Raw genomic sequence first — 57,671 nt, 5'->3', positions numbered from 1 at the left:
CGGTTATCTATGGAATAGCGGCAGCTCTAACGTTAGGCATCAAGGAGCCGGCCGAAGTCGCGTCCGTACATCGGCAGACCGAAGCTTTACCCGAAAAGAACACAACCGCGCCATTGTCGTCCAAATGGCACACCTTGACCGAAGGCTGGATCATGATCTGGCGGATACCGCGTCTGCGGCTGCTTACCCTTATGGAATTAATCGACATGCTGGGCGGGTCCGTCTGGGTCGGCGCCTTTACGCTCGCGTTCGTGCAAACGGCGCTTGGGCAGAGCGAAAAGTGGTGGGGCTTCATTAATGCGGCGTATTTCGCTGGGACGGTTAGCGGGGGTTTGCTGGTACTTGCGCTGGCGCGGTCCATCGGGAGCCGCTATCTGGCAGCCATGCTGATCGGCATGGCCGGATACAGTATCCTGACCGTGTTCTACTCGTTAAATACCCAGCCCGTTATTGCGCTCATTCTTGCGCTGCTGATGGGTCCGTTCGCCGAGCTGTCGATCGTCAACCGGCGCACTTTGATTCAGCGCAGCGTAGCCCAAGAGCGGTTGCCCAACGTGCTGTCCGCTCAGGCCTCACTGCTACATCTGACATTCTGCATCTCGCTGCTCCTCATGGCCCTTCTTGCCGAATTGTTCGGCATCGTGAACCTGTATCTGTTCGCGTCAGGTCTCACCCTGCTGGCGCTGGGAGTAGGCCTCATTGGCTACCGGTCCTTCCCTAACGAAACCGCACCCGGCGCAGCAAGCGACTGAATTACTCTCAAATCTTCTCCATAAACGTCCGAAGCGGTTGAGAGATCCACTTCTGGGGCCGAAGGCCGAGCAATAAACTCAATTGGATCGCAGGATGGCGAATAGGCAGTACGGTAAGCTGCTCGCCGCGAAGGATCTCTTCCTTCGCCGCCATTCGCGGCAGAAGCACAACGCCTGAGCCGGCCGACAAGCTTCGCTTGATCGCTTCCGGATTGCCGAGCTCCAGTGCAATCCTGTACGGGATGCCTTCATCCCGAAGTATGCGCTCTAACATCGAGCGATAATTACAACTTGTCTCCGCCATGATCCATTCGTTGCCGCTCAACGTTCGGTTCTATTATTTTGATTCAATGAATGATAAGACGGTTAAAAATTTCGCCTCATTTATGATAAGGTTCACCGCGGTTAATCTTCACCGCGCGATAAACTTGCTCGAGCAGCACCAGCCGCATCAGCTGATGCGGCAGTGTCATGCGCCCGAAGCTGAGCTTCTGCTGGGCGCGCTGCAGCACCGCGGGAGCGAGTCCTGTGCTCCCGCCAATAACAAAAGCCACGTGGCTCTTGCCATACGTGGCCAGCTTATCGAGCTGGTCCGCGAGATCCTCGCTGGACCAGAGCTCGCCGCCAATCGCGAGCGCCACGACGTGGGCGTCAGGCTTCAGCTGCGCTAGAAGCCGTTCCCCCTCCCGCTCGCGCACTTGCGCTTCCTCCGCCGGGCTCATCGTCTCCGGCGCCTTCTCATCAGGCACTTCCGTGAGCGTAAGCTTCACGTACGGCCCAAGCCGCTTGGCATATTCTGCTATGCCCTGCACCAAATATTTTTCCTTCAGCTTACCAACTGCCGCTATCTGTATATGCATGATTGTTCATCCCTTATGTAAGTTCAATTTCCCTTCAGCATAACAAAACTCACCCAAATGTGGAAAGGTCTTAGCCGATCAAATGAAAATAGGCTGGCAACTCTCACCGGATATTCCGGTAGAGAGATGTCAGCCTTCTTAGCGTTCACACGCGGCTATACCACTAGGAACTCAGCGGCTGCGTCTCCGCACAGATCACAGCTGCGCGGCGGATCCCAGTCCGCAAATTCCGTTTCCTTCAAGTCTACAATATCCGGTGCATCCTCATACTCGTCCACAAATTTATCAATCGCCAGTTCCACATGCTGTTTGCATACACAATACATTCGTAGTTCGCTTCCTCTTCAATGTTGTTTATTATAACTAGCATAGCAAACTAGCCAGCCGATGTGAAGTATCTTGTCCGATTCTCCCTTTCATTTCCTTCTGTGATCCATCCCGCTATAATAAATAACAAATCATTAATACCTTATTGAAAAAGGAGTATTTCCCTTGCTTATTGCACTTGTTCTCTTCCTGCTTGCCGGCCTTGCTGAGATCGGCGGTGGTTACCTTGTATGGCTATGGCTGCGCGAAGCGAAGCCACTCTGGTATGGCATTGTCGGCGGCATCATTCTGCTTGCCTACGGCATTATCCCAACCCTGCAAAGCTTTCCCTCCTTTGGCCGAGTTTACGCAGCTTATGGTGGTGTTTTTATCATCTTGGCCGTCCTATGGGGTTGGCTCATCGACAAAAAAGCGCCCGATCTCTATGACTGGATCGGTGCCGCCGTTTGTATCATTGGTGTCGCGATTATGCTCTACGCTCCGCGGAGCGGCTAGCTATCCCGCTACCAATAGGACCCTGGGAGGGTCTTATCCGCTCTTTTCCCATGCCTGCGATGCCCAATAAGACCCCCAGAGGGCCTTATTTTATTATTTTCTCTCAGTTTCAATCCATTTCAATCCCAAGTCGCAGCAATAAAGCCCTACCAGGGTCCTATCTCATCACAAAGCGTTCAACAAGCACGTAATAAGACCCCAAGAGGGTCTTATTACTCCACCGTTACCGCCTTACCTGTCTACTAGGAAAAAAAAGCCGCACCAGCAGTTATCCTGCTCGTGCGGCTTCACTCCTTACGGCCGGGTCACCCGAATACTTCCGCTATCCGTACGGACTTTGATTACTTCACTCGAAGTACCTTTTGGATCTGGAGCATGCTCGGAGCCCGAATCGGACTTCAAGTCGTACGAGCCGCCAAACGCAGCCGGCACCTCGATTTTCACACTACCCGAATCACTCTTCACATCGGCGCCAGACGTATCGTCCTTCACAATCCGGATGGAACCGGAATCGGACTTCACTTCAGCAGCGCCACTCAGACGATCTATCGTAATGCTGCCGGAGTCAGAAGAAGCCTTCAGCTTCGCACGAACCGTTCCCGCATGGATGCTTCCGGAATCCGAAGTCATGGAGAGGTCGCTGCCTTCGAAGTTGTCGATCTTAATACTGCCCGAATCTGATTTCGCAGACAGCGTATTGCCTAGGAAGCCGCTTAGCCTGATACTGCCCGAGTCAGATTCTATCACGCTGTCCAATGCAGCTGCATCGTTCACTTTAATCGAGCCAGAATCGCTGATCAGCTTGAATGATTCAAGCGATTTCTTCGTTTCCTCCGTCAGCGATACGGTTACAACCTGCTTATCGTTAAGGGAAGAGAAGTCGAAAAATCCAATATGCCACTTCTCCTTCAAGCGTAGATTCAGCGTTCCATCCTCCGCACTAGCACTCTTGATCTGGTCGATAATCTCCTGCTTCGCTCTTCCTTCAAAATGGATCGAATTACTGCCGTCCGTGCTCGGAACAAAGTTAATCTCAAAGCCTAGGCTGTCAGCCGAAATATTGAATTCCTTAAGTTCATCCATCTTCAGCGTATGCTCGTAATCCTTGCTTTTTGAGCCTCCGAATTGATACTGAAATAATGCCATAATTCCGATCGCCACAAGAATCACTCCAATCGTATTTCTTACCCATCCTCTATTCATAAGTGCTCTCTCCCTCTCTATACCTCTTCGCTCCGTTTATCTTACCTTCAGTTTAAGGCAGCAAAGGATTACCATAAACCTTCCAGAGGATGGTTCGAGGGTTAGACTTTAGTCGGGGACAAAAAAAAAGCTGCGCCAACAGTTTCCTGTCAGCGCAGCCCTTCAACTTCTATTCATCCTTCGTCTTTTCCTCAAGCTTGAACGATGCTGTCTTCAGCTTTCCGTCATGGTAGAAGGTAACTTTTATGTCGTCACCAATCTTCTTCTGATCGTACAGATACTTGCGAAGCTCCATTGTACTGCCGATACTCTGTTCGTCCAGCTTCACAATGACATCGTTAAGCGCCAGCCCCGCTTCCTTCGCAGGCCCAACCGCCTCAAGCACGATTACTCCATCTAGCACCTCATCAGGCAGCTTCAAATCCGGTAGATCCTGTACCTCAGCCGAATCCTCATTAGCTGAACCTTCACCTTTACCTGCCTTCGTGTCACCGCCCGCTGGCTGATCTGTCATCTGCTGCTGGGCGAAATACTGCTCCAAATCTACCGTGTAGACACCAAGATAAGGACGGGATACATATCCCTTCTCCATCAGGCTGTCTACAATCGGCATCGCATTGTCGATTGGGATGGCGAAACCTAAGCCCTCTACGCCAACCTCAGCAATCTTCATACTGTTAATACCTACGACCTTGCCATCCATATTAATAAGTGGTCCACCACTGTTGCCTTCGTTAATTGACACATTCACCTGGATTACTTCCTGCTGCCAGTCGTACACGCCGTCCTCGTTCAAGGACACCGGCACGATCCGATGCGTCTTGCTTACGATGCCCATCGCCAGTGAGTCGCCAAGTCCAAGGGGATTACCAATCGCAAGTACGAATTCAGCCGGCTGCAGCTTCGACGATTTGCCGATCTCGGCTACCGTCTTAATGTCCTTGCCATCCATCTCGAGCACCGCAAGATCTGTAATCTGGTCGCTGCCGACAATTTTCGCTTCCCGCTTCTCACCATTCACCAGCAGCACCTTCACAGACTCTGCATTCGCGATAACATGATGATTTGTAATGATGTACGCTTTGCCATTCTCGAGCTTGAAGATGACACCTGAACCAACGCCTACTTCCTGCTTCGATCCCTGCACCTGACTGTCATTGCCACTGCCTGTCCCATCCTCGGTGCTGCCTGTATCCGGCATTAGCCCATACGGAACAGTCTGCTCATTAATGACACTGACAACGGCTGGACGGACCTTGGCCGAAGCTTGAATCGTCCTTTGTTCAAGCGATGTACTGCCAGAAGCCGATACGCTTGCCGGATGCGAACCTGGTCCAAAGCCGCCTCCTCCAAAGACAAGCACGAACAGAAGCACGGCTGCCACAGCACTAGTGAAGGAAGCCACGAACGCAACACGGACATTGGACCAGCTCCGCATACCTTTTTTATTAGAGAAGGCAAACTCATCCCTCGAAGAAGTGGTACGAACGCGCCTTGATACTTTTGTCGAATAGAAATCGTCATCAAACAATCCCATCGTTACCGCTCTCCTTTCGATGCTTGCCTTTGAAATGCAACAAGACTATTTTTCATATTTTAAGAATGTTTTCGTAAGAGTTGACTACAATAATAATAGATTCTCTTTGCACTCCTCCATCATAACGAATAAGGAGCGAACCGTATCTATGAAAACAAAACCATTCTCCCCCTGGGAGCAAGTCCAATTAGCAGCCAAGCTGGCTGATTTGAAGGAAGATCACTATCGTACCGTCCTCACCCTCAGTGCTATGCTTGAGCTTCTAGTGGACAAGGGTCTGCTCACCCGAGAAGAGCTGAACGCCAAAGCCGACGAGCTGGATAATCAGCTGGACTCGTTTATTTCCGCCTCACTTCATCCCATGCAGTAGGTCTGTCATGGTAAGTCGCACGCAGCGGGTTCTCATCATTTTTGAAAAAGATTCCGTTGTCTTCTAACACATTCCTCACCGTCAGCATCGCAAGATCCATCAAGTTGTGATCCAGACTTAGATGGGCCAGATACACCCTCTTCGTCCGATCCGTCAGAAGCTCACATAACGCTTCACCAGCGGCAACATTCGACAAATGTCCGATATCACTTAAGATCCGGCGCTTAATGTTCCACGGGTAACGTCCCATGCGGAGCATCTCCGTATCATGGTTCGACTCCAGGACAAGCACATCGGAATCGATAATTTCCCGTCTTACTTTATCACTCATATAACCAAGGTCGGTTGCGAGACTCAGCTTCTCTCCATTATCCACGAACGTATAACCAACCGGCTCCGCCGCGTCATGAGAGATCGGAAAAGAGCGCACTTCCATCGTGCCAAAGCTCAGCATCTCACCGGTCTCCATAATAACCCGCTTCTCCGGAGCAATCGTACCCACATGACGTTCCATACCGCCCCATGTTCCAACATTAGCGAAGATCGGCAGCTCGTACTTTCGTGCGAAGGCGCCAAGCCCTTTAATATGATCGGAGTGCTCATGTGTAACGAACAACGCATCCAGCTGATGACCAGCTACACCTTGCTCTCGCATAAGCTCATCTAGTCTTTTCATGCTTAGGCCGGCATCCACCAGCACCATTTTATCCCCGTTGCTTACAATCGTCGCATTGCCTGTAGATCCACTTCCCAGCACCGTAAACGTAAGTCCCATCATTCTTCCCTTCCCCTGCTCCCATGAACACAAACCTCTATTTCACCCTGCACATCCGCGCCCTATACTAACGAATGCGGTCCTGCTGTACGTCTTCCTTCACCTGTGCGACTTCCCCGTTAATCGCATGGATATAATACTCGTTCCCGTCTTCCAGCAGCACCCGGTAATAAGGCGCTGATACCTGCGTTTCTGTATCAAACACTTGACCATGGTAACCAAGCTGAATGTCGGTAATCACTGCACCGTCCGGCAGGTTCCGCTCAATGAACGGCGCCATCGCCTTCGAGGCCGGCAGTACCATCTGTACCTTGGCTTCGCCTGGTCCCGTCAGATCGATCCGAACTTGACGGAAGCCGGTTATTTTCTGATTGCTGTAGTACAGCTCCAGCTTCACATCGAACATCGGGCGGTTATCCGCCATGCGATAGAGTACGAATACACCGTCTCTAGTCATCGCCGGGTCAAACTTATATTTATCGAGGTCAATAATCTGGCTGCCCAGCGTCTTGATCAAATCCTTCTCGGAGAAAATAATCCGGCTGTCTACCGGCGTATCCAGCTTCGTCTCCGGCAGCTCCTCGAAAGGGCCACTGCGCAGCATATACGTCAAATCCCGCAGCTTTGGTGTCTCGACCGGCAGATTTGCGGAAAGTTCGATTCCCTTCTGCTTCATAAAGGTGTATGTCTCGGTCGGCAGCTCTGCCGAATTCTTATTGGCATTGAGCTGCTCGCCGACGTTCGACCACACTTGATAGCCGAGCAATACGTTAAGCAGCAGAAACGATATAATAAGCACGCTTTTCGCCCTGCCCCAATCCACCTGATCTTTCGCCTCCGCTCCTGCAGACTTATTCCTTGCTACCCTTATCCGGTGCTATTGAATCCTGTAATTGATTCGAACCCTCAAACAAGCTGTTACTGTCGTTATCCTTGGATGCTGTCTCTTGATCTTTGGAATCTACCTCATCCGTACCTGTCTCTTTCCCCGTATCGGACGTATTCCCTAATCCAGTCAGGTTCTTTGCCTCCTGCGGGACAAAGCCAACTGGATATGCTTCGGTCAGTACCTCCTGCGTACCATCCTCGAGTTGAACCGCCCACACTGGGATAAACTTCAGTTCATTGTTCTCAAGCGGCACCGCCTTCAGTGCAGGGAACAGACGGACAACCTCCGAACGACGGTCATAGTGATCAAGCGTATTACGCAGCTGCGCTCCGCCTGGCAGCCATCTTGCTTCTCTTGATTTGGATTTCTCCGCTAGCGTAATCAAGGATCGGCTGTATTCCGTCACCACACCTTGCTGCAGCGTCAGCCTTATACTGCCATATTGGAAATCTTTCGTTTCAATAATCGGTAAGTTATCTACGTACTGTTGGAACTCTGCATATTTGCCAGTCTTGCTCTCCACGTTCATCCCCGGATTGATGAAACGGTGTATACCGTCCCAGCCGCCGTGATCGTTAATGAACTCAATCGAAGAAAACACGTTCTCACTGAGCAGATTCTCCTCACTTTGCGAGGCGGCCGGGTTCGTATAGATCATCCACATGCCCTTCTGCTCAATCTGCAGACCACGCTTACCGTCCGTAAAAATCTGCGAGCCGCTTCGGTCATACAGTGCCTTTGTAGTCGCCGGATCAAAGTACATCTGCTGCATCAGCTCGGAGGAGTAAATCTCATAAGGGAACACCATCTGCACGGATTGGATCGGCTGCTTCGGCAAATAAATGCCGTCTGTCGTCATCTGGTACTTCGGCTGATACTCACCAAAGCCGACATAGTCCTGAACGTCACGAACCGTGAGGTCGGCCTGTGTGGATTCGTATACCTTCTGCCCATCGCTACTAAAGAAGAAAGTTCTGACCTCTTCTGAATCGGTCGCCTTGAAGATCCAGATCCGGTCAATCATTTCACCTAGGAAGAGCAAATCTCCCTGTACTTTGAGCAGTTTCTTGAGCAATTCTACCGGAATGCCGTTTTGGAACCGCAACTCCACGCCAATATCGTTTTTCCGCACTTCATCCCAGTTGAGCATATTGGCCGGATTCCGTTGGAACCCTTTAAATTCACGGCCCTGAATACGATCCTTCAAAATCATATTGTAAAACGTTGTTCCCGGGTATAACACGGTATGTTCGTTGCCGCCAAAGTGGATGACGATCTCCTCTGGGAAAATAACATTTTCCACACTTGTCTTTTTGCCCAGCGGATCCAACTTAACATAATCCTGATCCGTCTTAACCGTTGCGCCAAGACCGGGCATGCTATAAGCGAGAATATACGATTGGATCAAGCTGAGAGTAACCAGCATAACGAGCAGGAGCGTCTTCGCTTTCTCCATCATGCGGTCTCACCTTCCTCTTGCAGCACAGGCAGCGTGAACGTCACAGTCGTGCCCTCGTTCAGCTCCGACTTAAGCGAAATCGTGCCACCATGCGCTTTAACGATTTCCCGGGCAATGGATAAGCCTAGGCCAGTGCCGCCCATATTACGTGAGCGAGCCTTGTCCACCCGGTAAAATCGATCAAAAATACGAGATAAATCTTTTTTCGGAATTCCAATACCTGTGTCCTTCACGCTGATCGCGATCGTACCGGCATCCTGCTTATGGGCGCTGAACTCAATCGCCCCGCCTTCAAGTGTATATTTGATCGCATTCGATATTAAATTATCAAGCACTTGGTCAATCTGGTCACGATCCAGCCATGCCGACTTCAAATCGCGGTCGACAACAATCATCGCCCGAATGTTCTTCTGTCGCAGCTGGAAGGAAAAGCGGTCCGTCACCTCGTCCAGCATCTCATGGATGTTGGTCTTCCGCCGCCGGAGCGGTGCTTGATTGGAGTCAAGCCGCGACAGATGCAGCAAGTCGGTAACAAGCCTGATCATCCGTTCGGTCTCATTGCGGATAACCCCAACGAATCGCTCCGACAATTCCCGCTCATCAAGCGCACCGTCGTTAAGTGCTTCTGCGTAACTCTTAATTGTGGTGAGCGGCGTGCGCAGTTCATGCGAGACATTCGCAACGAACTGGCGGCGTGACTGCTCCAGCTTTTCCTGCTCGGTAACGTCTTGAAGCACCGCAATCGTCCCTGTAATCCCTTTGTCTCGGCGGTGAATAGGCGTGAACGTCACGCGGAGGATGCCCTCCGCATCATCGTCGCCTGGTTCTTCATCATCCTCGCGTGATAAGATGACGGTCTGCTCCCGCCCCTGCTGCAGCTCCTGGTACTTCTGCTCCTGCATGCCAAGCAGGTCAGGCAGATTACAGCCTTCGCAGGTGCGAACATCCAGCATCTCGAGTGATCGCCGGTTCCAGACAATCACCTTGCCATTCTCATCAGCCGCAATCACACCGTCGCTCATATTCGACAGAATGGAGGCGAGCTTCTCGTTCTCCTCCTCATTTACCGAGAGCGCCTCTTTCAGCCGAATGGTCATATCATTAAAGGCTAGACTAAGCCTGCCAATCTCATCATCGCCAAGAACCGGCACCTGAAGATCAAACTTCCCATCCGCCACTGCGGCCGCCTGCCTCGTCAGCCCTTGAATTGGACTCGTAATGGTATGGGCCAGCAGAATGCCGAGAATACCCGTGAGGCCAAGCGCGATAAGTGTACCGGAGAAGAAAATCTGGTTAACCCGGTTCACTGTATCGTACAAGCTGTCCATAGATGCGACCATGTAGACCGCACCTACGACCTTATCGTTATCGTTATAAGTGACAGGAAGAGCGATAATCTTTTTACGAATACCGTTCTCATCAATTATCTCTTCTTCATTATCCGAAATGCCGGTTAACGCACGGCTTACCGCAAGTGACGTATTCTTCTTCCCGATATAGGATTCCGGCACCTGCAGTGAAGTCGCAACGACACGTCCGTTCCCATCCAGCACCTGCACCTCCGTGCCGCTGATGCTGAATAGATTACGGACGACAAGGCTCAGGTTTTCTGTGCTCTCCGTATTCGCTTCACTGTCGCTTGTTGGCTTAACCGATAAATTAGGCGCCGCAAGCTTAGAGAGAATATCCGCCTGCTCCCTCATATTGGTCGTAAAGTTATCCGTTAGCGATGCCTTCACCGTACTGATGAAGTAAACGCCAATCAGCTGCATCGCGACCAGAATAAGCAGGAGATAAATAATAACTAGCTTTACTTGAATGGTGCGAAAAAACCGCCGACCGCTCATGCGTAGCCGAGCCCTCCCGACTTCGGATTACGCATCATATAACCAAGGCCTCGGCGGGTCATAATATATTCGGGACGGCTTGGATCATCTTCGATCTTCTCCCGCAAGCGGCGAATGGTCACATCAACCGTACGCACATCACCGAAATATTCAAAGCCCCATACCGCTTGCAGCAAATGCTCGCGTGTCATTACTTTGCCGCTGTTGCGCGCCATATAATAGACAAGCTCATACTCGCGATGCGTGAGGTCAAGCGGTTCGTTGTCCTTGTAGACCACGTACATATCCGTATCAATAAACAGATTAAACAGTTTCAGGCCCTGCTTCTCATCAGCACCTTGACTGCCATCAGCAGAAGCATTGTCCGCAGAAGCAGCTGCTGCTTCTGTTGATTTCTGCTGCCGGCGCAGATGCGCTTTCACTCTAGCAAGCAGCTCGCGTGTGCTGAACGGCTTCGTTACATAATCATCAGCACCAAGCTCGAGGCCTAGCACCTTATCAATCTCTGTATCTTTGGCTGTCAGCATAATGATCGGCATTTGCAGACGCGTCCGTACTTCACGGCATACGTCCATGCCATCTTTTACAGGCAGCATTAAATCGAGCAAGATCAAATCTGGCTGCTCTTCGAAGGCAAGGCGTACCGCCTCACCACCGTCAAACGCACAGATTACCTGATGCCCTTCTTTTTCTAAGTTGAATTTCAATATATCTGCAATGGGCTGTTCGTCGTCGACCACTAATATTTTCCCGTGCATCGTTACACCCGCCTGTCACTCGTCCTATTTATACTCTTTTATTTTACCATAGTCGGTTTGCAAGTTCCCAATTAAAGTTCGTTCAGCGGGACTCCAATAATACTCATAATTGGAGAAGTCCAGTTATACAAAAAAAGAGGCTGTCCTCTAACGGACAGCCTCCTTGAAAAAAATATATATTATAAGTACTTTAACGGATTTTGCAAAACACCGTTTTTCGTAATTTCAAAATGTAAATGTACGCCAGTCGATTCACCAGTGCTGCCCATAATACCGAGCTGGTCACCTTTTTCGACAATCTGGCCTTTCTTCACGCTAATGGACTTCAGATGTCCATATAACGTTTTGTAACCATTCTTATGATTTACAATAATACAATTGCCGTAACCGGTTTTCTGACCAACGAATTCTACAACTCCATTATCTGGTGCCATAATCGTCTTGCCGCCCGTCATATCGATGCCTTTATGCATCCGGCCCCAACGCTGGCCAAACTTACTTGAAAGCGACCAACCGGATACCGGTGATGCAAAATGACCTGTGCCTTCGCCGAGAATAACCTTTGTTCCTCTCAGAACAACCTCTGCTACCGGCTTCACAACAACTTGACTGTCTACGAGCTCTTCTGTCATCACCTTACCGTTCTGCTTCACAACCCGGTATGTAAGAGTCTTCTTCCCGCTCTTGCCTTCAGTCAGCACCTTCGATTCTCCAAGCTTCATCGAATCGCTCTTGCGAATTTCTACCGGCGCATCATAGGAGATCGTCTCTGTTGAACGCTCTTCTGTCTTCACCGTCAGCTCCGGCTGAAGCACGGTCAGATCAAGAACATCGCCCTCTTTGATCATGTCCTGCTCAATCCAGCCGTTGTTATCATAAATAACCTGCTCGGAAATTTTGAACTTATCGGCAATACAGCCGACGCAGTCGCCTTTTTGAACGGTATATTTGGTTGGCTTGTAATCGCCTTTCACCAGCTTCAGGTACAATTCATTCGCATCCATAATCTTGCTAGGATCCGTTGCAACTTCTTCCGTCTTAACTTCCTCAACGAATTTCACACCCGTGATCTTGTTGCCGCTATCCGTCTTCTTCTCTGCCGTTGACTTGGAAGTGGAAGTTTTCGAATAGGACAAGGTGGATACTTCCGCTGACTTCTTGTTGGCCGCTAACTGTGGAGCATATTTGCTCTGCACTCTTGTCAGAATCGTATCGGCTGTTTCTTGGTCCTTCACGATACCAATAACCTTGCCGTCAATAACAAGCTCCACGCCTTCTGCATGCGACGTCAGCAAGCCCTTCAGAGCTGCTAAAGTCTCTTCTGTCTCCGGCTCCGCTTTAAAGCCGCTTTCACCGCTGTAAGTAATCTCACCTGCATCCAAAACTATGTTAAGCTTCGGATTGGCCTGCTTCACTTCTTCGGTCTGCTCCTTGATCAACTGATCGACTTCCGCCGGATCGTTGACCGAGCCAACCACTTTGCCATCTTTATATACGTTGTAATAATCGACTGTATTCGCTTGTACGTATCCGGTACCACCGATACCGGCTGCTGCGAGGATTACCAGCACCCCTGCTGTTAGCATGACAGGCTTTCTCTTCCACACCGGAGTATGGGACTTATCGCCTGGGGATGGAGGCTGCTTCTTGCCTTTCGAGTCTTGCAGATCGGTAGGCCGAAAGAACTGAACTGCTAGGTTCAAAGTCTTCCGAATTCGATCCTTGGGGCTGAAAACGGTCATGATAGTCTCCTTTTCGCACTTTTCCTGCATGAAATTGCGGGTTCCGACATGAAAAAAGACGAATGTCCTGTCGGATCACTCGCCTTACTTTAACATATGCTTAATAAACGCGGCAACCATTCTTGTCAAGAGTCAAAATTAATATTTTTTCAGAATTCCCATCATTTGTTCATATTGATCACGGTCGAGGTACTGCGCCATCAGCTGTTCGACCTGTGTAAGCTCCTCATCGGTCAGCCCATTTTCCATGTAACCAGATATCGTCTGCAAAGCCTGCTGCGGCAGCTCGCTCATTAATAATCCGAACAATTGGTCTTTATCCGCATCACTCATTTGGCCCTTTACGGCATTCATATCTTCAGTCGTAATGGCGGTTTCCGATCCATCAATGGAAGGTGCTTCATCATCATCTGTCTGTGCACTGCCTGTGTCACCTTCGGTTGTACCTTCTGTTGTCCCCGTACTCGTGCCCGAATCATCCGGCTGTCCGCTTGGGCTGCCTTCCGCCTTCGTACCACCGCCAATACCAATATCCGTTAGCGGCGGGTTAGAGGGCTGGTCGCCAAAGGCGTCCACCGCAACCTTATCATCATCCCCGGCTTCATCCGTCCCCGTCTTCTCGGTATCGTCATTCTGGACCGGCTCAGCGCCCCACAGCTTGCCCCATACACCGGACATGGCCATTGGCTGTACTTCCAGCGGCAAATTATACTGCTTCAGCAGCGTCTCTACATAACTACTAACGATATAACCGGTTGTCCATATGGAGAGAAAGCTGACGATGAGTCCCGCCGCTACGATTTTTGCGATCCATACGGCCGCTTTTAACCACATTGTGCTCATCCCTTTCCTTCTTCTATCTACCATTATGGTCAAAGAATAGGGATAGCATTCCTATGAAAAAAGGTGAACCATTCTTAGAATGAAAACAAAAGAGGATAGCCGCCGGCAATTTGCCTTGGGCTATCCTCTTCATCCATATATTCTATTCGTAGATTGCACGAACCGGATTTGTTTGCTCACGGTTACGTCCTACCGAGAAGATTGCAATTGGAATACCTGTCAGCTCGGATACGCGGTTAAGGTAGTTCAGCGTGTTAACCGGCAAATCTTCCAGCTTCTTCGCTCCTGTAATATCCTCGCTCCAGCCTGGCATTTCTTCATATACCGCTTCGCATTCCGCCAGCATTTTCAGGCTTGCTGGGTAATGCTCAATGACTTCGCCGCGATATTTGTAAGCTGTACAGATTTTCACTGTATCAATACCGCTCAATACGTCAAGGGAGTTAAGGGAAAGACCTGTAATACCGCTGACACGGCGAGCATGGCGGACAACAACACTGTCGAACCAGCCAACACGACGCGGACGGCCAGTTACTGTACCGTACTCATGGCCTTTATCACGGATCAAATCGCCGATTTCATTGATTTGCTCTGTAGGGAATGGACCGTCGCCTACACGAGTTGTGTAAGCTTTCGCTACCCCAATAACCTGTTGGATCTTGGATGGACCTACGCCAGAACCGATACATACGCCGCCAGCCGAAGGGTTAGAGGAAGTAACGAATGGATAAGTACCTTGGTCGATATCAAGCATAACGCCTTGTGCGCCTTCGAAAAGAACCTTTTTGTTTGCATCGATTGCATCGTTCAGGATAACGGAAGTGTCCGTTACGTAAGGACGAAGCGTCTCCGCATAGCCTAAGTATTCGGCAATAATCGCATCAGCATCAAGCGGCTCTCCACCGTATACTTGCTGGATCACTTGATTTTTCTCTGTTACCTGACGGCGAGTCTTTTCTTCGAACTCTTCTGCATCCAGAAGGTCCGCGATACGAATCCCGTTACGAGCGGCTTTGTCCATGTAGCATGGGCCGATACCTTTACGTGTTGTACCAATTTTGTTATCGCCTTTACGGTCTTCTTCAAGGCCGTCCAGCACGAGATGGTAAGGCATAATGACATGGGCGCGGTCACTGATTTTCAGGTTTTCGCTCGAGAAGCCATTGTCATGAATATAGTTAATTTCGTCGATCAGCGCTTGCGGGTTAATAACCATCCCGTTACCGATGACGCAAGTTTTATTTTGATTAAAAATACCCGATGGAATCATCGTCAATTTGTACTTTTTGTTGTCAATGAGAATAGTGTGTCCGGCATTGTTACCACCTTGGTAACGAGCGACGACGTCGGCCCCATCCGCCAAGTAATCGGTAATTTTGCCTTTCCCTTCGTCTCCCCACTGCGTACCGACAACAACAACCGTAGACATAATCATACCCCCGTCCGGTGATTTTGCACACCGAAAATTACCGTCTTATCATTCGCCAAATCCTTGTTTCTTACTCAGAAACAATCGAATTCAACGCAAAAGACAGCAATAACAGTGTAGCAGTCCCGTATAGAGAAGTCAAACAAAAAACGAACAATTGCACAGTCACCCATACAATTGTTCGGATATGATACATAAGTTATGATGCCTGCGATGGGTCTTCATGCGTGCGGTCTAAGCTTACGAATTTATTAAAGTTTTTCAAGAATACAAGTTCTACTGTACCTACAGGACCATTACGCTGTTTGGCAAGAATGATCTCGATAATGTTCTTCTTCTCGGATTCCTTATCGTAGTAATCATCACGATACAAGAATCCAACGATATCGGCATCCTGCTCGATCGAACCCGATTCCCGAAGGTCAGACATCATCGGTCGCTTGTCCTGGCGCTGCTCGACACCCCGGCTGAGCTGCGACAGGGCGATAACCGGCACTTCAAGCTCACGGGCAATTTGTTTCAGTGTACGAGAAATTTCTGATACTTCCTGCTGACGGTTCTCGCCCGCTTTGCCGCGGCCTTGAATGAGCTGCAAGTAATCGATCAGAATCATGCCAAGATTTTTTTCTTTCTTTAAACGACGGCACTTTGCACGGATATCGGCAACCGTAATACCGGGTGTATCATCGATATAGATTTGGGCTTCTGACAACGCGCCAATCGCCATCGTCAGCTTCTCCCAGTCATCGCCCTCAAGCTGACCGGTCCGCATTCGTGTTGCGTCTACATTCGACTCTGCACACACCATACGTTGTACCAGCTGAGCCGCGGACATCTCAAGTGAAAAGATCGCGACAGTCTCGCGGGCACGAACGCCGACATTCTGAGCAATGTTAAGCGCAAAAGCCGTCTTACCTACGGAAGGACGTGCCGCTATAATAATCAAGTCGCTGCGTTGGAAGCCTGCTGTCATTTTGTCCAGATCGACGAACCCTGATGGAATGCCGGTCGTCCCGGCTCCCTTCTGATTATAGAGCGTCTCGACCTTCTCGAATACCTCCATTAGCACATCACGAATCGAGATAAAGCCGCTGCTTGAGCGTCGGTTCGAGATTTCAAGGATTTTTCTCTCGGCATCACTTAGAAGAATGCCGACTTCATCCTCGTTAGCATAGCCGTCGGACACGATATTCGTTGCCGTCCGGATAAGCCGGCGCAGCATCGATTTCTCTTCCACGATCTGTGCGTAGTAATCGACGTTCGCCGCCGTTGGCACCGCACTTGCCATTCTAGCCAGGTACGACACACCGCCGATTTCCTCAATCAGCTGCTTGTCCTGCAAATGGGCGGTTAACGTGATCAGATCGACTGGCTGCCCGCTTTCACCGAGATCAACCATTGCTTCATAAATATGTTGATGAGGAACGCTATAAAAGTCTTCGCTGCGCAGCCGCTCCATCGCGGTGATCAGCGCCTCCGACTGAAGCAGGATCGCGCCGATAACGGCTTGCTCCGCCTCCAGGTTCTGCGGCGGCACCCGATCAAACATCAGCTCTGTACTATTCATGCTCATGCTTATTTGTTCCTCCTTAAAAGAATTGCGAAGCAATTCTTGCTTCGTAAGCATTTCCCTGAAAAGAATAATCACCCAAGTGGTCACCTTTTAACCATTTGTGATGATTCTTACTTCGTAAGCAATTCTTGCTTCGTAAGCAATTCTTGCTTCATACTCATCCGAATCCATTAAGCTACAACGATCAGTGTAGCAGTTGCGAGCCACTGAAAGCTATGGTAACTGTCGGCAGTATCTCTTTATACAACAATAGCGATGCTGAACACATCGCCATTGCTTCGTTTTATGATTACGTTACTTGTTAGATCTAATGATTACTCTTCCGTAACATGAACGTTCAGCTTCGCTTTCACATCAACATGCAGCTTTGCCGGCACCAGTGTTACGCCGAGGGTACGAATAGCATCTTCAAGCTCGATCTTCCGCTTGTCGATTTTCACGCCTGCTTGTGCAGCCAGTGCTTCCGCAATTTGCTTACTAGTGATAGCTCCGAACAACCGGCCGCCTTCACCTGCTTTGGCTTTAATCACGATTTTCAGTTCTTCCAGACGCTTGCCGAGCTCAACTGCATCCGCTTTTTCCTTCTCTTTACGTTTCACTTCCGAAGCGTTCTGAACTTCGAGTGTCTTCAAGTTGCCGTCGGATGCCAGCTTGGCAAGTCCTTGCGGCAGTAAAAAATTACGTACATAACCTTCAGACAGTTCCTTCACATCGCCCTTTTTACCTTGGCCCTTAACATCTTTCAAGAAAATTACCTTCATTCAAATAACCCCTCTTCCGCTTCAATTTGTGCTAATACGTCCTTCAGCTTCACCGCTACTTCTTGAACGGTGCCCTCCAGCTGGGCTGCCGCGTTCGTCAAGTGACCGCCGCCGCCCATTCGTTCCATCACAACCTGTACATTCATATGCCCAAGTGAGCGGGCACTGATGCCGATTAACCCATCAGGCCTTTCCCCAATGACGAACGAAGCATATATATCCGTCATATTAAGCAGCGTATCAGCCGATTGCGCGATGAGAAGCTGTGCCACCTTCCGGCCCGGCTCCGCGACCGCAATCGCCACATGTTCATATAACACTTCCGCATGCTTGATAATTTCCGCCTTGCGTACATACTCTTCAAGATCTTCCTTCAGCATCCGTTGAATCATCATTGAATCAGCGCCGTTGCGCCGCAGGAACGAAGCCGCGTCAAAAGTACGGGCGCCAGTCCTCAGCGAGAAGTTCTTCGTATCCACCGTGATCCCGGCAAGCAGTGCTGTTGCTTCACGTACATCGAGCAGCACACGGTCGTGAATATACTGGAGCAGCTCGGTCACGAGCTCACAGGTTGATGAAGCATATGGTTCCATATAGACCAGGATCGCGTTCGAGATAAATTCCTCGCCGCGGCGGTGATGGTCAATCACCACAATTTTATTTGTCTGTGCAAGGATTCGAGGCTCTTTCACCATCGATGCTTTATGCGTATCGACAACAACCGCAAGTGTGCGGCCGTCCGTTATACCAAGCGCTTGCTCTGGTGTAATGAACCTTTTCGCAAACTTCTCATCCTCACGCAGCATCTCCATCATTTTCTGAATCGCAGGATTAATGCCTTCCAATACGATAAAAGCTTCTTTGCCAAACATCTGTGCCGCCTTCATCACACCAATCGCAGCACCAATCGCATCCATGTCCGGCATCTTATGGCCCATAATAACCACGTTGCCGCTCTCGCGAATCAAATCGCGAAGCGCATGTGCCACCACACGTGCACGCACGCGGGTACGTTTCTCTACCGCATTCGTCTTGCCGCCGTAGAATGACTGTCTGCCGCCTACCTTCACAGAAGCCTGATCGCCGCCGCGTCCAAGTGCGATATCGAGACTGGACTGTGCCCATTGGCCAAGCTCTACGATGCTTTCTGCTCCAGCGGCGAAGCCGATACTGAGCGTAATCGGGATCTTCTGGTCACCTGTCATCTCCCGCACTTCATCCAGAATAACAAATCGGGATTGCTCCAGCTGCCTCAGTGTCTTCTGATCTGTAATGAGCAGGAACCTGTCCGAGGTGACCCGCTTCAGATACAGCTGATAACGCTGCGCCCATTCGGTAATTTCGGTCGTCACCTTCGACTGAAGCGAGCTTCGCTGATGATCATCCATCCCTTGCGTTACTTCCTCAAGGCTGTCGATCATCACTACGCCCATCGCAAGCTTTTCCTCATCGTAACGTTTGTTTAGCTGCCACAGCAGCGTAATGTCCTGAACGTACAGAATCCGTTCCTTTTGCTTGAAGATCAGCTGATAGACATGTCCGCCTACCGCAGCTTCAACGGTCCCTTCCTTGTCTTTCACCTGTTGAAGGGCTGGGAACAGCTCTGTCAGCGGCATCCCGATCACGGATTCCTGACCCATGATTTGCGAGATAAAGGGATTATGCCATTCCACTGCTCGATCTTCATTATACAAAATAACGCCAAACGGAAGCTCACCGATGACGTCATTTCCGACCTTTTTAACCCGGTAGGATAACGTCCCGAGATACGACTTCAAATCTTTGCGGAAGGCCCGCTCCGCGAGCACCGTATAAATGGCCGCAGCAATCGTTAGAAGAAGCGCGATTAGCCCAAGCACCCACCAATACCAGGTGAGTACAACGGTCATGAGAACCATTAATGCGATAGACCAGACCTGATGCATGCCATGCCATCGCGTGACAAGAAACTTCGGCATTTCCTATTCGCCCCTATAGCTTATGATGATTTCGAAAACGACTTACGGATCGGAAACGCAGCATCGAGTACGCCAATCAAGCTGAGCGGCGGGAACAATAGAAGCGGAATAGCGATAATAACCGGAACCGCCTTGTTCCATTTACGCTGATGCGCAATGTAGAAGAAAAATCCGATCGCTTGAATCGTGAACGCATACCGCATAAGCGGCACCAAATTCATTAGCGCTACGGAGTAGAAGGAACTACTGTCGCTGGATACGAACATATTCAGAATGTACACGATCAAATAATAGAAGACCATGATTCTTGGAAGCATCCAGTCTTTTGCTTGTGGCATCTTCGGAATATCTTCATTAGAAGCCGCAAGAACTTTACGGGCAAAATATTGCGAAATGACGGCATACACGAAGGAGATCAGAATGATCGCCTGCGGGATCGAATGAATCATCATTCGAATGAGGGATTCCGTATAATCGCTGTCCCATTCTTTCGGGAGCACACCTTCCGAGCTCAGGTCATTCACTAATGTACGGACAAATTCACCAATTTGATCAATAAAAGATTGATTCAATACCCCTTCGAAAATAAGGAGCTCTGCCAGCAGACAGAATAGAATCGTCAATGTTGTACGCCTTAATATACGCGGTGCTGACGCCCGTTTCCGATACATCTGTCCCATCATCATTGCGGGAATTAAGAAAAATAACGCGATAATTAGAACAGACGGGCCGAGAATAACAGCCGCTATAATCCATACCGGCACAAGATGCAGTAAAAAGGACCGCGTCGACAACGTCGTGTACAACACAACATAAGGCACCATCAGCAGCATCATCGTAAGTATGTTAAATCCAGGTACTGCCAATGACAAAATAAGAAGCAGAGACGCGCCGCTCCATAGAACTGCTTTCATACCGGGCTTACCTTTCAAGCCGTTCACCTCTTGCATACATAATCAATTTACAAACATTCCACATCCCATTATATCATAAAAGCAAAACAGAACACGAACATCCTTTAGTCCGGTACCCATCGCACTTACTTCAAGCCTTCCAGGATCGATAAGGGTACAAACATCCGGCTGCCAATAGAGATAAGAGCCGTCTTCTTGCCAGCAGCCTCAAGCTGATAACCTCGCTCCAGCATAAGTTGTCCTTCGGCAGGGGCTATCTCCGCACCGCTGGTCGATGGCGGTGGTTGGCTGCTGCTCGTTGCCGTAACGACATGCGTGACTTTATTCCAGACCAGCTTGAAGCCTTGCTGCTCCAAGGAACGGACATCGACGTATGGCGTTCCTTTGTAATCAACAATGGCATATTGCCGGACTCCCCAGCTCCGTTTATCCGCCCCTCCATTGACCCGTACAAATTCGCTTCGGATCGGTTGACCGATATGAACCGATTTATTCAGCTTCCCCTTATCCATGGCAACTTGTCCGCCGACTAATACATAACGAATGCCGCCTGACAACTGTTCTGGATGCTCAACGGTAGACCGGTCTGTAATCGTCTTATAATCAAAGATGACGATATCAGCATCCATTCCTTTGGCTATACGGCCCTTCTTACGTAAAGCAGGGGCCTGCTTCTCCAGCCGCTGCGCAGGCATCAAGCTCATCTTCTTAAGAGCCTCCATTAAAGTAACGACCCGCTTCTCTCTTGCGTACAGCCCTATTGTCCTTGCATAGGTGCCGGAAGCACGCGGATGATTGTTATTGCCCGGTTCCAGAATTGCGTCACTGCCGATCATGACATATGGTGCCTTCAAGGCATCTATCACATCCTGCTCCGGTATCGCATAAGCAACGGCTAGCTTCCCCTCAGCACGGTAACGCCCGAACGTCTCTTCGGTCAGACGATGGTCCGTACCCGCAATTTGCAGATCCTTAAACGTGATTCGGAACCTCGATTGCCAGCCTTCATCAAACCTGGTCGAGTTCAGGAATGTTCCCCAGTAATCGTAAGGATAGACGCAGGACGTTATGTCTAGTCCCTGTTTGCGCGCAGCATCCAGCAGCGCTAGTGACTGCTTCATCGAGAAAGTACCGCCCGTACTGTTAATATGATCGATGTGAACGGCTGCTCCTGTTTTCTTCGCGTAACCGATCAATTCCTTAAGCGCATCTAGATTCGTACCGGGCTCCTCCATATCGGAGTAACGGGCATGGAAGTAGACAGGTACATTATAGTCATATGCCAGCTTCATAAGCGGGAGAATCTCGGCGGCTGTAATCCCCGGCACATATTCGAGGCTGAACGAAATGCCTAATGCCCCGTTATTTAGTGCCTTCTCAGCCTGTTCAACAAGCTGGGTGATCTGATCAGGATGCGCACTGTCATAGCGGTCGAGTTCATAACGATAGCGAGCCTGCGTGTAAAAGAACGAGGCCCCGAAGTGAACGGGTAACTGCTTCTTTTCATAATACCCGTACCACTCCTCCGGTGTTGAGGTACCCCCATGCATGGCAATATTCGTTGTTACTCCATCTGCGATCTTGTTCCAAACGCCAAGCGGATTCGGATCGTAGGAAAGATTATCGATAAATCCAGGGGCTACAACAAGCCCAAAAGCATCTATAACTCGTTTACCCTTCAGGGGCTTTGGTGTAACAATAGCAATTTGACCATTGCTAATCCCAACATTCCAACCCTTCTTGTCCAGCTTCGTTTCCGGATTTATGACCCTGCCTCCGGTGATGACCGTATCGTAGACCTTCTCCAGTACCACTTGACTGACTACTTGTGAGCCTTCCAGGCTCGTCCCGCCGCTATGGTACCATCCAGGGCAGCAGGCAATCACAGCGATAATCAATAAAACAAAAAGACGGTACCGTTTACGGTTTCCGTCTTTTTGGTGCTCATTCCTATTCATGAAGCGCCTCCTGATGTTCACCCTGTATACGGAAATATTTTCACCTAAACCATCTGAAAATATAGCCATCTACCGAAAAGAACCAGGAGGAGCTGATTTGTCCTATTCTTAGTTGGTGCAAAGTTTACGCTTCAACCGCAAGCGATGGTGATCCCGGAATAAAAGTCTGGCAATAATCAATAATTTCACTTCTGCGGACGATCCCTATGAAATGTCCCCGGTCATCTACGACAGGGACAAAGTTCTGTACTTTCGACAGTGCAATTAGATCCTTCATATCGGCATCGATCCGAACCGAACGGTTCTTCATCCGCAGCGGTACATCTATTAGAGATATTTTATGGGCATTCTCGAATGTCACACCTGGTGTATTCTTCATGTACCAGAGCAAATCACCTTCAGTTACCGTGCCGGCATAGCCGCCTTCTTCATTAATAATCGGGACCGCAGAGTAGCGGTGATGCTCCATTTTCTCTAGGGTTTGCCTGAGCGTTGCATCTTGCGTTACCGTTACAACCTCCTGCTTAGGCAGCAGAAAAAACGCAATATTCATCCGTCATTCAACTCCAATCTTTCTTTTGGTTGGTACCGTGAGCTGTTGCTCCACTACTGTAGATTCAATAACTAAGCTGCAGGTTCCTTGTTTTTTTGATTAAAAATACGTTTGACATATAACTTTTCGGACATGAATACAATCTTCACGAGAGTTGATATAGAAAGGATGAGATTCGTTCATGTCCAGCGCTTCCTTCGAACCTGATCATTCCTCAACAGGAATAGACCCAAAAGTGGCAGCACTGCTTGCTTATTTTCTTGGCTTTATTACCGGTATTATATTCTTAGTCGTGGAAAAACAGAGCCGTTTTGTAAAATTCCACGCGCTGCAGTCCATCGCAATATCCGTCGTTTTTATCGTACTTAATCTCATTCTGGGCTTCATTCCCATCATTGGCTGGCTTCTTGGTCTTATTGTGACCCCCGTAGGTTTTATTCTATGGATAGCCCTGATGCTTCTCGCCCTGCAGGGCAAGCGCTTCAAGCTGCCTTATATTGGCGACTGGGCAGAACAGCAATCAACCAGGTTCTAAAGCGTCTGGGCAGTTTACCACATCGGTTGCTGCCTTTTTATACTTCCTATGTGTAGTGAACGTTTACGGGTTCAGGAACAAGGTCGCATGACAATACCGTTTGGCGAGCGAATGAAAGTAGGATGTACGAATCGATATAGCTGCAATGAATAGGATATGACGAAGAACCTCGGTCTGCTCATCACTTAGATGAGGCAGTACCTTCAGGAATGGTTCAGAGGCTTCGTGAAGCAATTGCTCCATAACAGCCTCTTTGTCTCGCCTTGCTGAATCTGGACGAGCCATGTCTAGCAGCCGGTAGCCGCTTGCCGCCAGCTCTTCAAACATGGAGGTGTAGGAGTTGTACAGCTCCAGCGGACCAATCAGGTCATCGGTCTCATCCTCCGGTTTATTGAACAGCCGATCAAACAGCTTGCGAATAGAGCCGAAATCAAGACTCGACTTCAGGTCATCGATAATAAACAGCAGTGCCGTTTGATTAAGCGAATATTTTTTGCCGACTTTCGGGCAGTCGAAATAAGGCTTGAAATCTCTTTTTACCCAATTTTGCATCGATGTAATCGACATTTGTGAAAATTCTATTAATCCGCCAAGCGCGGATATTTCCTGCAAAGAGAATCCTTTGACCTCTCGCCCTTTAATTAGCTTCACCAATACTGGTGGAAGTTTCGTCGACAGGAATGCCGGCAAGGACGACCCAGTTTCATACGCATCAAGATGCGACTTCTTCCAGGCCTGCTGCAGAACTTGAAGCGGTTCACAGCAGTTTTGGCCATGCAGCGCGAGCAGCAGATCCGCCATCTCTTTGCGAGTAAGCGTAAAAGCTTCCATGCCGCTTACCTCCTCATATAACCATGTAGCCTAATTACAAGCTCAACTGAACTTATCATACGCCCCTGTAGAGAGCCTTGTAAAGACGAGGTATTTGCCAATAATGTCATGATAGCACCGTATTTTTCGGAATAATGGGGGGTATCGCCCCCGTAACGTAAAATAGCAAGTTTGCAACTGTTAGCTGAAGTTCGTTATAGTAGATCATAGGAACTTATAATATTTTATAAAGGATTGTGAAGAACCGAAATGGACAGTAGTATAGGATTTAATTTGTTTATGATTGCTGTATTAATTGTATTAACCGCCTTCTTCGTTGCAACGGAGTTCGCGATAATCCGCCTTCGTGCCAGCCGCGTCGATCAGCTTGTGCTCGAAGGAAAGAAAAACGCACTTTCCGTACAACGGGTGACAAGCAACCTTGACGCGTATTTGTCCGCTTGTCAACTTGGTATTACGATTACCGCCCTCGGACTTGGTTGGCTAGGCGAGCCTACCGTTGAACGAATTATTCATCCGTTATTCGAGAATTTGGGCGTAAACAGCGATTTGAACCATATTATTTCCTTTGTTATAGCATTTGTTGCCGTTACATTCCTGCATGTTGTCATGGGTGAACTTGCCCCGAAGACATGGGCAATTCAGAAGGCTGAATTTATCAGCTTTGCCGTTGCCAAACCGATTATCTACTTCCACAAGATCATGTACCCTTTCATCTGGGTGCTGAACGGCTCTGCTACTTCCCTGATCCGTATGTTCGGACTCAAAGCAGTGAAAGATCATGAAGAAGCGCATAGTGAAGAAGAAATTCAGATTATTCTTAACGACAGTTACCAAAGCGGTAAAATTAATAACACCGAATATGGTTATGTGAGCCGGATCTTCGCCTTCGACGAGATGCTTGCGAAAGAAATCATGGTTCCTCGTACCGATATGATTTGCTTATATACGAACAACTCATTAATTGACAATATGGATATTATCCGCAAAGAACAGTATACCCGCTTCCCTGTTGCAACCGGCAGCAAAGACAATATCGTCGGCATGATTAACACAAAGCAGCTGTTCCTTGAGTTTCAGGAGAACAAAGAGTTTAACTTCCAGAAGCTCGTTCACCCAGTCCTTACCGTATCTGAGGTTCTGCCGGTTAAGACATTGCTTAAACGCATGCAGCAGGAACGTGTTCACATCGCCATCTTGATGGATGAGTACGGCGGTACTTCCGGTATGATCACGATCGAAGATATTTTGGAAGAGATCGTTGGCGAGATTCGCGACGAATTCGATGAGGACGAACGGAAAGAAATCGAGAAGCTGGCCGATAACTGCTACCTGCTGGACGGAAAAGTATCGCTTGATCATATTACCGAACTTACTGGGGTTAACCTCGAACAAGATGACGTCGACACCGTTGGCGGCTGGCTGTTTACCGAATTCCAGGATCCGAAACCTGGTAAAGAACTGCAGTATGAGAATTTGCGATTCATTATTCGTGAGATTGGCAAGCACCGCATTAAGAAGGTTGAACTGATTATTGAAGTTGAAGCAGATAATGACAGCAATCATGAAGCCGAAGTTGAAACGGCGTAATTATATAACACACAAAAGGCAGCCGAGAGGCTGCCTTTTGTTATGCCTGCTCTCGCTCCTTAAAAGTAAGCTTGAGCAGCGGCGGAGTTATTAGTGTCGTCAGAATCACGACCAGTACAACCGATGTAAAATACTTCTGCAGCAATAAGCCTGACTCCAGCCCTGCTGCGGCAATAATGAGTGCCACTTCTCCACGTGACACCATACCTGCCCCAATCGCGATGGAACCACGTCGGTCGAAGCCCGTCATACGCGCCCCTAACCCACCACCTAACAGCTTGGTGATTGAAGCTACAAGAGTTACTAGCACAATGAAGAGAAGCTGCTCACCTACTCCATCAAAGGTAATATGAAGACCAATGCTGACGAAAAATACGGGAACAAATAACGTATAGGCAATTGGCTCGATCTTCGATTCCACTTCATGCTTATACGAGGTCTGCGATACCGCAATACCTGCTGCAAAGGCACCGATAATGCCCGCAATGCCCATCTCCTCTGCAAAGTAGGAAAAGGCAAAGCAGATGATTAGTCCTCCGCTCATGACCGCCTCTGTCACACGTAGCGGCGCAAACCATTTCAGAAACCGCGGCACTAATAGCCATCCCGCTGCAACAACTATGATAAAGAACAACAGCTTCTTACCGATAAGCAGCCCAATCGATACATCTTGAGCAGGGACAAGAACGCTCATCATAACGGCCAGCAAGACGACTACGATGACATCATCTACAACTGCAGCACCTAGAATAGTCGTCCCCTCACGCGTCTGCAGCTTATTCATTTCCTTCAAGGTTTGGACCGAGATACTGACTGAAGTCGCGCATAGCAGCAGCCCAAGGAATAACGCTTCATTATTCGACAGCCCAAACGCTGCAGCAATCGCATAACCGCCTACAAAAGGCAGTATGATGCCGCCAACAGCAACAGCGAACGAAGCCTTCCAATTACTTTTTAACTGCTCCAGATCCGTCTCCAGCCCCGCTATAAACATAAGCAGCAACACACCGATTTCCGAGAAATGTCCGATAAAATCATCCGGCTGTACCCAGCCCAATACAGCTGGGCCAATAATAATGCCTGCGAGCAGCTTACCGAGTACAGCTGGCTGCCCCAATCGTACCGACAAGGCTCCTGCAACCTTGGTAGCGATCAATATAATGGCCAAATACAAAATGAATACCATTGTTACATGACGCCCCTTCCTTCCTGTATTTAAAGCATAACAAAAGGAGCCTGCAACTATGCAGGCTCCCGAAAATAGACAGAAGAAGCCCGCTGTGGCAGGCTCCTCCAAGATAAAACTTATTTAACTATTATTACGAGGGAACCAGCGAACGGTTCCTTTTCGAATAAAACTATTATTTCAAGAACGAGAACAGACCGTTAACATGAGTCAGGTAACGAACGTTACTTGCCTCTTTCATCAGTGTAGCTGCTGTACCTTTCAGTTTCAGCTGGCTAGCACCAATTGTACCGATTGCATCTTTGCGGCCAAGACTCGCAAGAACGCCGGAGTTAACGAATTCGAACGATTTCATTGGAATACCTTTACCCGATGCGAACAGGTTATAACCAATGCACTCGCCCATTTGCCAAGCGATTTGTGCACTTGGTGGGTAAGGACGGCCTTCTGGCCCCATTACAAACGCGTTGTCGCCAGCAAGGAAGACATCCGAGTGGGAAGTCGATTGCAGGAATTCAGTAACCGATGCGCGGCCACGGTTTACTTCGATACCACAGTTTGCTACTACAGGGTTACCTGTAACACCGCCTGTCCAAACGAATGTATTCGTTTCGATCGAGCTGCCGTCTTTCAGCATAACTGTGTTGCCTTGAACTTCAGTAACAGCAACACCCATGATCAGGTTAACGCCACGGTCAGTCAGGCTGGATTTCGCACGCTCAAGAAGGTCAGCTGGGAAGCCCATCAGAATGGTTGGACCAGCTTCAATGTTGTACAGCGAGATTTCACTGCGGTCAACACCATGCTCTGCACACCATTTTGGAAGCATATCAACGATCTCGCCGATCAGCTCGATACCTGTCAGGCCGCCGCCGCCAACAACGATTGTTGCGTCTGCTTTATTTTTGGATTGCGCATAAGCTGCAATGCGGTTTTGGATATGAGCGCTAACTTGCTTCGCTTCTTCAACCGATTTCAGCGTAAGGCTGTTCTCTTCGAGACCAGGGATGCCAAAGAATGCTGTTTCGCCGCCAAGAGCGACTACCAGTTGATCATATTTCACTGTGCCGCTGCCAGCCAGTTTAACTTGTTTTTTCTCTGGATCGATGTTCTCAACTGTATCAATAACCAGATTAACCGATTTGCCTTTAAGCAGTTTTTCCAAAGGAAGTGCTACGTTTCCTTCGTTAACGCCGCTTACAGCCAGACGATGCAATTCAGTAATAATTTGGTGGTAAGGCGTTTTGTTAATTACAGTAATTTCAGCTTCTTCAGCCGAAATATATTTACGAGCCGTCAAAGCGCTCAACAGACCGCCGTAACCGCCGCCCAGGATTAAAATTTGCTTAGCCATGTTTACCCTCCGCTCTTGTATGATTCCGAATTATACGTTCTTACGCTCAGCCAATACGTTCAGGAACGATTGAGCGAAACGAAGTGTTGCTTGTACTTGTGGATCTTTCAGCATTTTCAGCATGCCAAAGAGACCAATTGTCGAGTTATCGGCTTGTGCACGATCGCCAGCTTCAACTGCTGCGTTAGCAATACCTTTAGTTTTATCAACGATTGGTTGAACGAATTCGCCAAAGCCATGAACCATATCGTTCATCAGAACTTTGTCGTTTGCTACTGTAGTAGCTACATCATAAGCTTTAGTCATAAGCGTCACCAGTTCTGCCAATTTAGGCAGGTGGTTCACCAGTTGAGTCAGCGATTGCTGAATTTCTGGTTGCAGCAGTTGCTCGAGAACGTCCAGTTCACGTACAGAGCCGGATTCTTCAGGTAATTTCGTTACGGTTTCAGACATACGAATGCATCCCTCTTTCCATCAGTAATCGATCAAATGATTTACTTGCATAAGTCGATATTCCACAACTGTAAATTTAAAGTGAAATTATTCACAATGAAGCTCTAACATCATCGCCGACTTGTATGCACGAACTATATCTTATTGTATTCCTCTTGCGACAAATGATCAATTCCTATTTTTATGAAAACACGAAAAAAGCCCATTGGGACGTTAGTCTCAATGGGCTTCTTACTACTTACTACTCAGTTGTGTACGGCAGCAATGCTACTGTACGTGCACGTTTGATAGCAACCGTCAGCAGACGTTGGTATTTCGCGCTAGTTCCAGTTACACGACGTGGCAAGATTTTGCCGCGCTCGCTGATAAACTTTTTGAGCAGATCAGTATCTTTATAGTCAATGTGAGCAATTTTGTTCACAGTGAAGAAACATACTTTACGGCGTTTGTTGCGTCCGCCTTTGCGGCCGCCGAATTTGCGTTCTGGACGCTCTCCGTCTCCGCCTTCTCTTTGCTTGAAGCTCATTCGAACCCATCCTTTCGATTAAAATGGCAAGTCATCTTCTGATATATCGATCGGTCGACCGTCATCCGAGAACGGATCACGGCTGTTGTTGTTGTTACGTGGAGTACTAGGCCGGCTTCCGCCGCCGCCGCCGTTACCGCCGCCATAAGGAGCGTTACCGCCGCCGCCGCTTAAAGATCCTCCGCTGTTGTTGTTGCTTCCGGCATAACTGCCACTTTCTTGCGGAGCTCCGCCTTCACGGTTAGATTCCAAGAAGCGAACGTTATCGGCAATAACTTCCGTCACATAGACGCGTTTACCTTCGTTGTTCTCGTAGTTACGCACCTGAATGCGTCCTTCTACCGCTGTTAAGCGACCTTTACGCAAGTAATTGGCGCATGTCTCAGCCAACTGCCGCCAAGTTACGACCGGAATGAAATCCGCTTCGCGCTCGCCCTGACCGCTCGTAAACGGCCGGTCTACTGCTATCGTAAATTGCGTAACTGCTACACCTGCTGGTGTATAACGCAATTCGGGGTCTCTTGTTAATCTGCCAATCAGTATTACACGATTCAACATCGCCTCTGCCTCCCAATCGAACATCTAGCGTGGATTAAGCAACGTCTCTGACGATCAAGCTACGGATAACTTCATCCGTAATTTTCATGATGCGGTCAAGTTCATTAACAACTTCTGTCGTTGCATTGAAATGAACCAGAACGTAGTAACCATCACGAATCTTATTGATCTCATACGCAAGACGACGTTTACCGATCACATCTTGCTTCGTGACTTCCCCGCCATTGTTAATGATGCCACTGAATTTGTCGACGATGGCTTGAACGTTTTCTTGCTCAACATCCGGACGAATGATGTACATCACTTCATATTTGCGCATTGTGTTTCACCTCCTTTTGGACTAACGGCCCCTTTAAGGGGCAAGGAGCGAGATTATTACTCGCATCTACACAGTATAGCAAATAGCCTATACCTTGACAAGTCATCCGGCACTCCCGATTTCTGCCTTTCATGACCCTGCCCTCTCCGGTTCATAATAAGAATCGGACAAGGAGGTGAACGAATATGGGTGAATGGACATTGTTTTCTCCTGGCGATCACGCGCCAAACGACGGCACCTATATAGAATCGGGCGTCAATTCCTACCACATGGGCATTAACAACCCGAAGAAGGTTGAACTCAAACGTGGACAAAGATTCCCAGAGACATCAAACCATGAACGTAAGTGGAAACGAATGGCTCACTAAATATTTTATCAAAGCGCGAATAGGAACTTAAACCCTCGGACATTCTAATTATCGACGGTGAAGAGAGGTGTGGTTCCATTGAACCTTTGTGGTGCAAGGGCTACTAGTGAATTTAACTACTCATTCACAAAAGAAGCGAGGCGTTGTGCTAAATACACATTACTGTAAATTCACGATCGGATAAGCGATGAAGCCTTAGTGGAATTGTGTACCGATCTGTGAGGATTACAACCTGGTTTTCTGCCCGTATTGATGTGTGAATTCATCGAAACTTACAACACCGTCGGAAGAGGGACTCGCGAGAGTCCCTCTTTTTATTATTTAAAGCTACCCCTTGCTCGCCAGCTGCCTTCCTACATATACTCCGCTTGCTGCCGCCTGAGATAAAGAATGGGTAGTGCCTGAACAATCCCCTATTACATATAGTCCTCTGACCATTGTCTCGAACCTGTTGTTTGTCTCAATGGCCGGTGAATACAGCTTTCCATCGATTGCATATAGGATCGTATCTTTGTCGATTGGCTCCCCGAGTAGCTTCTCCAATGCTTCTAGGAATGCTAACGTCACTGCAATATAACGTCCAGGAACCTCTTGCCTCAGATCTGCAAATTCCGCCTCCAGTGTTGGCCTGATCGTTCCACTGCCTGGTTCGTTACTCGCCATAATCCCTTCCCGTAGAGAGCCTAGCCTTTGAGCGGCAATTCGATTGCGAGCACGATTAATTCGACCGACTGTATCGCGGAAATAGACGTCAGCCTCCTCCAAAGTCGCAAATCGATTCGGAATAAACAGAGTGAAATTAAGGTTGGAAGAACCCTCTTCCTTCTCCCGATAATTTTGTCCATCTGGCATCGCTAGCCCCTCCTGGAGCTTTAGCACGACCCTGCCCCGAGGATTCATACAATAGGTAGTGGCTGTATAATCTTCGCCTTCAAAGCTGAGCTTTGTCTCGAAGGACCTCTTCAACAGACTATCCAACTGATTACCACGCATTTCGATTCGAAGTCCCAGATCTACTCTGGCCTCTCCCCGTCCAATCCCAAGAAACTGGCATTGTTTGGACAACCAGTCGTTCCCGCTTCTGCCGGTTGCGATAATAACCTGCTCCGAGTCAATAATGATTCCATCAGGTAACATAACAGCGAATCCACCGCCATCCTTCGGTGTGATGCTTGAAGGCTCCGCATCGAATCGCATGTCGATCCGGGACTTTAAATAATCATACATCTCATGTAGGACATGTTTTGATAATTTCGTCCCCAGGTGCCTGGTTTTGGTAGACAGAATCCCGAAGCCGGATGCTATCGCTCGACTTGCAAGTTCTGGATCATAAGTATGATAAAGCTCTGCCGCACTTCCTCCGTGCCTGCATAATATAGCATCTACGCCTTCCATAAGCTGCAGAGCAGCATCATAGCCTGTTTTCCGCTCCAGCTCTCCACCAAAGTCATTCGTGAAGTTATACTTGCCCTCAGACAAGCCTAAACCGCCAAAGCCTATATAGCTGTCGCTTCGCTCTTCCAGTCTCTTGCCTTTATCGAGCAGTAGCACCCGCAGTCCGCTGGAGGCAAGCTCATACGCAGCAAAGATTCCGCTGACACCAGCTCCGATAATAGTCACATCATAACGAGTCATTTTTATCACCCTAATATGTTAACTTATTTTTATTATTGTGGTTAACATATTATCATACCTTTGAATACAAAAGAACATAAAAAAAGCCCCTACGTATAACCGTAGGAGCTTCTTTACTATGTAACCGCCGTAGCGTTGTTTACGTTGTATGGCGGAGAAGGTGGGATTCGAACCCACGCACGCTTTGACACGCCTAGCTGATTTCGAGTCAGCCCCCTTGGGCCTCTTGGGTACCTCTCCGCGAGTGTCAAGCAAAAACTATATTATCATATGACTTGTCCCAATGCAACAGTTTCATGAAAAATATTTTCAGGCTTGCTCATTCTGCCCTGAATCAGCAGTTGATCGTAGTACTTTCTTCATGTTCTTCTCGAATTTGGCTCTCGGGATTAGAACACTATGCTTGCATCCTACGCATTTGATACGAATATCCATCCCCATTCGAATAATCTCCATTTCGTTGGAGCCGCAGGGATGCTGCTTCTTCATTTGAACGATATCGCCAAGCTCGAATTGTTTACGCTCCATTCGGATCGCCGCCCCTTTCATTGCGATGATACGTTACCATTCGTGGATACGGGATGTCAATCCCGTGATCGTCCAGCACTTTTTTAATGTACGCATTAAGTGATCTTGCGACTACCCCATTCATATTAGGAAGACATTCAGCCGTAATACGTACCTTAACCTCCGTGGAAAGCATGGTCTGGATACCAAGCACCTCTGGACGCTTGACCAGGTTGCTATCCTCAAACCGTTCTAATTCCTTACGGATGATTGTAATCGCACGTTCCGCATCTTCTTCATAACCAATAGACACATCGATAAAAGCAATGGAGTTATGCATGGAGAAGTTAGTTACCTCATTGATCATTCCATTCGGAATAATATGCACCTCTCCTGTCCAGCTATGGATCCGCGTTGCCCGAAGGCCGATGACCTCAACCGTCCCTTTGAAAGTTCCCGTCTGAATCACATCGCCTACAGCAAATTGATCCTCAAATATGATAAAGAATCCTGTAATAATATCTTTCACTAAGCTTTGTGCACCAAAGCCAATTGCTAGGCCAATAACTCCTGCCCCAGCTAGAAGAGGTGCAAGCTGTACGCCAAACTCATCTAGTACTAGCATCCCAATAATGAAATAACCAGCGTAGGAGATAATATTTTTGATCAACTTGCCGACTGTTGTCATTCTTCTTGTCTGCATAACAAGACGGCTCTCAGACCGATTTAATACGACCCGATCAATCGTTTTGTTCGCGAGCCATATACTAAGCTGCCCAATGATGATAATAACTACAATGCGGAAGAGTGATTGTCCAAAACCTTCCCAAGTTGTCTCGTTTGTTATCCATGTCGCGAAATCATCAAAGTAGGCTTTAATATTCATTGTCTCTTACCTCGCTTACAGTATTACTTCTTCATACCCCGCCGCAGCCGGCTTAAACACTCCCCGGATCGCTACGTCTTCTGTTTCAATTACATGCTTTACCGTATGCAGATCCTCTTCTGGAAAATGAATCGATAACGCGCAGCCCGCTGTAATTTCTTTTGGCGTCGGACATATATCGATCTCAATCTCTGCATATTCCAGCAGCATTTCTGCACGAAGCGCCTGCTGCGTCGAATCGAAAGCAATTAACATAACCGTATTTCTCCTCTCCTTCACCTAAAACAACGAAACTATTGGCTTCGCAACGTATAAAATGGTTGTCCTATCCATATACTAGTATCATATTGGCATTTACGGAGGGGATTCTATGAAACTATCATTTTTGAAGGATGTACCATTGAAGGTGCCTCACACGGAAGCGAACGCTGTTGGACAGATCGTAGGCCGGCTTTCTCTGATGCTTGATGAAATGTCCGCAGGACGACCGATTGTCATTGTCTGTGTTGGCACGGACCGCTCTACCGGTGATTCCCTTGGCCCTCTGATTGGCACGACACTTTCCAAATACAAAAGCCCTCACTTCTCCCTATACGGCACTCTAGAAGAGCCTGTACATGCCATGAACCTCGAAGAGATTCTCCATCAGATCAATCGCACCTATCACAAACCTTTTGTTATCGGTATTGACGCCTGTCTTGGACAAGTGGCAAGCATCGGATCCATTCAAGTCGGTACAGGACCCGTAAGGCCTGGTGCTGGTGTGAACAAAGAGCTTCCGCCTGTAGGCGATATTCATATTACCGGCATCGTAAATGTCGGAGGCTTTATGGAATATTTCGTCCTGCAAAACACCCGTCTTCACCTAGTTATGAAGATGGCGGATATCATTGCTTCGAGCTTATTCTCCTCCATCATGAACAGCATTCATGCTTCTTCCCGTTCCAGAGAACAGGCAGCCGCTTTGGAACATCCCCACACTAATTAAACTATTTTGCTTCGGCAATCGCCTTGCGCTCTTCTGGTGTAAGCGTATAGTTCGATTCACCTTTATTTATTGGCTTGGCATACACATACGTGTTGTCCCTGCTATGCAAGCCCGAGATCACAACCCCATCCTGCGATGCATTCACGACTGCAATTGAGAAGCTTAGATCACTACCCTGATCAGAGAATGCATTGTAGCGAAGTACACCTACACGTCCCTTTTCCTGTTGCTGCAAATTTCTCACTTGTTCCAGCTGTTTTTGCAGTTTTTCGCTTTGCAGCTCTTGTGCTGTAATTGACTGCTTCAGATCGATAATAACGTCCTCTAAATTTGTGATTCCTGTGTTGCCCATCACTTCCACATACTGCTTTCTAAGCTTCTTCATTCTTCTGCTAACGATTGAAACTCTAATAAATAACACGATGACCAACAATGCCAGTACAACCGTAACCCCATTCATCGGGTTATTTGTCCACTCATCCATTCGAACTTCCGCCCCCAGAAAATTATGCTAAGAGTATTGCTTCCGTATTTCTTTCACTGCTGTAACAAGGGCATCCGCTTCTTGCTCTGTTGTAAAACAACCTACACTCGCTCGCACTGCGCCTGTTCCTGTCGTCCCTGCGCAGGCATGGGCCAGAGGTGAGCAGTGGAAACCTGCCCGCACCGCGATTTGATAATGCTGATCGAGAATGAAAGACATCTCGGACGGATCGATTCCTTCAACAACAAATGCGACAATTCCAGTTCTCTCTTCGCCTAATTTCGGCCCAAGAATTCTAACTCCATTAATCGGCAAAAGCCCCTCCATGAGTCGCTGGGTTAACACCCATTCCTTAGTATGGATGTTATGTACCGTCTCATGCAGGATATATTGAACACCCGCCTTCAGCCCCGCTAGGCCGGGTGTATTTTGCGTTCCCGCCTCATACCTATCTGGACGCACGTTAGGCTGCTCAGGAGCCTCAGATTGGCTTCCCGTCCCACCATGCAACTGTGGCACGAGATCTAAGTTAGGATGGATGTACAAGCCTCCTGTGCCTTGTGGGCCAAGCAGACCTTTATGCCCTGGGAATGCCAGCATATCGATACCCATTGCCTCAACATCAATATCCAAAATACCAGCGCTCTGAGCAGCATCAACCAACAGCTTAATCCCTCTGCTTCTCGCAAGTTCACCAATCTGTGCAACGGGCGTGATCGTACCGAGAAGATTTGAGCTGTGAGTAACGATAATTAATGAAGTTTGTGCAGTTATGGCTTCTGCAATTCGATCGACTTCAACATGCCCTTCTTCATCAGACTCAACATAGGTTACATGGATACCTAGCGCATGCTTCATATACTCAAGTGGCCGTCTCACCGAATTATGTTCTACTGAAGTTGCAATAACATGATCACCGGTTTTGACCCAGCCTTTTATCGCCATATTCAGTGCTGCAGTCGTATTTGACGTAAATGCTATATCGTTCGGATTTTTAATTCGAAACAATTTACTCAATTGCTTCCTTGTATCAAACAATACACGGCTTGCTTGAACTGCCATCCGGTGGCTGCCACGCCCTGGATTTGCAGCTTCGTGAAGCATCGCATACTGCATCGCCTCGAGTACGCTTGGTGGTTTAGGCCAAGAGGTCGCCGCGTGATCCAAATAAATAATCCCTTCCATTACCCCTCTCCTCCTTCCTCTACTTCCCTATTTCCAAATCCAAGAATTGATAGTTTCTCCTGTTATAGATCTGCTTAGGTTGTTCCAGATTAAAACGTTCTAAGCTGCAAAATAAAGGCACCTTAAGACATAACAATAGCATACCTTAGTTTAATCTTTCGTTTCAAAGATTACAACTTTGGTATGCTAGATTTATACATCTATTAAGCCATATTCTGGAGAATCTCGAGAAGCCGTTCCAGATCTTGTTTGTTGTAATATTGCAGCTCGATTTTCCCTTTTTCTTTTTGCTGTTTAATTTTAACAGTTGTTTTGAAGCGATCTCTCAAAGACTCTTCTAGACTTTCAATATAAGGGTCACGCTTCTTCGATTTAGCTTTTGCTTTTGTCGCTTCTGCAGCCTCTTTTACTTCAAGCTTCTGAATCGCTTCCTCAAGATCACGAACACTCCATCCCAGACTTACGGTCCGATCGGCCATTTCCTTTTGGACAACTGCATCTTTAATACCGACCAATGCTCTTGCATGCCCCATCGATATTGTTCCACGTGAAACATTGTCTTTGATCTCTGTCGGCAAAGCGAGAAGACGCAGGAAGTTGGCAATATGCGAGCGCGATTTACCAACCTTCATGGATAGCTCCTCCTGAGTAAGCTTGAACTTATCCATCAGTCCTTGATAGGCCATTGCTGTTTCAATTGCATTTAAATCCTCGCGCTGCAGGTTCTCAATTAAAGCAATCTCCATAACCTGTTGATCAGAGAAAGATCGAACAACTGCTGGAACCGTAGGATTACCGCAAAGCTGAGAAGCACGGAAACGTCTTTCTCCTGCAACAATCTCATAGCCTTTTAATACGGTACGAACGATAATCGGCTGAATGACGCCATGTTGTTTAATCGATTCTGCTAATTCCCTAATGGAATCATCATCAAAGGTCTTACGTGGTTGATACGGGTTAGGACGTAATTGCGTCAATTGAATCTCAATAACTTTATCGTCTTCGCTTACCGAAAGCGATGGAATAAGCGCATCAAGTCCTCTACCTAGCCGCTTGCTCATACATGATCACTTCCTTAGCAAGTTCAAGATATACTTCAGCACCTTTAGATCTTGGGTCATACGTAATAATAGCCTCACCATGTGATGGAGCCTCACTCAAACGAACATTACGAGGAATGATCGTTTGGTACACCTTTTGTTGGAAATACTTCTTAACTTCTTCAATAACTTGAATACCAAGATTCGTCCGAGCATCAAGCATCGTTAATAGAACACCTTCAATTTGAAGGGAAGTATTAAGATGTTTTTGAACGAGTCTAACTGTATTTAAGAGCTGGCTTAAACCTTCCAGCGCGTAATATTCGCATTGTATAGGAATGATAACTGAATCAGCTGCAGTCAATGAATTAATCGTCAACAGACCAAGTGATGGCGGACAATCAATTAGGACGTAATCAAATTGATCCTTCACCAAGTGCAATGCCTTCTTCAAACGGAGCTCCCGCGAGATCGTTGGTACCATCTCAATCTCCGCACCCGCTAACTGAATCGTAGCCGGGATGATTTTGAGACCTTCAATCTTCGTTTCAAACATCGCATCCTTTGGATGGACATCATTAATCAGGATATCGTAAATACAATTGTTTACATCTGCTTTGTTAATACCAATACCACTTGTCGTGTTGCCCTGAGGATCTATATCGACCAACAGTACTCGTTTACCGAGTGTTGCAAGACATGCCCCTAAGTTAACAGACGTTGTTGTTTTACCAACACCGCCCTTTTGGTTGGCTATTGCAATAATCTTAGACAAACTTGTTCACCTCTATGTCTCCAAACTTTTATTCCCATGATGACGATTACGCTAACGGTGAAACGTATCGGTATAAACGGTTTTGCCGCCCTCATAGAGGACGGCCCAGAGAAGTACTATTACGTTCATCATAAATGATTACGCAAAGCTAACTTTTCGGTATATGAATAGTAATTTCGTAGAAATCGCCAAGATCTTTTTCGTCTGCCTTAATTTCCATTCCCGTGCTCGAAACCATCTGTACAGCTTGGCGAATAGTATTAAAGGCCAGTCGAGTATTTTTCGGCATAGCAAAACGTTTGGTTTGCTTTGGTTTAGGTTCTTCCTTCAGCGAGGCAATACGATTCTCCGTCTGTTTGACGTTTAATTCCTTCGTAATGATCTCTTCCAGCACCTGGTTCTGCAGTTCTTCCGTATCCAGCGACAACAATGCTCTAGCATGACGCTCTGATATTTTTCGACCAGCAAGCGCATTCTTAACCGTTTCGTTTAACCCGAGCAAACGCAGCTTATTCGCAATTGTGGATTGGCTTTTACCTAAACGCTGAGCTAAACTTTCCTGCGTCAGCTCATGAAGCTCAATCAGCTTCTGATAGGCAATCGCTTCCTCAATAGCTGTCAAATTCTCACGCTGAAGATTCTCGATCAGAGCAATGGATGCCGTCTGCGAATCATTAAATTCGCGAATAATAGCTGGAATAGTTTCGAAACCAAGCTTCGTAACCGCACGCCAGCGACGCTCCCCTGCTATAATCTCATATCTGCCATTTCTGGCGCGAACGACAATTGGCTGAATAATACCATGCGTTTTAATCGTTTGGCACAACTCATCGATACGTTCATCATCGAAGATTGTTCTTGGTTGGAACGGACTCGTATCAATATCTTGAATAGGAATTTGCCGAACCTCTTCTTGACCGCTCCGCTGATCACTCAGACCGAACAAACGGGAAAATGATTCTTTCATATTATCTGCTCTACCACCCGATCAAGAAACCAGTTGCCGTAAAACGGGTTGGTTTCCAAGATGTGCTACTATGCATCAACGGTAATTGGTTTTCTTACCGTTACTACCATTTTATCTTTATTCCCTATTAAAAGACAACCTCGTTTAATAGACTGATCGCGATCCCCAGTCATATCCTATTATCACTTGTGCCGGGTCTCATCTATAATTCTAATATTTCGACTTCAAATAGACAATTTCCTGCTTGATCTTTTTATAATTTCCAATGTACACAAATAAACCTCTGTATGTTTCACGTGAAACATACAGAGGTTTATAATGACTTAAACAAGTGGTTGTTTAAGTGGTGTTCCCGCTTTACGTGGATATTTTTTAGGCGTAGAATCCGTCTTCTCAATCAGGACGATATGTCGCTCCGATTGCTCGAAAGGAAGCTTGAATGCATGCTCTGCACGAACCTTCCCTCTTAGCTCTCGAAGGCTTACTCCCGCTTCCTTAACCTCTTCTACACTTTGTGAACCTTTCATTGCAGCGAATAAACCATACCTACGGGTAAACGGTAAACAAAACTCATTCAACACATTAAGACGTGCAACTGCTCTTGCTGTAACGAGATCGAAGGAATCTCGATATTCCGGCATTCTTGCGAGATCTTCTGCACGGCCGTGAACACAGTTTACATCTTCTAGTCCAAGATCCGTAACCAGTTGATTCAAGAATTGAATCCGTTTATTTAACGAATCTACAATTACGACCTTCAGATGTGGGAAGCAGATTTTTAACGGAATACTTGGGAATCCTGCTCCTGAACCGATATCAGCAATTTTCCGAACGTCCTTCATATTCACGAAGAACGAGAGCGAGATCGAATCGTAGAAATGCTTCTCAAAAACGGCATCCCGCTCTGTAATCCCCGTTAAGTTCATCCGTTCATTCCACTCTACTAGCACGCGGTGATACGTATCAAACTGCTCAAGCTGCTTAGGGGATAAAGATATCCCATTCTCCCCCATCAGCTTTTCAAACCATACATGCGTATCTGTCATTAGGATCCTCTCGCTGCCGTCACACGGTTATAGTGTTCCAAATATACGAGCAGAATGGAAATGTCAGCTGGAGTTACACCTGCAATCCGTGAAGCTTGCCCGATTGACAATGGACGAATATCGGCCAATTTTTGTTTGGCCTCTGATGCCAAGCCATGTACTTCGCTATATACGATGTCATCCGGAATTTTCTTTTTCTCCATCTTGTTCATTCGCTCTACTTGGTGCAATTGTTTTTCAATGTAACCAGCGTATTTAATTTGAATTTCCGCCTGCTCCTTCATTTCCTCTGTCAGAGGAAGATCGGAAGGTGCAATGGTTTCAATCATCGCATGTGTCAGTTCAGGACGTCGAAGCAGCGACAAAGCATCCATGCTAAATGCGATAGGTGCGGAACCAGCTGCCTCCAGCATTGGCAACGCCACTTCAGGACGAATCTTCGTTGTGCTAAGACGTTCAATCTCCTGCGCAACAAGATCTTTCTTATTAAGGAAGGTTTGGTACCGCTCTTCCGAAATAAGTCCGATCTCATAACCAGTTGGAGTCAACCGAAGATCAGCATTATCATGACGGAGCAGCAAACGATATTCTGCACGTGACGTAAGCAAACGGTATGGATCATTTGTTCCTTTTGTTACAAGGTCATCAATCATAACTCCGATATAACCTTGCGAACGATCAATGATAACCGGTTCTTTACCTTGTACTTTACGCGCCGCATTGATACCCGCAATAATACCTTGACCTGCAGCCTCTTCATAACCCGAAGTTCCGTTAATTTGTCCAGCTGTGAATAACCCGTCGACCAACTTTGTCTCCAGGGATGGCCAAAGCTGTGTTGGAACAACTGCATCATATTCAATCGCGTAACCATTACGCATCATCTCAACTTTTTCCAAACCTGGAATAGAACGTAAAATTCCGAGCTGTACATCTTCTGGCATACTTGTTGAGAGACCTTGTACATAATACTCCGAAGTATGCTTGCCTTCTGGCTCTAAGAAAATTTGATGCTTCGGCTTATCAGCGAAACGAACAATTTTATCTTCAATAGAAGGACAATAACGAGGACCCGTACCTTCAATAGCTCCTGAGAACATTGGCGCACGGTGCAGGTTGTCGTTAATAATTTTATGGGTAGCTTCCGACGTATAAGTCAGCCAGCAAGGTAGCTGCTCATTATCGGATGACTCTGTCTCATAAGAGAAAAACTTCGGTTTATCATCACCAGGTTGAATTTCTGTTTTGCTAAAATCGATCGTATCCTTATGCACACGCGGCGGTGTACCCGTCTTGAAGCGAGCCAATTTAAAACCCAGCTCCTTCAGACTAGCCGAAAGCTTCACCGAAGGCTGCTGATTATTTGGACCACTCTCATACATCAATTCACCCATAATAATTTTGCCGCGCAAGTAGGTACCCGTTGTAATAACAACCGATTTAGCTCGATAGATGGCACCCGTTTTTGTAACAATCCCCACTACTTTTCCATCTTCTACGATCAGATCCTCTGCCATCCCTTGTCGAAGTGTTAGATGGTCAGTCTCCTCGATGGTCTTCTTCATTGTGTGCTGATAAGAGAACTTATCGGCTTGCGCACGCAATGCATGAACGGCAGGACCTTTACCCGTATTCAGCATCCGCATTTGGATAAATGTTTTATCGATATTGCGCCCCATCTCGCCGCCTAGTGCATCAATCTCACGCACAACATGCCCTTTCGCAGGTCCCCCGATTGATGGATTACATGGCATAAACGCCACCATATCCAGATTGATCGTCAGCAGCAGCGTCTCGCAGCCCATTCTCGCAGAAGCAAGCGCTGATTCACAACCAGCATGACCCGCTCCTATGACAATGACTTCATATTGCCCAGCTTCATATGTCACTTTATTACCCTCCAATTCACTTTACTTCCCTAAACAGAACTGCGAGAAAATTTGATCTATTAATGAATCGCCAACCTCATCGCCCAAAATCTCACCAAGCGACTCCCAAGCATCACGCACGTCAATCTGAATCAGATCAATTGGGATGCCAACATTCGACGCTTCTATCGCATCAAGCAGTGATTGCTGTGCTCTCTTCAGCAGAGAAATATGCCGAACATTGCTGACATATGTCAAATCTCCAGAATCAAGCTGCCCTTCGAAAAACAACTTACTGATCGCTCTCTCTAAATGCTCGAGTCCTTCCTCTTCAAGAACCGACATACGTACGATTCTTTCCTCGCTAACAAGTTCTTCAATCTCAGCCATATTCAGCTTAGAATCCAAATCCGATTTATTAATAACGAGAATAAGCTGGCGATCCTTCACCTTCTCAAGCAGCACCCGGTCATCCTCATGCAAACTTTCATTGTTATTAAGCACAAACAAAATTAGATCCGCTTCTTCGAGCGCGTTATGCGACCGTTCCACTCCGATTTTTTCAACAATATCACTTGTTTCGCGGATACCCGCTGTATCAAGCAGCCTAAGCGGAATATGATTTAAGGTGACATATTCCTCGATGACATCCCGGGTTGTACCCGGAATATCTGTTACAATCGCTTTATTTTCTTGCGCCAGCATATTAAGCAGTGAAGACTTCCCTACATTCGGGCGTCCGACAATTGCCGTCATAATACCCTCACGTAATATCTTTCCTTCGTTCGCCGTTTTTAACAGCTTAGCAATCTCCTCAAGTGCAGATCCGCTCTGTTCACGAATATACGCACTTGTCAGATCCTCAACATCATGTTCAGGATAGTCGATATTTACTTCGATATGTGCGAGCAGCTCAATCACCGTCTGGCGTAGTGCTTTAATCCGCTTCGACAAGGTTCCTTCTGCCTGTTTGCGGGCTACCGAGAACGCACGATCCGACTTCGAACGAATGAGGTCAATGACCGCTTCTGCCTGCATCAAATCAATCCGACCATTTAGAAATGCTCTCTTGGTAAATTCGCCTGGCTCTGCAATTCTGAATCCATCCTGCAGCAGCACCTGATCGAGAACCTTCTTAACAGCAACTACGCCGCCATGGGCATTAATCTCAACAACATCCTCCGCTGTGAATGAGCGTGGTCCACGCATCACCGTAACGATAACTTCCTCAACTTGCTCCCCAGTCTTGGGATCTATAATATGACCGTAATGAACAGTATGCGTTGCCGCATCCGTTAGATCGGTCCGTGAACGAAAAATCCGGGCAGTCCCTTCAATTGCATCGGGACCACTAACACGAATAATCGCAATGCCGCCTTCTCCAACTGCCGTTGAAATTGCCGCAATAGTATCGTGCACCATTAGCTGTCAGCACCTCTCAAATGGAAAAACAGCAATGACCACGGGAGCCATTGCTGCGAATTCATAAATCTATAGATCTAACTTTACATCTGCTTTTCCTTCAAAGCAATGACAACGCGCCGGTTCGGCTCATCGCCTTTGCTATATGTTTTCACCCTTGGGTGATTCTGAAGCTGGGAATGAATCACTTTGCGTTCATGCGACGACATCGGCTCCAGCACAACCTCTTTCTTTGTGCGTATAACCCTGCCGGCAAGGCGTTCCGATAATTCCTCCAGCGTCTTGCGGCGACGCTCGCGAAAATCTTCTGCATCAAGTACGATCCGAAGATGGCTGTCCGAGTATCGATTTGCCACTATGTTAACCAAATACTGCAGCGCGTCAAGTGTTTGTCCGCGCCGGCCAATCAGCATGCCGATGTCCCCACCGCCCGATACGGACAGATAGGTCGCATCTCTCGTTTGTTTCCGCTCGACAGCAACAGTTAACCCCATTGCCTCTGCTACATCACGAAGAAATTGCTCTGCTTCAATTGTTGGATCCGGGATGAGCTCCAGCTCAACCTTTGCTGCTTTTACGCCAATGAGTCCGAACAGCCCTTTGGAAGGCTGCTCCATCACAAGCACTTTGACGCGATCCTTGGTTACATTTAATTGTGTCAAACCGCTCTGTACAGCATCATCAATCGTTTTCCCTGATGCTAGAATTTTCTTCATTTCGCGAGGGCCTCCTTACCCTTGTTGGATGAACGAACGTACAGGAAGTAGTTTTGAACTATCGTGTAAATATTACTGAAAATCCAGTACAACGGAAGAGCCGATGGGAAGTTCAGCGCCATAACGAAGATCAGGACTGGGAAGATCATAAGCATCGCACCCATACCTGGCATCGCTTGTGTTTGCTGCTTCTGCATCATCTTCGATTGAACGAATGTAGTTGCTGCTGCAATTAGCGGGAGGAAGTACCATGGTCCTGGCTCACCAAGCTGCAATCCGAGGAATTCATGCGTACGAACCTCAGGATTTCGGTAAATCGAGTTATAAAGTGCCATAAACACAGGCATTTGTACGATAAGCGGCAAGCATCCAGCCATTGGATTGACTTTGTTTGCTTGGAACAGCTTCATCGTTTCTTCCTGCTGTTTCTGCGGGTTGTCTTTATGTTTCTTCTTGATTTCGGCCATTTGCGGCTGAATTGCCTGCATCGCCTTCGAGCTGCGATACTGCTTCAGCGTTAACGGCAAAATTGCTGTTCTTACAATAACCGTAATGAGCAGGATAGCAAGTCCATATGAACCGTGGAACCAGTCAGCAAATGTATCCAGCGTCAGGGAAAAATAATAAACTACGTTTTTCTCCCAGAAGTTGCCGTGCTGTAGATCAGCCGTACTCGTCGTGTTATTGATCTGCTGACCGCATCCGGAGAGCAATGCTACCATCAGCACCAGACCCAGTACGAGCAGCCACTTGCGGTTTTTTCTTAAAACCAACGTGAAATCTCCTCTCTGAACACTCCAAACTAAGCATTATTGTCTAAACTATACCATAAATAATAGGACAAAGAAACAAGTTGGCAATGCTGGCCACTTTTGCTAAAACCGAGCTTCTTTCTTCAGCAAACCAGCTTTCCTAAGTACGTGCATAATGCTCTTCTCCAGCTGCTTCGTCTCCATCTCAACCGCAGGTTTTCTTACTATTAATATAAAATCAATGTTCGGGACGATTTTCGCTCCGTTCAAACGGATAATTTCCTTAATAACGCGTCTCATCCGATTACGTACAACAGCATTGCCGATTTTCTTACTGGCGGACACGCCTAACCGGAATGGTTCCGCAACTGGCTGCCTCGACCAATACACAACAAACTGCCCATTCGCGAATGATTTGCCATAACGATAGATCCGATTGAAGTCAGCGCGGTTACGCAGACGCAGTTTTCTTTGCACGACCAGGTTCACCGTTCTTTCTTCATTTAATAAACCTCTATGTATGATTTGCCCCGCGGAACCGACCCTTTACCTATCAGTATCGCCCGCAGGGCAAAAAAAAAGACCACCCGACGTGGTCTTTTGCTTATGCGCTAAGAACTTTTCTGCCTTTTTGACGACGCGCTGCCAAAACTTTACGTCCGTTTTTCGAGCTCATCCGTTTGCGGAAGCCATGTACTTTTGCTCGTTTGCTTACATTCGGTTTAAATGTAGGTCTCATCTGAACTGCACCTCCCGTATATCAAATACTGAAACAGTATCGCATATTATCGATCTGCTTATTCTTTGTAAACGACTGTTTTTTTGAAACACGCTTTTTTTATTAAACCATGCTGGGTCCAAAAAGTCAATTAAAAACAAGCCTACCCAAATATTGTGGATAAATGAATGGAATACAGCACTTTGTCGGAAAACTAATAACATGTGTATAATTTTTCGGGACTTTGCACGAACTTTGTCGAAATGGTAACAAGATATTAACAATATGTAGTGGTGTCTATAACTTTTATGCACAAGCTATTGAATTTGTGGATAAAATCTCACAATTCGTTGAAATACAAGGGATCTTTTGCTATGATTATTATGTTTTCGGTGTGTATACCTCATCGATCAGCTACTCTTATCAACAACCTGTGGATAACATTGTGAACAAACTCATCCCCTATTCATAACTCATGTTCCCTTTATTCTTCATATTGTGGATGTATTCGTAATAAACACCATTCATTCGACATGATTTGGCTTAATTGCGCCGTTTTGGCGATTTTTGATAAGGAGTGACGTCTGTGGACAGCCATACCTATGATTTATGGCAGCAAGTGTTGTCAATCATTCAGACGAAACTAAGCAAACCCAGTTTCGATACCTGGTTTAAAGCGACCAAGGCTTCCTTCGTGAATGATTCTTTGCTGGAAGTGACGGCGCCGACAACATTTGCGGCTGAATGGCTGGAAGGCCGATATACCAAATTAATTCGTAATACCTTGTTTGAGTTTCTCGGCAGACAGGTCGATGTCCGATTTTCAATTGAAGAGGCCAAAACAGCCGAGCCCGTGCCCGCTGTGCAGCCAAGATCAGTCGAAGCACCAATCGTTCATGAAGAGACATTCAATCATATGCTCAACCCGAAATATACGTTTGATACCTTCGTCATCGGCGCCAATAACCGGTTTGCTCATGCTGCTTCGCTTGCTGTTGCAGAAGCACCGGCTAAAGCGTACAATCCGCTCTTTTTATACGGCGGTGTAGGTCTTGGCAAGACGCATTTAATGCATGCGATCGGCCACTACATTATGGATCACAATCCAAGCACCAAGATTATGTATATCTCATCTGAGAAGTTTACGAACGAGTTCATTAATGCTATCCGCGATAACCGTGGCGAGAGCTTCCGGAACAAATATCGCAATATTGACGTGCTTCTCATTGACGATATTCAGTTTTTGGCGGGAAAAGACGGGACGCAAGAGGAGTTCTTCCATACCTTTAATGCGTTGCATGAAGAGCGGAAGCAAATCGTTATTTCCAGTGACCGTACGCCAAAAGAGATCCCGACTTTAGAAGAAAGACTACGTTCGCGGTTCGAGTGGGGACTAATTACGGACATTCAAGCGCCAGATCTGGAGACGAGGATCGCCATTTTGCGTAAAAAGGCGAAAGCGGAGAACCTTGATATTCCGAATGAAGCGATGGTCTACATTGCTAACCAGATTGATACGAATATTCGGGAGCTGGAGGGTGCCTTAATCCGTGTAGTTGCTTATTCTTCGCTTATTAATCAGGATATTACATCTCATCTGGCTGCTGAGGCATTAAAGGATATTATTCCTTCCAGTCGCCCGAAGATGATCACCATGAACGATATTCAGCAAAAGGTTGGCGAATTCTACGGTTTGCGTCTTGAGGAATTCAAAGCGCGTAAACGGACCAAAGCTGTCGCTTATCCTCGTCAAATTGCAATGTATCTTTCTCGTGAACTAACTGATTATTCACTTCCGAAGATTGGTGAAGCATTTGGCGGCCGTGATCATACTACCGTCATCCATGCACACGAGAAAATATCGCAGCAGCTGAAGGTAGATCAGGACTTGTACAAGATTTTGCAAAACCTGACCGAAAAGATCAAAAATCACACGTAAAAGTTATTCACTTCTATATGAACAACCAAGCAAGCCTATGCACAAGCTATACACATGTGGATAGGCTTGCTTTATCCGTGTTTTAGACGGTTATCCACATATTCAGGCCGCCTACTACTACGACTACTAATATTTTTAAATAAATCATCATCAAAATAGGGCGAAAACGCCCATTACGGCTCCGCCTATTTTCAACCCATTTTTTAAACCACAAAACATCGATCCGAAACGGACTTAGGAGTGAAACCATGAAACTTTCAATTTCCAAACATGAACTGAACGAAGCCATCCAACAGGTTGCAAAAGCGGCTTCTTCCCGTCCGACAATCCCGATTCTAGGCGGCATCAAGATTGAAGTTACCCATCAAGGGGTTACCTTAACGGCTAGTGATACCGATATATCTATTCAAAGCTTTATCCCTGTAGAACGAGATAATCTCGTTATTGCACATGTGGATAAACCGGGTAATGTCGTTCTCCCCGCCAAATTCTTTGTCGAGATCGTTAAGAAACTTCCTTCTGACAATGTTGAAATTGAAGTAGGTGCTCATTTCCAAACCCTTATTCGTTCCGGTTCAACAGATATCCAAATGGTAGGCCTGGATCCTGAGGAATTCCCGGTTCTGCCCTCCATTGAGCAAAACGAGCTGTTCCAAATGCCTGGTGATCTGCTGAAGGCGATGATTCGTCAGACTGTACTTGCAGCATCCGTGAATGAGCAGACGCCAATTCTGACAGGTGTACTTTGGAGTCTCCAAGATAAGCAGCTGAAATTTGTGGCGACCGACCGCCACCGCTTGGCAAGCCGTGTCGCTCAAGCTGAGACAGCTATGGAGTACCGGTTTAATAATGTCGTTATTGCTGCCAAAACGTTAGTCGAGCTGTCTAAGCTGGTCCCGGATCAGCACGGCCTCGTTGATATTGTGGTTGCGGACAACCAGGTACTGTTCAAGATCGGTAACGTCCTCTTCTATACACGCATATTAGACGGGACTTATCCGGATACTTCTAAAATTATTCCGAGCATGTTCAAAACAGAACTTGTACTCGATACAAAAAATTTGACGGATGCAATTGACCGTGCATACCTGATGTCGAGAGAAGAGAAGACCAACATCGTTCGTCTGACGACTCTTGATAATGGCGTCATTGAGATTTCATCCAGCTCCACTGAAGTGGGCCGCGTAACGGAGCAGCTTGATGCCAAACAATTCGATGGCGAGCCGCTGCGGATCGCCTTCAACTCCAAATATATGCTTGATGTGCTTAAAGTCATTGACAGCGAACAGATTTTTATCGGCTTTACCGGGGCAATGAGTCCTATTGTTATTCGTCCGACGGATCATTCATACAACACGTATGTCATCCTGCCTTATCGAACAACGAATTAAGGCTGCATGGGTAAGATAAGGTGAAAGGAAGGTGAACTTGCGATGAAAGAAGTTGCTATTCGTACGGAATATATTACGCTTGGACAGTTTTTAAAGCTGGCGGATTGTATATCCACAGGTGGACACGCGAAATTTTTCTTGCAGGAAAACGAGGTTCATATAAACGGAGATGTGGATAACCGTCGCGGCAGAAAACTGTACGTCGGTGACCGTGTTGAAGTAGAGGGCTGCGGCGTCTTTACGGTAACCGGGGCTTAAGCCCATACCAGGCCGGGAGGACAAACAAACGTGTTTTTAAATAGCATTCAATTGCACAATTATCGCAACTACAAAGAACTTGAGCTTAAGACAGATAACCAAGTGAATTTGTTTGTCGGGCCAAATGCGCAGGGGAAGACAAATTTGCTTGAGGCGATCTTCGCCCTCGCCCTCACCAAATCACACCGTACATCCAAGGATAAAGAGCTGATCGGCTGGGAAGCCGATTCCGCTCGGATCCACGGAGAGGTGGAGAAGCGGTATGGAATGGTTAAACTCGACTTGATGTATTCAACGCAAGGGAAGAAAGCAAAGATCAACGGTTTGGAGCAGCGCAAGCTGAGTGATTTTATTGGATCGCTTAACGTCGTCATGTTCGCACCAGAGGATCTTGAGATTGTAAAAGGAACGCCGGGCATACGAAGACGGTTTCTCGATATGGAAATCGGACAAGTACAGCCCGGTTATTTGCATACGTTGACGCAGTACACAAAAGTGCTGGCACAGCGGAACAATTTTCTAAAGACGACCACTCCCGGCAGCTCGCAGCTAGCCATGCTTGATATATGGAATATGCAGCTTGCTGAGCATGGTGTTAAAATTATGAAAAAAAGGAAACACTTTATACATAAATTACAACGGTGGGCGGAGCAGATCCATTCCGGTATAACGGCGGGTGGCGAGCACCTCACCATAGAGTATCGCCCATCCTTTGACGGTGGCGCCTCCGAAGATGAAACTGTTTTATTTGAGCAATTTATGTTAAAGTTATCACAGGTGAAAGATCAGGAGATTCGCAGAGGAATGTCGCTTGTTGGACCGCATCGCGACGACATGGCGTTCTTTATCAATGGCAAAGAAGCGGCCGTATACGGCTCGCAGGGTCAGCAGCGCACAACGGCGCTGTCACTTAAGCTTGCCGAAATTGAGCTAATCTGCGAGGAGATTGGGGAATACCCGTTATTACTGCTTGATGATGTGTTGTCTGAGCTCGACCAGAATCGTCAGACACAGCTTATCGAGACATTTCAAAGCAAAGTTCAGACGTTTATTACAACGACCGGACTCGAGAGCGTAAATGTGAGCAAGCTCCAAGACGCCGGTATCTACGATGTGCGGGAAGGCCGAGTGACGCGCTGATCACCAGCGTATATACGGGAGGCGGAGGACATGTATATCCATTTGGGCGGCGAGAAAATTATTCGGGCTGCTGAGTTGGTAGCCATTTTTGATATATCGATAGAGCAATCCTCTAAGCTATCCAAGCAGTTTGTAGCAGGAGCCCGCAAGCGCAAGGATGTAGAAACAATTGGTGAGGAAGAGCCCAAGTCGATTGTTGTGACCAAGCAGAAAATCTATTATTCGCCGATTTCATCCTCTACTTTGAAGAAACGGGCCCATCATTTTGCGGCGAACGGCTAGAAGCAGCCAAGGCGAACAGGTATGAGAGGAGTAGTGAGCAGTTGAATCAGCAGAATACGTACGATGAGAGTCAGATACAGGTCCTCGAAGGTTTGGAGGCAGTTCGCAAACGTCCAGGGATGTATATCGGTTCTACTAGCGGAAAAGGCCTTCACCATCTCGTATGGGAGGTTGTCGATAATAGTATCGATGAGGCGCTGGCCGGTTACTGTACGAAGATTCAAGTCATTGTCCATGAGGACAACAGTATTACCGTAATTGATAACGGACGCGGAATCCCGGTTGGGGAGAACGCAAAGCTTAAGAAATCAACTCTTGAAGTCGTTATGACTGTCCTGCATGCAGGCGGTAAATTTGGCGGCGAGGGCTATAAAGTATCGGGCGGATTGCACGGGGTAGGTGTATCCGTCGTTAATGCGTTGTCAGAGCATGTAACGGTTACGGTTAAGCTTCATGGTAATGTCTATCAACAAGAATACCGCCGTGGTGCACCGCAGTATGACGTCAAGATTGTTGGTGAATCGGACGAGACAGGTACGACGGTTAGATTCAAGCCGGACCCTGAGATTTTTACCGATACCACTGTTTACGAATATGAGACGCTCCAATCGCGGATCCGCGAGCTTGCGTTTTTGAATAAAGGCCTTGAGATCGAATTAATGGATGAGCGTACTGGCGCTTCGAATACGTTTAAATACGATGGCGGTATTATCGAGTTCGTAAGACACTTGAACCGCAACAAAGAAGTTATGCACGAAGATCCAATTTATGTTGAAGGCTCGAAAGATCATATTCAGGTCGAAGTGTCTTTGCAATATAATGACGGCTACACGGAGAATATTCATTCCTTCGCGAATAATATCAATACACATGAGGGCGGTACGCATGAATCCGGCTTCAAGAGCGCGTTGACGCGGATTATCAATGATTATGCCCGCAAGACGAACTTGATTAAAGATAATGACTCCAATTTCTCCGGCGATGATGTCCGTGAAGGTTTAACAGCGATCATTTCGGTGAAGATCCCTGAACCGCAGTTCGAGGGACAAACAAAAACGAAGCTCGGCAACAGCGAAGTGCGCGGTATTGTCGAATCGTTCTTCGCCGAGAAGCTGCAGGAGTTCCTGGAAGAGAATCCGTCGGTCTCCCGTAAAATCGTGGAGAAGGGTCTGCAAGCGGCTAGAGCCCGCGAAGCGGCACGTAAAGCACGCGAACTTACAAGACGTAAGAGCGCGCTGGAAGTAAGCTCCTTGCCAGGTAAACTGGCTGACTGCTCTTCGAAGGATGCATCAATCAGTGAATTGTACATCGTCGAAGGCGACTCAGCGGGTGGATCAGCGAAACAAGGCCGTGACCGTCACTTCCAGGCGATTTTACCGCTTCGTGGTAAAATTCTGAATGTTGAACGTGCAAGGCTCGACCGTATTCTCGGTAATGCTGAGATTCGTGCGATCATTACGGCGCTTGGTACGGGTATCGGTGACGACTTTGATTTGGCGAAGGCCCGTTACCACAAAGTCATTATTATGACGGATGCCGACGTCGACGGTGCTCATATACGGACACTGATGCTGACGTTCTTCTTCCGGTACATGCGGAAGATTCTTGAGGCGGGTTATATCTATATTGCACAACCGCCGCTGTTTAAGATCGAACGTAACAAAGTGATTCGCTACGCACAATCCGAGAAGGAACGCGATGATATTATCGCAGAATTCGGAGAAGGTGTGAAAGTGAATGTACAACGTTATAAAGGTCTAGGCGAGATGAATGCAACGCAGCTGTGGGAAACAACGATGGATCCGGAGAGCAGAACAATGCTTCAGGTATCGATCGATGATGCCATTGAAGCGGATATTATCTTCGATACGCTGATGGGCGATAACGTTGAACCACGCCGTGATTTCATTCATCAGTTTGCGAAAGACGTTAAGAACCTGGACGTCTAGTAAAATAATATAAAGATAGCCGTCCATATGGGCGGCTATTTCTTTTTATATCGCCCGTAAGATACCGCATACTGATAAATTTTACGGAATATGGTTTTATCTTCGAGCTTGCGGAATATAAAGGCATCAGGTTTGGTATTAACCTCAAGGATCCAAGGGCGCATCTGTTGGTCGATGGCAATGTCGATGCCGAGTTCCTTGATGCCCGGATAATGCTTCTCCAGCTCTTTGGCGATATCAAGACTGATCTGCTTAAGACGGATGGCATAGACCATTTTTTGCGTAGGCGATTGATGAGTAGACATTAAGCTTTCGAAGGACATTGGAGTTCCGCCATTATGATAATTGGTTACAATTTTAGCAGGATGGGCAAGTCGGCCGATAATACCGGTAGCTTCCCAATGGTTGTTGTTGTTTCGTTGTATCATGACGCGGATATCGAAGCGTCGTTTTTTATGGCGAAGCAGATCGATCCCTCTTTGGACCAGATATCGTCTGCCATTAATTTTTTTAACCAGGCTTTGGTGCAGCAGCTCGAAGGTAGGAAAAGTTCTAATGGTTGTATTCAATTGATATTTGTAGCCTTTGCTTGGCGACCTCAGCTTTTCTACACGCATGACTCCCTTGCCGAAAGTTCCGTTTACTGGCTTCACATATACCATGCCGTATTCCGTTAACATCAACAGAAGATTCTCATGGCCAAAGAGCTTGGTCGCAGGAATATATTCACGGAGAGCTGCTGAATGAAGAAGGACATTTGTTTTCTCCCACTTGCTGTATACACACTGGCTAGACAAAGTGGTTGCTCCTTTCCGGATGGACCCTGTTCGATTTGATGGATGAATGCACAATCAAGAAGAAGACAGAGATTGGATTGAGTGGTATAATGTAATTTGGGTCTGTTTATTTTATGGCGGCTCTGGAACGAAAGAAAACGGTTATTTGCCTATTTTTTTCGTTTTTCGTAGGCAATTTGTCTGTTTTATCGTTGAAACGTAGAAAAGGTGTTTAGCCGCGCCTTTTTTGTGAAAGTAATATAATGGTTATCATGAATGATGAGTTAGGCAGATCAATGACGTCAGGGAGGTAAAACATGGCGGAAGAACAACAGCATTCGCAAATTAAAGACCGTGACATCGGTATAGAAATGCGCGATTCTTTTATGGACTATGCGATGAGTATTATCGTGAGCCGCGCACTGCCCGATGTAAGGGACGGTCTTAAACCGGTGCATCGTCGTATTTTATATGCAATGTCGGAGCTAGGCATGTCCTCGGACAAGCCGTATAAGAAGTCTGCGAGGATCGTAGGTGAAGTTATCGGCAAGTATCATCCGCACGGCGACTCGTCGGTATATGAAGCGATGGTACGGATGGCACAAGATTTCTCGATGCGATACATGCTTATTGACGGGCATGGCAACTTCGGCTCAGTTGACGGAGATATGGCGGCGGCGATGCGGTATACCGAAGCGCGTTTGTCCAAGATCGCCATGGAAATGCTTCGCGACTTAAATAAAGATACAGTTAATTTTATTCCGAACTATGATGGTGAGGAAAAAGAACCGGCGGTTCTGCCGTCGCGTTTCCCGAACCTGCTCGTAAACGGGGTAACAGGTATTGCGGTAGGTATGGCAACAAACATTCCTCCGCACAACTTGAACGAAGTAATCGACGGCATTCAAGCACTGATTCAAAATCCAGAAATTACGCCGCTTGAGCTGATTGATTATGTAAAAGGTCCTGACTTCCCGACAGCGGGTATTGTAATGGGGCTTAGTGGAATTCGTAATGCCTATCTGACTGGTCGTGGCACTGTCACGATGAGAGCACGGGCTAACATTGAAGAGAACGGCAATAAAGCTCGTATTATTGTCTATGAGCTGCCATACCAAGTGAATAAAGCGCGTCTGGTTGAGAAGATTGCTGAACTCGTTCGTGAGAAAAAGATCGAGGGCATAACTGACCTTCGTGATGAATCCGATCGTAATGGCATGCGGATCGTTATTGAGCTTCGCCGTGATGTGACGCCAAGTGTTGTACTGAACAATCTGTATAAGCAGACGCAAATGCAATCGAACTTTGGTATTAACATGCTTGCGCTTGTTAATGGCGAACCGAAGACACTGAACTTGCGGGAAATGCTTTACTACTATCTGCAGCATCAGATCGAAGTTATTCGTCGTCGTACAGAGTATGATCTGAAAAAAGCAGAAGCTAGAGCTCATATCCTCGAAGGTTTGCGTATTGCTCTTGATCATCTGGATGAAGTCATTGCGCTTATCAGGGGATCACAAACGGCGGATATCGCCCGTGAAGGCTTGATTGAGCGTTTTGCTCTAAGCTATGAGCAAGCACAAGCTATTCTCGATATGCGTCTACAAAGGCTGACTGGTCTCGAACGCGACAAGATCGAAGCTGAGTATGAGGAACTGATGAAGAAGATCGCTGAATACAAAGCGATTCTTGCTGATGAGCAGCTTGTGCTCAACATCATTAGTGAAGAGCTTAATGAGATCAAAGAGCGTTTCGGCGACGAGCGTCGCACGGAGATTACGGTAAGCGATGAAGAGATCCTTGATGAGGATTTAATCCCGCGTGAGGATGTTATCATCTCTATTACGCATACCGGTTATATCAAGCGTCTGCCGGTATCGACTTACCGCAGTCAGAAGCGCGGCGGTAAAGGTGTAGTGGGCATGGATACGAAGGAGCATGACTTTGTCGAGCATCTATTTGTATCAAATACCCATCATTACCTCCTGTTCTTCTCGAATAAGGGCAAGGTATATCGCTTGAAAGCCTACGAGATTCCAGATCTTAGCCGGACAGCTAGAGGGACGCCGATCATTAACCTGATTCAGATCGAGCAAGGTGAGACGATCAACGCGGTTATTCCTGTAGAGGGCTTCGATTCAGAACAATACCTGTTCTTTGCTACACGCCAGGGTATTGTGAAAAAGACTCCGCTTGATGATTATATAAATATTCGTAAAGTCGGGCTTATTGCGATTTCGATTCGTGAGGATGACGAACTTATCGGCGTGAAGCTGACAGACGGCAACCAAGAGATCGTAATGGGTACAGCACAAGGGATGTCCATTCGCTTCTCCGAGCAGGATGTACGGTCAATGGGCCGATCTGCTACTGGCGTAAAAGGCATTCAACTGGATGATGAAGATGTGGTTATCGATATGGACGTTGTTGTTCCAGATAATGACGTACTTATCGTTACAGCAAAAGGTTACGGCAAACGGACACCGATGAGCGAATACCGGATCCAGAATCGTGGCGGTAAAGGGATTAAAACCCTTAACGTTACGGATAAGAATGGACCGATTGTTAGCTTGAAGGTTGTTCTGAATGACGAGGATCTGATGATTATGACCGCCCTAGGCACATTGATCCGGATGAGCATGGAAGGCATCTCGACGATGGGTCGTAATACGCAAGGCGTGAAATTGATTAATACACGTGAAGATGACACGGTATCTACGGTAACCCGTGTAGCTCGCAACGAAGATAGCGATGATTCCCTTGAAGAAGGCGAAGAATTCGAAGAAGGAACAACGGAAGCTGATTCCAAACCCACAGAAGAGTAATTAGCGAACGCATAAGATAGGCATACATCGGGAGGGGACCGTTGTGGCAACAGTGGCTTTATCACAAGTGAAGTTAGGCGACAAAATCAGCGATGATGTCCTCACCCCGCTTGGCGGAGTGCTGCTCCATAAGGGGAAAGTGGTCACCCCTAGGGAGTTAGACATTATGCGTGCATTTCTGGTTCCACAAGTAAAGATTGAAATGCCGGCTAATCAGGCAGATAAAGTGCAGGAGAATATCAAAAAGGATCCAGTTGTCCCTAGCTTATCTGCAACGCCGCTGCATGATGAATATGATCAAATGATTGTTCTGCTGAAGCGGGTTATCAATGAGATCAGATCGGGACTTCCGATTCCGGTTATGGATATGAGGTCACAGCTTGAGAAGATGCTGCAGTACGAGAATATGTATCAGGTACTTACCTTCACACCAAGACAGTTTGTTGAACGTGAATACTTGATGCATAACAGTGTACTGGTTGCGCTGACCTCCTATCGCATTGCCCAGTGGTGTGGTCTTCCCCGTAAAGATTGGATGCCCATAGCACTGGCCGGCTTGCTGCATGATATAGGGAACGTTAAGATTGATCAGGCTATTCTAGCCAAGCCATCAACCTTAACTACAGCAGAGAATGAGGAAATGAAGCGCCACACAGTTCTTGGTTACCAGCTGCTGAAAAATATCGCCTCCTTAAACGAAGGGGTGAAATTATCAGCGCTTCAGCATCATGAACGAATAGACGGCAGCGGATATCCGTTAGCAATTGATTCGACCAAGATACACCCTTACGCCAAAATTGTAGCCATTGCTGATATCTATCATGCGATGACCCTTAATCGTTATTACCGTAAAGCAGCATCTCCATATTTCGTTCTGGAGCAGATTCAGAGCGATGCTTTCGGGAAGTTGGAACCTGGATACGTAAGGGTGTTTGTTGAAAAGGTAACGCAGTTCCATAACGGCAATATCGTGAAGCTTAGCGATGATCGTATAGGTGAGATTGTATTTACGGATTCTGTTCATCCGACAAGACCATGGGTATCGGTTAATGGTTCAATCATTAACCTTACTGTAGATAGACATCTGCATATTAAAGAAGTAATGGGATAACATATAGATATCGCCCTGCATTAGGGCGATATCTATTGTTGTTTATAAAGGATTTAATACATAAATTTTGAGATGTAAAAGATAATAATCATGTTTTAGCAAAATAGTTTAAAAAAGTACTTGCAATCCATTAGGCGGACATGGTATATTATCTAAGTCGCCGCTGAAACAAACGGCCGACAAACACTAAAGAAATTGTTCTTTGAAAACTGAACAACGAGCAAAACTGCCCCGTTAGAAATAACGGAAAAAGCGATAAAAACAAAGTTTGAGCAAGTCAAACAGAAC

The 57,671-nt window shown here is 47.2% G+C and carries 58 protein-coding genes and 1 tRNA gene (1 of these 59 running past the window's edge); 15 read left to right on the top strand and 44 right to left on the bottom strand.

Annotated elements, in window-relative coordinates; all coding sequences use genetic code 11:
* A protein-coding gene (locus FHS17_RS25360) for an MFS transporter (RefSeq protein WP_167281282.1) crosses the window boundary here: on the top strand, positions 1 to 752 show its 3' portion. Its footprint begins 529 nt before the window's first position; 752 of the gene's 1,281 nt are visible here — the last part of the coding sequence; the start codon falls outside the window, past its left edge; the stop codon is at positions 750 to 752.
* A 7-nt stretch (positions 753 to 759) separates the two neighbouring features.
* Here the strand turns inward: FHS17_RS25360 and FHS17_RS25355 are convergent, their stop codons facing one another.
* From FHS17_RS25355 to FHS17_RS25345, 3 genes are all read right to left on the bottom strand, one after another.
* The gene (locus FHS17_RS25355) at positions 760 to 1,077 is read right to left on the bottom strand and encodes a LysR family transcriptional regulator substrate-binding protein (protein WP_279590392.1); all 318 of its coding nucleotides are present in this window, start codon (positions 1,075 to 1,077) and stop codon (positions 760 to 762) included.
* Positions 1,078 to 1,132: 55 nt separating this feature from the next.
* Entirely contained in the window at positions 1,133 to 1,612 is a 480-nt protein-coding gene (gene rlmH, locus FHS17_RS25350; protein WP_167281277.1) for a 23S rRNA (pseudouridine(1915)-N(3))-methyltransferase RlmH, read from the bottom strand.
* 155 nt (positions 1,613 to 1,767) lie between these two features.
* Complete coding sequence (locus tag FHS17_RS25345) at positions 1,768 to 1,938, bottom strand: CxxH/CxxC protein (protein WP_167281275.1); 171 nt, start codon at positions 1,936 to 1,938, stop codon at positions 1,768 to 1,770.
* A 166-nt stretch (positions 1,939 to 2,104) separates the two neighbouring features.
* Between FHS17_RS25345 and FHS17_RS25340 the strand changes: the two genes are divergently transcribed.
* Positions 2,105 to 2,434 carry a YnfA family protein gene (locus FHS17_RS25340; RefSeq protein ID WP_167281272.1) on the top strand — a complete coding sequence of 110 codons (330 nt, stop codon included), beginning with the start codon at positions 2,105 to 2,107 and terminating at the stop codon, positions 2,432 to 2,434.
* Positions 2,435 to 2,728: 294 nt separating this feature from the next.
* Here FHS17_RS25340 and FHS17_RS25335 read toward each other — a convergent pair whose 3' ends face one another.
* The gene (locus FHS17_RS25335) at positions 2,729 to 3,637 is read right to left on the bottom strand and encodes a DUF4097 family beta strand repeat-containing protein (protein ID WP_208420567.1); all 909 of its coding nucleotides are present in this window, start codon (positions 3,635 to 3,637) and stop codon (positions 2,729 to 2,731) included.
* A gap of 169 nt (positions 3,638 to 3,806) precedes the next feature.
* Complete coding sequence (locus FHS17_RS25330) at positions 3,807 to 5,174, bottom strand: S1C family serine protease (RefSeq protein ID WP_167281269.1); 1,368 nt, start codon at positions 5,172 to 5,174, stop codon at positions 3,807 to 3,809.
* A gap of 148 nt (positions 5,175 to 5,322) precedes the next feature.
* Here FHS17_RS25330 and FHS17_RS25325 point away from each other — a divergent pair, with 148 nt between their 5' ends.
* A complete protein-coding gene (locus FHS17_RS25325; protein ID WP_167281266.1) occupies positions 5,323 to 5,544 on the top strand; it encodes a hypothetical protein in 222 nt (73 codons plus the stop codon).
* Here FHS17_RS25325 and FHS17_RS25320 read toward each other — a convergent pair.
* The 14 genes from FHS17_RS25320 to FHS17_RS25255 form a co-directional block, all read right to left on the bottom strand.
* Positions 5,513 to 6,319 (bottom strand): MBL fold metallo-hydrolase, encoded by an 807-nt coding sequence (locus tag FHS17_RS25320; RefSeq protein WP_167281676.1) that lies wholly within the window; start codon positions 6,317 to 6,319, stop codon positions 5,513 to 5,515. The genes FHS17_RS25325 and FHS17_RS25320 overlap by 32 nt on opposite strands.
* Positions 6,320 to 6,386: 67 nt before the next feature.
* On the bottom strand, positions 6,387 to 7,142 hold the full coding sequence (gene yycI, locus FHS17_RS25315; RefSeq protein ID WP_167281264.1) for a two-component system regulatory protein YycI: 756 nt from the start codon (positions 7,140 to 7,142) through the stop codon (positions 6,387 to 6,389).
* A gap of 28 nt (positions 7,143 to 7,170) precedes the next feature.
* Positions 7,171 to 8,667 (bottom strand): two-component system activity regulator YycH, encoded by a 1,497-nt coding sequence (gene yycH, locus FHS17_RS25310; RefSeq protein ID WP_167281261.1) that lies wholly within the window; start codon positions 8,665 to 8,667, stop codon positions 7,171 to 7,173.
* Positions 8,664 to 10,514 carry a cell wall metabolism sensor histidine kinase WalK gene (gene walK, locus FHS17_RS25305; RefSeq protein WP_167281259.1) on the bottom strand — a complete coding sequence of 617 codons (1,851 nt, stop codon included), beginning with the start codon at positions 10,512 to 10,514 and terminating at the stop codon, positions 8,664 to 8,666. Before walK ends, yycH begins: the two co-directional genes overlap by 4 nt.
* On the bottom strand, positions 10,511 to 11,272 hold the full coding sequence (yycF, locus tag FHS17_RS25300) for a response regulator YycF (protein WP_167281256.1): 762 nt from the start codon (positions 11,270 to 11,272) through the stop codon (positions 10,511 to 10,513). The genes walK and yycF overlap by 4 nt, the downstream gene beginning before the upstream one ends.
* A 179-nt stretch (positions 11,273 to 11,451) precedes the next feature.
* Complete coding sequence (locus FHS17_RS25295) at positions 11,452 to 13,014, bottom strand: M23 family metallopeptidase (protein ID WP_167281253.1); 1,563 nt, start codon at positions 13,012 to 13,014, stop codon at positions 11,452 to 11,454.
* Between the two features lie 138 nt (positions 13,015 to 13,152).
* The gene (locus FHS17_RS25290) at positions 13,153 to 13,857 is read right to left on the bottom strand and encodes a hypothetical protein (protein WP_167281251.1); all 705 of its coding nucleotides are present in this window, start codon (positions 13,855 to 13,857) and stop codon (positions 13,153 to 13,155) included.
* Positions 13,858 to 13,999: 142 nt separating this feature from the next.
* A complete protein-coding gene (locus tag FHS17_RS25285) occupies positions 14,000 to 15,286 on the bottom strand; it encodes an adenylosuccinate synthase (protein WP_167281250.1) in 1,287 nt (428 codons plus the stop codon).
* A 199-nt stretch (positions 15,287 to 15,485) separates the two neighbouring features.
* On the bottom strand, positions 15,486 to 16,859 hold the full coding sequence (gene dnaB, locus FHS17_RS25280; protein WP_167281249.1) for a replicative DNA helicase: 1,374 nt from the start codon (positions 16,857 to 16,859) through the stop codon (positions 15,486 to 15,488).
* A 314-nt stretch (positions 16,860 to 17,173) separates the two neighbouring features.
* Positions 17,174 to 17,620, bottom strand: a complete 447-nt coding sequence (gene rplI / locus FHS17_RS25275; protein ID WP_167281248.1) for a 50S ribosomal protein L9 — start codon at positions 17,618 to 17,620, stop codon at positions 17,174 to 17,176.
* Positions 17,617 to 19,578, bottom strand: coding sequence for a DHH family phosphoesterase (locus FHS17_RS25270; RefSeq protein ID WP_167281247.1), 1,962 nt, complete (start codon positions 19,576 to 19,578; stop codon positions 17,617 to 17,619). Before FHS17_RS25270 ends, rplI begins: the two co-directional genes overlap by 4 nt.
* 20 nt (positions 19,579 to 19,598) lie before the next feature.
* Positions 19,599 to 20,519 (bottom strand): DUF2232 domain-containing protein, encoded by a 921-nt coding sequence (locus tag FHS17_RS25265; protein WP_341805922.1) that lies wholly within the window; start codon positions 20,517 to 20,519, stop codon positions 19,599 to 19,601.
* Between the two features lie 98 nt (positions 20,520 to 20,617).
* Positions 20,618 to 22,450 carry an amidohydrolase family protein gene (locus FHS17_RS25260; RefSeq protein ID WP_243865538.1) on the bottom strand — a complete coding sequence of 611 codons (1,833 nt, stop codon included), beginning with the start codon at positions 22,448 to 22,450 and terminating at the stop codon, positions 20,618 to 20,620.
* Positions 22,451 to 22,574: 124 nt separating this feature from the next.
* Complete coding sequence (locus FHS17_RS25255) at positions 22,575 to 23,003, bottom strand: CBS domain-containing protein (RefSeq protein WP_167281244.1); 429 nt, start codon at positions 23,001 to 23,003, stop codon at positions 22,575 to 22,577.
* Positions 23,004 to 23,184: 181 nt separating this feature from the next.
* Here FHS17_RS25255 and FHS17_RS25250 point away from each other — a divergent pair, with 181 nt between their 5' ends.
* Positions 23,185 to 23,538 carry a DUF4870 domain-containing protein gene (locus FHS17_RS25250; protein WP_167281243.1) on the top strand — a complete coding sequence of 118 codons (354 nt, stop codon included), beginning with the start codon at positions 23,185 to 23,187 and terminating at the stop codon, positions 23,536 to 23,538.
* A 63-nt stretch (positions 23,539 to 23,601) separates the two neighbouring features.
* Here the strand turns inward: FHS17_RS25250 and FHS17_RS25245 are convergent, their stop codons facing one another.
* The gene (locus tag FHS17_RS25245) at positions 23,602 to 24,369 is read right to left on the bottom strand and encodes a DUF1836 domain-containing protein (protein WP_167281242.1); all 768 of its coding nucleotides are present in this window, start codon (positions 24,367 to 24,369) and stop codon (positions 23,602 to 23,604) included.
* Between the two features lie 249 nt (positions 24,370 to 24,618).
* Between FHS17_RS25245 and FHS17_RS25240 the strand changes: the two genes are divergently transcribed.
* Positions 24,619 to 25,959, top strand: coding sequence for a hemolysin family protein (locus FHS17_RS25240; protein ID WP_167281241.1), 1,341 nt, complete (start codon positions 24,619 to 24,621; stop codon positions 25,957 to 25,959).
* A gap of 40 nt (positions 25,960 to 25,999) precedes the next feature.
* On the opposite strand, the gene FHS17_RS25235 is transcribed toward FHS17_RS25240, so the two are convergent.
* From FHS17_RS25235 to rpsF, 6 genes are all read right to left on the bottom strand, one after another.
* On the bottom strand, positions 26,000 to 27,145 hold the full coding sequence (locus tag FHS17_RS25235; protein ID WP_167281240.1) for a cation:proton antiporter: 1,146 nt from the start codon (positions 27,143 to 27,145) through the stop codon (positions 26,000 to 26,002).
* Positions 27,146 to 27,320: 175 nt separating this feature from the next.
* Entirely contained in the window at positions 27,321 to 28,499 is a 1,179-nt protein-coding gene (locus tag FHS17_RS25230) for an NAD(P)/FAD-dependent oxidoreductase (RefSeq protein WP_167281239.1), read from the bottom strand.
* Between the two features lie 30 nt (positions 28,500 to 28,529).
* A complete protein-coding gene (locus FHS17_RS25225; RefSeq protein WP_167281238.1) occupies positions 28,530 to 28,952 on the bottom strand; it encodes a DUF1641 domain-containing protein in 423 nt (140 codons plus the stop codon).
* A gap of 241 nt (positions 28,953 to 29,193) precedes the next feature.
* Positions 29,194 to 29,478 carry a 30S ribosomal protein S18 gene (rpsR, locus tag FHS17_RS25220; RefSeq protein ID WP_167281237.1) on the bottom strand — a complete coding sequence of 95 codons (285 nt, stop codon included), beginning with the start codon at positions 29,476 to 29,478 and terminating at the stop codon, positions 29,194 to 29,196.
* Positions 29,479 to 29,496: 18 nt separating this feature from the next.
* Positions 29,497 to 30,036, bottom strand: a complete 540-nt coding sequence (ssb, locus tag FHS17_RS25215) for a single-stranded DNA-binding protein (protein ID WP_167281236.1) — start codon at positions 30,034 to 30,036, stop codon at positions 29,497 to 29,499.
* A gap of 34 nt (positions 30,037 to 30,070) precedes the next feature.
* Positions 30,071 to 30,355, bottom strand: a complete 285-nt coding sequence (gene rpsF, locus FHS17_RS25210; RefSeq protein WP_015847812.1) for a 30S ribosomal protein S6 — start codon at positions 30,353 to 30,355, stop codon at positions 30,071 to 30,073.
* A 185-nt stretch (positions 30,356 to 30,540) separates the two neighbouring features.
* On the opposite strand from rpsF, the gene FHS17_RS25205 reads away from it, so the two are divergent.
* Complete coding sequence (locus tag FHS17_RS25205; RefSeq protein WP_167281235.1) at positions 30,541 to 30,723, top strand: YjzC family protein; 183 nt, start codon at positions 30,541 to 30,543, stop codon at positions 30,721 to 30,723.
* Positions 30,724 to 31,050: 327 nt separating this feature from the next.
* On the opposite strand, the gene FHS17_RS25200 is transcribed toward FHS17_RS25205, so the two are convergent.
* From FHS17_RS25200 to FHS17_RS25180, 5 genes are all read right to left on the bottom strand, one after another.
* Positions 31,051 to 32,358, bottom strand: a complete 1,308-nt coding sequence (locus FHS17_RS25200; RefSeq protein WP_167281234.1) for an NAD(P)/FAD-dependent oxidoreductase — start codon at positions 32,356 to 32,358, stop codon at positions 31,051 to 31,053.
* A gap of 149 nt (positions 32,359 to 32,507) precedes the next feature.
* Positions 32,508 to 32,598 (bottom strand) — tRNA-Ser (locus FHS17_RS25195).
* A 69-nt stretch (positions 32,599 to 32,667) separates the two neighbouring features.
* Positions 32,668 to 32,886, bottom strand: coding sequence for a DUF951 domain-containing protein (locus FHS17_RS25190; RefSeq protein WP_167281233.1), 219 nt, complete (start codon positions 32,884 to 32,886; stop codon positions 32,668 to 32,670).
* Positions 32,876 to 33,751: a mechanosensitive ion channel family protein gene (locus FHS17_RS25185; protein ID WP_208420566.1), complete on the bottom strand. Its 876-nt coding sequence runs from the start codon at positions 33,749 to 33,751 to the stop codon at positions 32,876 to 32,878. The genes FHS17_RS25190 and FHS17_RS25185 overlap by 11 nt, the downstream gene beginning before the upstream one ends.
* 15 nt (positions 33,752 to 33,766) lie before the next feature.
* The gene (locus tag FHS17_RS25180) at positions 33,767 to 34,006 is read right to left on the bottom strand and encodes a putative Se/S carrier protein (protein WP_167281232.1); all 240 of its coding nucleotides are present in this window, start codon (positions 34,004 to 34,006) and stop codon (positions 33,767 to 33,769) included.
* A 115-nt stretch (positions 34,007 to 34,121) separates the two neighbouring features.
* Between FHS17_RS25180 and yyaC the strand changes: the two genes are divergently transcribed.
* Positions 34,122 to 34,739 (top strand): spore protease YyaC, encoded by a 618-nt coding sequence (gene yyaC, locus FHS17_RS25175; RefSeq protein WP_167281231.1) that lies wholly within the window; start codon positions 34,122 to 34,124, stop codon positions 34,737 to 34,739.
* A gap of 1 nt (position 34,740) precedes the next feature.
* On the opposite strand, the gene FHS17_RS25170 is transcribed toward yyaC, so the two are convergent.
* From FHS17_RS25170 to rpmH, 12 genes are all read right to left on the bottom strand, one after another.
* The gene (locus FHS17_RS25170) at positions 34,741 to 35,223 is read right to left on the bottom strand and encodes a DUF4446 family protein (protein WP_167281230.1); all 483 of its coding nucleotides are present in this window, start codon (positions 35,221 to 35,223) and stop codon (positions 34,741 to 34,743) included.
* A gap of 27 nt (positions 35,224 to 35,250) precedes the next feature.
* A complete protein-coding gene (locus tag FHS17_RS25165) occupies positions 35,251 to 36,408 on the bottom strand; it encodes an aminotransferase class V-fold PLP-dependent enzyme (RefSeq protein ID WP_167281229.1) in 1,158 nt (385 codons plus the stop codon).
* 203 nt (positions 36,409 to 36,611) lie between these two features.
* Complete coding sequence (locus FHS17_RS25160) at positions 36,612 to 37,469, bottom strand: ParB/RepB/Spo0J family partition protein (protein WP_167281228.1); 858 nt, start codon at positions 37,467 to 37,469, stop codon at positions 36,612 to 36,614.
* A complete protein-coding gene (locus FHS17_RS25155; protein WP_167281227.1) occupies positions 37,450 to 38,223 on the bottom strand; it encodes a ParA family protein in 774 nt (257 codons plus the stop codon). The genes FHS17_RS25160 and FHS17_RS25155 overlap by 20 nt, the downstream gene beginning before the upstream one ends.
* Before the next feature lie 148 nt (positions 38,224 to 38,371).
* Complete coding sequence (gene noc, locus FHS17_RS25150; protein WP_167281226.1) at positions 38,372 to 39,190, bottom strand: nucleoid occlusion protein; 819 nt, start codon at positions 39,188 to 39,190, stop codon at positions 38,372 to 38,374.
* 323 nt (positions 39,191 to 39,513) lie between these two features.
* Positions 39,514 to 40,236, bottom strand: a complete 723-nt coding sequence (gene rsmG / locus FHS17_RS25145; RefSeq protein WP_167281225.1) for a 16S rRNA (guanine(527)-N(7))-methyltransferase RsmG — start codon at positions 40,234 to 40,236, stop codon at positions 39,514 to 39,516.
* The gene (gene mnmG, locus FHS17_RS25140; protein WP_167281224.1) at positions 40,236 to 42,125 is read right to left on the bottom strand and encodes a tRNA uridine-5-carboxymethylaminomethyl(34) synthesis enzyme MnmG; all 1,890 of its coding nucleotides are present in this window, start codon (positions 42,123 to 42,125) and stop codon (positions 40,236 to 40,238) included. The genes rsmG and mnmG overlap by 1 nt, the downstream gene beginning before the upstream one ends.
* A gap of 21 nt (positions 42,126 to 42,146) precedes the next feature.
* Positions 42,147 to 43,526, bottom strand: a complete 1,380-nt coding sequence (gene mnmE / locus FHS17_RS25135) for a tRNA uridine-5-carboxymethylaminomethyl(34) synthesis GTPase MnmE (RefSeq protein ID WP_167281223.1) — start codon at positions 43,524 to 43,526, stop codon at positions 42,147 to 42,149.
* Between the two features lie 83 nt (positions 43,527 to 43,609).
* Positions 43,610 to 44,242 (bottom strand): RNA-binding cell elongation regulator Jag/EloR, encoded by a 633-nt coding sequence (gene jag / locus FHS17_RS25130; RefSeq protein ID WP_167281222.1) that lies wholly within the window; start codon positions 44,240 to 44,242, stop codon positions 43,610 to 43,612.
* A complete protein-coding gene (locus tag FHS17_RS25125) occupies positions 44,239 to 44,964 on the bottom strand; it encodes a YidC/Oxa1 family membrane protein insertase (protein ID WP_167281672.1) in 726 nt (241 codons plus the stop codon). The genes jag and FHS17_RS25125 overlap by 4 nt, the downstream gene beginning before the upstream one ends.
* A 153-nt stretch (positions 44,965 to 45,117) precedes the next feature.
* On the bottom strand, positions 45,118 to 45,471 hold the full coding sequence (gene rnpA, locus FHS17_RS25120; RefSeq protein ID WP_167281221.1) for a ribonuclease P protein component: 354 nt from the start codon (positions 45,469 to 45,471) through the stop codon (positions 45,118 to 45,120).
* A 127-nt stretch (positions 45,472 to 45,598) separates the two neighbouring features.
* Positions 45,599 to 45,733, bottom strand: a complete 135-nt coding sequence (gene rpmH / locus FHS17_RS25115; RefSeq protein ID WP_068681599.1) for a 50S ribosomal protein L34 — start codon at positions 45,731 to 45,733, stop codon at positions 45,599 to 45,601.
* 565 nt (positions 45,734 to 46,298) lie between these two features.
* Here rpmH and dnaA point away from each other — a divergent pair.
* The 6 genes from dnaA (at position 46,299) to gyrB (ending at position 52,671) form a co-directional block, all read left to right on the top strand.
* Positions 46,299 to 47,651 carry a chromosomal replication initiator protein DnaA gene (dnaA, locus tag FHS17_RS25110; protein ID WP_167281220.1) on the top strand — a complete coding sequence of 451 codons (1,353 nt, stop codon included), beginning with the start codon at positions 46,299 to 46,301 and terminating at the stop codon, positions 47,649 to 47,651.
* Positions 47,652 to 47,899: 248 nt separating this feature from the next.
* The gene (dnaN, locus tag FHS17_RS25105) at positions 47,900 to 49,042 is read left to right on the top strand and encodes a DNA polymerase III subunit beta (RefSeq protein ID WP_167281219.1); all 1,143 of its coding nucleotides are present in this window, start codon (positions 47,900 to 47,902) and stop codon (positions 49,040 to 49,042) included.
* A gap of 42 nt (positions 49,043 to 49,084) precedes the next feature.
* Entirely contained in the window at positions 49,085 to 49,300 is a 216-nt protein-coding gene (gene yaaA, locus FHS17_RS25100; RefSeq protein WP_167281218.1) for a S4 domain-containing protein YaaA, read from the top strand.
* A 30-nt stretch (positions 49,301 to 49,330) separates the two neighbouring features.
* Positions 49,331 to 50,440, top strand: coding sequence for a DNA replication/repair protein RecF (gene recF / locus FHS17_RS25095; protein WP_167281217.1), 1,110 nt, complete (start codon positions 49,331 to 49,333; stop codon positions 50,438 to 50,440).
* 30 nt (positions 50,441 to 50,470) lie between these two features.
* A complete protein-coding gene (gene remB, locus FHS17_RS25090; RefSeq protein WP_012772007.1) occupies positions 50,471 to 50,722 on the top strand; it encodes an extracellular matrix regulator RemB in 252 nt (83 codons plus the stop codon).
* A gap of 41 nt (positions 50,723 to 50,763) precedes the next feature.
* Complete coding sequence (gyrB, locus tag FHS17_RS25085; protein ID WP_167281216.1) at positions 50,764 to 52,671, top strand: DNA topoisomerase (ATP-hydrolyzing) subunit B; 1,908 nt, start codon at positions 50,764 to 50,766, stop codon at positions 52,669 to 52,671.
* A gap of 35 nt (positions 52,672 to 52,706) precedes the next feature.
* Here the strand turns inward: gyrB and FHS17_RS25080 are convergent, their stop codons facing one another.
* Positions 52,707 to 53,468 carry a YheC/YheD family protein gene (locus tag FHS17_RS25080; protein ID WP_167281215.1) on the bottom strand — a complete coding sequence of 254 codons (762 nt, stop codon included), beginning with the start codon at positions 53,466 to 53,468 and terminating at the stop codon, positions 52,707 to 52,709.
* A gap of 296 nt (positions 53,469 to 53,764) precedes the next feature.
* Here FHS17_RS25080 and gyrA point away from each other — a divergent pair, with 296 nt between their 5' ends.
* Both gyrA and FHS17_RS25070 read left to right on the top strand, forming a co-directional pair.
* Positions 53,765 to 56,272 carry a DNA gyrase subunit A gene (gyrA, locus tag FHS17_RS25075; RefSeq protein ID WP_167281214.1) on the top strand — a complete coding sequence of 836 codons (2,508 nt, stop codon included), beginning with the start codon at positions 53,765 to 53,767 and terminating at the stop codon, positions 56,270 to 56,272.
* Between the two features lie 43 nt (positions 56,273 to 56,315).
* A complete protein-coding gene (locus FHS17_RS25070; RefSeq protein WP_167281213.1) occupies positions 56,316 to 57,383 on the top strand; it encodes an HD domain-containing phosphohydrolase in 1,068 nt (355 codons plus the stop codon).
* Positions 57,384 to 57,671: the final 288 nt, after the last annotated feature.

This window comes from Paenibacillus lupini, assembly GCF_011761355.1.
In the GTDB taxonomy this organism is placed as follows: Bacteria; Bacillota; Bacilli; order Paenibacillales; family Paenibacillaceae; genus Pristimantibacillus; species Pristimantibacillus lupini.
This window is presented reverse-complemented; position numbering and strand designations above follow the sequence as displayed.

What these genes read in the sequence shown, in the direction of transcription:
- rlmH (WP_167281277.1), bottom strand. Translation starts at nt 1,612, where the DNA reads ATGCATATACAGATAGCGGCAGTTGGTAAGCTGAAGGAAAAATATTTG.
- FHS17_RS25345 (WP_167281275.1), bottom strand. Translation starts at nt 1,938, where the DNA reads ATGTATTGTGTATGCAAACAGCATGTGGAACTGGCGATTGATAAATTT.
- FHS17_RS25335 (WP_208420567.1), bottom strand. Translation starts at nt 3,637, where the DNA reads ATGAATAGAGGATGGGTAAGAAATACGATTGGAGTGATTCTTGTGGCG.
- FHS17_RS25330 (WP_167281269.1), bottom strand. Translation starts at nt 5,174, where the DNA reads ATGGGATTGTTTGATGACGATTTCTATTCGACAAAAGTATCAAGGCGC.
- FHS17_RS25325 (WP_167281266.1), top strand. Translation starts at nt 5,323, where the DNA reads ATGAAAACAAAACCATTCTCCCCCTGGGAGCAAGTCCAATTAGCAGCC.
- FHS17_RS25320 (WP_167281676.1), bottom strand. Translation starts at nt 6,319, where the DNA reads ATGGGACTTACGTTTACGGTGCTGGGAAGTGGATCTACAGGCAATGCG.
- yycH (WP_167281261.1), bottom strand. Translation starts at nt 8,667, where the DNA reads ATGATGGAGAAAGCGAAGACGCTCCTGCTCGTTATGCTGGTTACTCTC.
- walK (WP_167281259.1), bottom strand. Translation starts at nt 10,514, where the DNA reads ATGAGCGGTCGGCGGTTTTTTCGCACCATTCAAGTAAAGCTAGTTATT.
- yycF (WP_167281256.1), bottom strand. Translation starts at nt 11,272, where the DNA reads ATGCACGGGAAAATATTAGTGGTCGACGACGAACAGCCCATTGCAGAT.
- FHS17_RS25295 (WP_167281253.1), bottom strand. Translation starts at nt 13,014, where the DNA reads ATGACCGTTTTCAGCCCCAAGGATCGAATTCGGAAGACTTTGAACCTA.
- FHS17_RS25290 (WP_167281251.1), bottom strand. Translation starts at nt 13,857, where the DNA reads ATGAGCACAATGTGGTTAAAAGCGGCCGTATGGATCGCAAAAATCGTA.
- FHS17_RS25285 (WP_167281250.1), bottom strand. Translation starts at nt 15,286, where the DNA reads ATGTCTACGGTTGTTGTTGTCGGTACGCAGTGGGGAGACGAAGGGAAA.
- dnaB (WP_167281249.1), bottom strand. Translation starts at nt 16,859, where the DNA reads ATGAGCATGAATAGTACAGAGCTGATGTTTGATCGGGTGCCGCCGCAG.
- rplI (WP_167281248.1), bottom strand. Translation starts at nt 17,620, where the DNA reads ATGAAGGTAATTTTCTTGAAAGATGTTAAGGGCCAAGGTAAAAAGGGC.
- FHS17_RS25270 (WP_167281247.1), bottom strand. Translation starts at nt 19,578, where the DNA reads ATGCCGAAGTTTCTTGTCACGCGATGGCATGGCATGCATCAGGTCTGG.
- FHS17_RS25260 (WP_243865538.1), bottom strand. Translation starts at nt 22,450, where the DNA reads ATGAATAGGAATGAGCACCAAAAAGACGGAAACCGTAAACGGTACCGT.
- FHS17_RS25255 (WP_167281244.1), bottom strand. Translation starts at nt 23,003, where the DNA reads ATGAATATTGCGTTTTTTCTGCTGCCTAAGCAGGAGGTTGTAACGGTA.
- FHS17_RS25250 (WP_167281243.1), top strand. Translation starts at nt 23,185, where the DNA reads ATGTCCAGCGCTTCCTTCGAACCTGATCATTCCTCAACAGGAATAGAC.
- FHS17_RS25245 (WP_167281242.1), bottom strand. Translation starts at nt 24,369, where the DNA reads ATGGAAGCTTTTACGCTTACTCGCAAAGAGATGGCGGATCTGCTGCTC.
- FHS17_RS25240 (WP_167281241.1), top strand. Translation starts at nt 24,619, where the DNA reads ATGGACAGTAGTATAGGATTTAATTTGTTTATGATTGCTGTATTAATT.
- FHS17_RS25235 (WP_167281240.1), bottom strand. Translation starts at nt 27,145, where the DNA reads ATGGTATTCATTTTGTATTTGGCCATTATATTGATCGCTACCAAGGTT.
- FHS17_RS25230 (WP_167281239.1), bottom strand. Translation starts at nt 28,499, where the DNA reads ATGGCTAAGCAAATTTTAATCCTGGGCGGCGGTTACGGCGGTCTGTTG.
- FHS17_RS25225 (WP_167281238.1), bottom strand. Translation starts at nt 28,952, where the DNA reads ATGTCTGAAACCGTAACGAAATTACCTGAAGAATCCGGCTCTGTACGT.
- rpsR (WP_167281237.1), bottom strand. Translation starts at nt 29,478, where the DNA reads ATGAGCTTCAAGCAAAGAGAAGGCGGAGACGGAGAGCGTCCAGAACGC.
- ssb (WP_167281236.1), bottom strand. Translation starts at nt 30,036, where the DNA reads ATGTTGAATCGTGTAATACTGATTGGCAGATTAACAAGAGACCCCGAA.
- rpsF (WP_015847812.1), bottom strand. Translation starts at nt 30,355, where the DNA reads ATGCGCAAATATGAAGTGATGTACATCATTCGTCCGGATGTTGAGCAA.
- FHS17_RS25205 (WP_167281235.1), top strand. Translation starts at nt 30,541, where the DNA reads ATGGGTGAATGGACATTGTTTTCTCCTGGCGATCACGCGCCAAACGAC.
- FHS17_RS25200 (WP_167281234.1), bottom strand. Translation starts at nt 32,358, where the DNA reads ATGACTCGTTATGATGTGACTATTATCGGAGCTGGTGTCAGCGGAATC.
- FHS17_RS25190 (WP_167281233.1), bottom strand. Translation starts at nt 32,886, where the DNA reads ATGGAGCGTAAACAATTCGAGCTTGGCGATATCGTTCAAATGAAGAAG.
- FHS17_RS25185 (WP_208420566.1), bottom strand. Translation starts at nt 33,751, where the DNA reads ATGAATATTAAAGCCTACTTTGATGATTTCGCGACATGGATAACAAAC.
- FHS17_RS25180 (WP_167281232.1), bottom strand. Translation starts at nt 34,006, where the DNA reads ATGTTAATTGCTTTCGATTCGACGCAGCAGGCGCTTCGTGCAGAAATG.
- yyaC (WP_167281231.1), top strand. Translation starts at nt 34,122, where the DNA reads ATGAAACTATCATTTTTGAAGGATGTACCATTGAAGGTGCCTCACACG.
- FHS17_RS25170 (WP_167281230.1), bottom strand. Translation starts at nt 35,223, where the DNA reads ATGGATGAGTGGACAAATAACCCGATGAATGGGGTTACGGTTGTACTG.
- FHS17_RS25165 (WP_167281229.1), bottom strand. Translation starts at nt 36,408, where the DNA reads ATGGAAGGGATTATTTATTTGGATCACGCGGCGACCTCTTGGCCTAAA.
- FHS17_RS25160 (WP_167281228.1), bottom strand. Translation starts at nt 37,469, where the DNA reads ATGAGCAAGCGGCTAGGTAGAGGACTTGATGCGCTTATTCCATCGCTT.
- noc (WP_167281226.1), bottom strand. Translation starts at nt 39,190, where the DNA reads ATGAAAGAATCATTTTCCCGTTTGTTCGGTCTGAGTGATCAGCGGAGC.
- rsmG (WP_167281225.1), bottom strand. Translation starts at nt 40,236, where the DNA reads ATGACAGATACGCATGTATGGTTTGAAAAGCTGATGGGGGAGAATGGG.
- mnmE (WP_167281223.1), bottom strand. Translation starts at nt 43,526, where the DNA reads ATGGTGCACGATACTATTGCGGCAATTTCAACGGCAGTTGGAGAAGGC.
- jag (WP_167281222.1), bottom strand. Translation starts at nt 44,242, where the DNA reads ATGAAGAAAATTCTAGCATCAGGGAAAACGATTGATGATGCTGTACAG.
- FHS17_RS25125 (WP_167281672.1), bottom strand. Translation starts at nt 44,964, where the DNA reads ATGGTAGCATTGCTCTCCGGATGCGGTCAGCAGATCAATAACACGACG.
- rpmH (WP_068681599.1), bottom strand. Translation starts at nt 45,733, where the DNA reads ATGAGACCTACATTTAAACCGAATGTAAGCAAACGAGCAAAAGTACAT.
- dnaN (WP_167281219.1), top strand. Translation starts at nt 47,900, where the DNA reads ATGAAACTTTCAATTTCCAAACATGAACTGAACGAAGCCATCCAACAG.
- yaaA (WP_167281218.1), top strand. Translation starts at nt 49,085, where the DNA reads ATGAAAGAAGTTGCTATTCGTACGGAATATATTACGCTTGGACAGTTT.
- remB (WP_012772007.1), top strand. Translation starts at nt 50,471, where the DNA reads ATGTATATCCATTTGGGCGGCGAGAAAATTATTCGGGCTGCTGAGTTG.
- gyrA (WP_167281214.1), top strand. Translation starts at nt 53,765, where the DNA reads ATGGCGGAAGAACAACAGCATTCGCAAATTAAAGACCGTGACATCGGT.